At 69.8% G+C, this 55,925-nt stretch carries 56 protein-coding genes and 4 pseudogenes (1 of these 60 running past the window's edge); 37 read left to right on the top strand and 23 right to left on the bottom strand.

Annotation, left to right across the window (positions count from 1 at the left end):
* The 16 genes from dpgA to ACFY3U_RS26570 all read left to right on the top strand — a co-directional run.
* A protein-coding gene (dpgA, locus tag ACFY3U_RS26645) for a 3,5-dihydroxyphenylacetyl-CoA synthase DpgA (RefSeq protein WP_387206561.1) crosses the window boundary here: on the top strand, positions 1-562 show its 3' portion. 545 nt of this gene lie to the left of the window's left edge; the window shows 562 of its 1,107 coding nt (coding positions 546-1,107); its start codon lies beyond the left edge, outside the window; its stop codon occupies positions 560-562.
* Between the two features lie 14 nt (positions 563-576).
* The gene (gene dpgB / locus ACFY3U_RS26640; protein WP_387206559.1) at positions 577-1,305 is read left to right on the top strand and encodes an enoyl-CoA-hydratase DpgB; all 729 of its coding nucleotides are present in this window, start codon (positions 577-579) and stop codon (positions 1,303-1,305) included.
* Complete coding sequence (gene dpgC, locus ACFY3U_RS26635) at positions 1,302-2,681, top strand: (3,5-dihydroxyphenyl)acetyl-CoA 1,2-dioxygenase DpgC (RefSeq protein WP_387206557.1); 1,380 nt, start codon at positions 1,302-1,304, stop codon at positions 2,679-2,681. Before dpgB ends, dpgC begins: the two co-directional genes overlap by 4 nt.
* Complete coding sequence (locus tag ACFY3U_RS26630; protein ID WP_387206555.1) at positions 2,678-3,979, top strand: PLP-dependent aminotransferase family protein; 1,302 nt, start codon at positions 2,678-2,680, stop codon at positions 3,977-3,979. Before dpgC ends, ACFY3U_RS26630 begins: the two co-directional genes overlap by 4 nt.
* Positions 3,976-5,172, top strand: coding sequence for a cytochrome P450 (locus ACFY3U_RS26625; RefSeq protein WP_387206553.1), 1,197 nt, complete (start codon positions 3,976-3,978; stop codon positions 5,170-5,172). Before ACFY3U_RS26630 ends, ACFY3U_RS26625 begins: the two co-directional genes overlap by 4 nt.
* 38 nt (positions 5,173-5,210) lie before the next feature.
* Positions 5,211-5,453: a ferredoxin gene (locus ACFY3U_RS26620; protein ID WP_387206580.1), complete on the top strand. Its 243-nt coding sequence runs from the start codon at positions 5,211-5,213 to the stop codon at positions 5,451-5,453.
* The gene (locus ACFY3U_RS26615; protein ID WP_387206551.1) at positions 5,431-6,579 is read left to right on the top strand and encodes a glycine amidinotransferase; all 1,149 of its coding nucleotides are present in this window, start codon (positions 5,431-5,433) and stop codon (positions 6,577-6,579) included. Before ACFY3U_RS26620 ends, ACFY3U_RS26615 begins: the two co-directional genes overlap by 23 nt.
* 70 nt (positions 6,580-6,649) lie before the next feature.
* Positions 6,650-7,609, top strand: coding sequence for a phytanoyl-CoA dioxygenase family protein (locus tag ACFY3U_RS26610; protein WP_387206548.1), 960 nt, complete (start codon positions 6,650-6,652; stop codon positions 7,607-7,609).
* A gap of 114 nt (positions 7,610-7,723) precedes the next feature.
* Entirely contained in the window at positions 7,724-9,028 is a 1,305-nt protein-coding gene (locus ACFY3U_RS26605; protein WP_387206545.1) for a nucleotide sugar dehydrogenase, read from the top strand.
* Positions 9,021-10,001 carry an NAD-dependent epimerase/dehydratase family protein gene (locus ACFY3U_RS26600; RefSeq protein WP_387206543.1) on the top strand — a complete coding sequence of 327 codons (981 nt, stop codon included), beginning with the start codon at positions 9,021-9,023 and terminating at the stop codon, positions 9,999-10,001. Before ACFY3U_RS26605 ends, ACFY3U_RS26600 begins: the two co-directional genes overlap by 8 nt.
* Complete coding sequence (locus tag ACFY3U_RS26595; RefSeq protein ID WP_387206541.1) at positions 9,998-11,074, top strand: glycosyltransferase family 4 protein; 1,077 nt, start codon at positions 9,998-10,000, stop codon at positions 11,072-11,074. Before ACFY3U_RS26600 ends, ACFY3U_RS26595 begins: the two co-directional genes overlap by 4 nt.
* Positions 11,075-11,091: 17 nt before the next feature.
* On the top strand, positions 11,092-12,267 hold the full coding sequence (locus tag ACFY3U_RS26590) for a DegT/DnrJ/EryC1/StrS family aminotransferase (RefSeq protein ID WP_387206539.1): 1,176 nt from the start codon (positions 11,092-11,094) through the stop codon (positions 12,265-12,267).
* Positions 12,264-14,255, top strand: coding sequence for a beta-galactosidase trimerization domain-containing protein (locus ACFY3U_RS26585; protein WP_387206537.1), 1,992 nt, complete (start codon positions 12,264-12,266; stop codon positions 14,253-14,255). The genes ACFY3U_RS26590 and ACFY3U_RS26585 overlap by 4 nt, the downstream gene beginning before the upstream one ends.
* A complete protein-coding gene (locus tag ACFY3U_RS26580) occupies positions 14,252-15,298 on the top strand; it encodes an alcohol dehydrogenase family protein (RefSeq protein ID WP_387206535.1) in 1,047 nt (348 codons plus the stop codon). Before ACFY3U_RS26585 ends, ACFY3U_RS26580 begins: the two co-directional genes overlap by 4 nt.
* 109 nt (positions 15,299-15,407) lie before the next feature.
* On the top strand, positions 15,408-16,220 hold the full coding sequence (locus tag ACFY3U_RS26575) for an NDP-sugar synthase (protein WP_387206533.1): 813 nt from the start codon (positions 15,408-15,410) through the stop codon (positions 16,218-16,220).
* Between the two features lie 78 nt (positions 16,221-16,298).
* On the top strand, positions 16,299-17,690 hold the full coding sequence (locus tag ACFY3U_RS26570; protein WP_387206530.1) for an aldehyde dehydrogenase family protein: 1,392 nt from the start codon (positions 16,299-16,301) through the stop codon (positions 17,688-17,690).
* Positions 17,691-17,761: 71 nt separating this feature from the next.
* Here ACFY3U_RS26570 and ACFY3U_RS26565 read toward each other — a convergent pair.
* The 3 genes and pseudogenes from ACFY3U_RS26565 to ACFY3U_RS26555 all read right to left on the bottom strand — a co-directional run.
* Positions 17,762-17,866 (bottom strand): annotated as a pseudogene (locus ACFY3U_RS26565) (IS5/IS1182 family transposase); the annotation flags it as partial.
* A 276-nt stretch (positions 17,867-18,142) separates the two neighbouring features.
* Entirely contained in the window at positions 18,143-19,549 is a 1,407-nt protein-coding gene (locus tag ACFY3U_RS26560; RefSeq protein WP_387206528.1) for an FAD-dependent oxidoreductase, read from the bottom strand.
* A gap of 79 nt (positions 19,550-19,628) precedes the next feature.
* Positions 19,629-19,990 (bottom strand): annotated as a pseudogene (locus tag ACFY3U_RS26555) (GNAT family N-acetyltransferase).
* Positions 19,991-20,077: 87 nt separating this feature from the next.
* Here ACFY3U_RS26555 and ACFY3U_RS26550 point away from each other — a divergent pair.
* The 7 genes and pseudogenes from ACFY3U_RS26550 to ACFY3U_RS26520 all read left to right on the top strand — a co-directional run.
* A complete protein-coding gene (locus ACFY3U_RS26550) occupies positions 20,078-20,452 on the top strand; it encodes an ArsR/SmtB family transcription factor (RefSeq protein WP_387206526.1) in 375 nt (124 codons plus the stop codon).
* 143 nt (positions 20,453-20,595) lie between these two features.
* On the top strand, positions 20,596-21,291 hold the full coding sequence (locus ACFY3U_RS26545) for a helix-turn-helix domain-containing protein (RefSeq protein ID WP_387206524.1): 696 nt from the start codon (positions 20,596-20,598) through the stop codon (positions 21,289-21,291).
* A complete protein-coding gene (locus ACFY3U_RS26540) occupies positions 21,284-21,565 on the top strand; it encodes a three-helix bundle dimerization domain-containing protein (RefSeq protein ID WP_387206522.1) in 282 nt (93 codons plus the stop codon). The genes ACFY3U_RS26545 and ACFY3U_RS26540 overlap by 8 nt, the downstream gene beginning before the upstream one ends.
* Positions 21,484-21,738: a hypothetical protein gene (locus ACFY3U_RS26535; RefSeq protein ID WP_387206520.1), complete on the top strand. Its 255-nt coding sequence runs from the start codon at positions 21,484-21,486 to the stop codon at positions 21,736-21,738. The genes ACFY3U_RS26540 and ACFY3U_RS26535 overlap by 82 nt, the downstream gene beginning before the upstream one ends.
* Positions 21,739-21,789: 51 nt before the next feature.
* Positions 21,790-22,515, top strand: a pseudogene (locus ACFY3U_RS26530) (aquaporin); the annotation flags it as partial.
* Positions 22,516-22,698: 183 nt separating this feature from the next.
* Positions 22,699-23,106 (top strand): arsenate reductase ArsC, encoded by a 408-nt coding sequence (locus ACFY3U_RS26525; RefSeq protein WP_387206518.1) that lies wholly within the window; start codon positions 22,699-22,701, stop codon positions 23,104-23,106.
* A 72-nt stretch (positions 23,107-23,178) separates the two neighbouring features.
* A pseudogene (locus tag ACFY3U_RS26520) lies at positions 23,179-23,352 on the top strand (NAD(P)/FAD-dependent oxidoreductase); the annotation flags it as partial.
* Between the two features lie 50 nt (positions 23,353-23,402).
* On the opposite strand, the gene ACFY3U_RS26515 reads toward ACFY3U_RS26520, so the two are convergent.
* Complete coding sequence (locus tag ACFY3U_RS26515) at positions 23,403-23,855, bottom strand: hypothetical protein (RefSeq protein ID WP_387206516.1); 453 nt, start codon at positions 23,853-23,855, stop codon at positions 23,403-23,405.
* A gap of 126 nt (positions 23,856-23,981) precedes the next feature.
* On the opposite strand from ACFY3U_RS26515, the gene ACFY3U_RS26510 reads away from it, so the two are divergent.
* Together ACFY3U_RS26510 and ACFY3U_RS26505 are read left to right on the top strand one after the other, a co-directional pair.
* Positions 23,982-24,353, top strand: a complete 372-nt coding sequence (locus ACFY3U_RS26510; protein WP_387206578.1) for an ArsR/SmtB family transcription factor — start codon at positions 23,982-23,984, stop codon at positions 24,351-24,353.
* Between the two features lie 474 nt (positions 24,354-24,827).
* Positions 24,828-25,553 (top strand): dienelactone hydrolase family protein, encoded by a 726-nt coding sequence (locus ACFY3U_RS26505; protein ID WP_387206576.1) that lies wholly within the window; start codon positions 24,828-24,830, stop codon positions 25,551-25,553.
* Between the two features lie 477 nt (positions 25,554-26,030).
* Here ACFY3U_RS26505 and ACFY3U_RS26500 read toward each other — a convergent pair whose 3' ends face one another.
* Genes ACFY3U_RS26500 through ACFY3U_RS26435 form a run of 14 tightly spaced genes read right to left on the bottom strand, consistent with a single transcriptional unit; the run spans position 26,031 to position 39,869 of the window.
* Positions 26,031-27,392, bottom strand: a complete 1,362-nt coding sequence (locus tag ACFY3U_RS26500; RefSeq protein ID WP_387206514.1) for an NAD-binding protein — start codon at positions 27,390-27,392, stop codon at positions 26,031-26,033.
* Complete coding sequence (locus ACFY3U_RS26495; protein WP_387206512.1) at positions 27,389-28,651, bottom strand: nucleotide sugar dehydrogenase; 1,263 nt, start codon at positions 28,649-28,651, stop codon at positions 27,389-27,391. The genes ACFY3U_RS26500 and ACFY3U_RS26495 overlap by 4 nt, the downstream gene beginning before the upstream one ends.
* Positions 28,648-29,538: a phosphotransferase family protein gene (locus tag ACFY3U_RS26490; protein ID WP_387206510.1), complete on the bottom strand. Its 891-nt coding sequence runs from the start codon at positions 29,536-29,538 to the stop codon at positions 28,648-28,650. The genes ACFY3U_RS26495 and ACFY3U_RS26490 overlap by 4 nt, the downstream gene beginning before the upstream one ends.
* Positions 29,531-30,370 (bottom strand): glycosyltransferase family 8 protein, encoded by an 840-nt coding sequence (locus ACFY3U_RS26485; RefSeq protein WP_387206507.1) that lies wholly within the window; start codon positions 30,368-30,370, stop codon positions 29,531-29,533. The genes ACFY3U_RS26490 and ACFY3U_RS26485 overlap by 8 nt, the downstream gene beginning before the upstream one ends.
* Complete coding sequence (locus ACFY3U_RS26480; RefSeq protein WP_387206505.1) at positions 30,367-31,422, bottom strand: hypothetical protein; 1,056 nt, start codon at positions 31,420-31,422, stop codon at positions 30,367-30,369. The genes ACFY3U_RS26485 and ACFY3U_RS26480 overlap by 4 nt, the downstream gene beginning before the upstream one ends.
* A complete protein-coding gene (locus ACFY3U_RS26475; RefSeq protein WP_387206503.1) occupies positions 31,422-32,114 on the bottom strand; it encodes an SDR family oxidoreductase in 693 nt (230 codons plus the stop codon). The genes ACFY3U_RS26480 and ACFY3U_RS26475 overlap by 1 nt, the downstream gene beginning before the upstream one ends.
* Positions 32,111-33,358: a M20 family metallopeptidase gene (locus ACFY3U_RS26470; protein WP_387206502.1), complete on the bottom strand. Its 1,248-nt coding sequence runs from the start codon at positions 33,356-33,358 to the stop codon at positions 32,111-32,113. The genes ACFY3U_RS26475 and ACFY3U_RS26470 overlap by 4 nt, the downstream gene beginning before the upstream one ends.
* A complete protein-coding gene (locus ACFY3U_RS26465) occupies positions 33,358-34,470 on the bottom strand; it encodes a glycosyltransferase family 4 protein (RefSeq protein ID WP_387206499.1) in 1,113 nt (370 codons plus the stop codon). The genes ACFY3U_RS26470 and ACFY3U_RS26465 overlap by 1 nt, the downstream gene beginning before the upstream one ends.
* Positions 34,467-35,627 (bottom strand): glycosyltransferase family protein, encoded by a 1,161-nt coding sequence (locus tag ACFY3U_RS26460; RefSeq protein ID WP_387206497.1) that lies wholly within the window; start codon positions 35,625-35,627, stop codon positions 34,467-34,469. The genes ACFY3U_RS26465 and ACFY3U_RS26460 overlap by 4 nt, the downstream gene beginning before the upstream one ends.
* Positions 35,627-36,298 carry a polysaccharide deacetylase family protein gene (locus tag ACFY3U_RS26455; protein ID WP_387206495.1) on the bottom strand — a complete coding sequence of 224 codons (672 nt, stop codon included), beginning with the start codon at positions 36,296-36,298 and terminating at the stop codon, positions 35,627-35,629. Before ACFY3U_RS26455 ends, ACFY3U_RS26460 begins: the two co-directional genes overlap by 1 nt.
* Positions 36,299-36,323: 25 nt before the next feature.
* Positions 36,324-37,103 (bottom strand): ABC-2 family transporter protein, encoded by a 780-nt coding sequence (locus ACFY3U_RS26450; RefSeq protein WP_387206493.1) that lies wholly within the window; start codon positions 37,101-37,103, stop codon positions 36,324-36,326.
* A gap of 20 nt (positions 37,104-37,123) precedes the next feature.
* Positions 37,124-37,918, bottom strand: a complete 795-nt coding sequence (locus tag ACFY3U_RS26445; RefSeq protein ID WP_387206491.1) for an ABC-2 family transporter protein — start codon at positions 37,916-37,918, stop codon at positions 37,124-37,126.
* Entirely contained in the window at positions 37,899-38,876 is a 978-nt protein-coding gene (locus tag ACFY3U_RS26440; protein ID WP_387206489.1) for an ATP-binding cassette domain-containing protein, read from the bottom strand. The genes ACFY3U_RS26445 and ACFY3U_RS26440 overlap by 20 nt, the downstream gene beginning before the upstream one ends.
* Before the next feature lie 9 nt (positions 38,877-38,885).
* The gene (locus ACFY3U_RS26435; protein ID WP_387206574.1) at positions 38,886-39,869 is read right to left on the bottom strand and encodes a glycosyltransferase family 4 protein; all 984 of its coding nucleotides are present in this window, start codon (positions 39,867-39,869) and stop codon (positions 38,886-38,888) included.
* 516 nt (positions 39,870-40,385) lie between these two features.
* Between ACFY3U_RS26435 and ACFY3U_RS26430 the strand changes: the two genes are divergently transcribed.
* The 8 genes from ACFY3U_RS26430 (at position 40,386) to ACFY3U_RS26395 (ending at position 47,452) form a co-directional block, all read left to right on the top strand.
* Positions 40,386-42,872 (top strand): fibronectin type III domain-containing protein, encoded by a 2,487-nt coding sequence (locus ACFY3U_RS26430; RefSeq protein ID WP_387206487.1) that lies wholly within the window; start codon positions 40,386-40,388, stop codon positions 42,870-42,872.
* Between the two features lie 284 nt (positions 42,873-43,156).
* Positions 43,157-43,801, top strand: a complete 645-nt coding sequence (locus tag ACFY3U_RS26425) for a hypothetical protein (protein WP_387206484.1) — start codon at positions 43,157-43,159, stop codon at positions 43,799-43,801.
* Positions 43,798-44,370 carry a glycoside hydrolase family 99-like domain-containing protein gene (locus tag ACFY3U_RS26420; protein WP_387206482.1) on the top strand — a complete coding sequence of 191 codons (573 nt, stop codon included), beginning with the start codon at positions 43,798-43,800 and terminating at the stop codon, positions 44,368-44,370. The genes ACFY3U_RS26425 and ACFY3U_RS26420 overlap by 4 nt, the downstream gene beginning before the upstream one ends.
* On the top strand, positions 44,367-44,630 hold the full coding sequence (locus tag ACFY3U_RS26415; protein ID WP_387206481.1) for a hypothetical protein: 264 nt from the start codon (positions 44,367-44,369) through the stop codon (positions 44,628-44,630). The genes ACFY3U_RS26420 and ACFY3U_RS26415 overlap by 4 nt, the downstream gene beginning before the upstream one ends.
* A 42-nt stretch (positions 44,631-44,672) precedes the next feature.
* Entirely contained in the window at positions 44,673-45,008 is a 336-nt protein-coding gene (locus ACFY3U_RS26410; protein WP_387206479.1) for a hypothetical protein, read from the top strand.
* Between the two features lie 4 nt (positions 45,009-45,012).
* On the top strand, positions 45,013-45,768 hold the full coding sequence (locus ACFY3U_RS26405; RefSeq protein WP_387206477.1) for a glycoside hydrolase family 99-like domain-containing protein: 756 nt from the start codon (positions 45,013-45,015) through the stop codon (positions 45,766-45,768).
* Entirely contained in the window at positions 45,722-46,432 is a 711-nt protein-coding gene (locus ACFY3U_RS26400; protein WP_387206475.1) for a class I SAM-dependent methyltransferase, read from the top strand. The genes ACFY3U_RS26405 and ACFY3U_RS26400 overlap by 47 nt, the downstream gene beginning before the upstream one ends.
* Before the next feature lie 3 nt (positions 46,433-46,435).
* Positions 46,436-47,452, top strand: coding sequence for a M20/M25/M40 family metallo-hydrolase (locus tag ACFY3U_RS26395; protein WP_387206472.1), 1,017 nt, complete (start codon positions 46,436-46,438; stop codon positions 47,450-47,452).
* 49 nt (positions 47,453-47,501) lie between these two features.
* Here the strand turns inward: ACFY3U_RS26395 and ACFY3U_RS26390 are convergent, their stop codons facing one another.
* The 3 genes from ACFY3U_RS26390 to ACFY3U_RS26380 are packed head-to-tail and all read right to left on the bottom strand — an operon-like array spanning position 47,502 to position 49,395.
* On the bottom strand, positions 47,502-47,948 hold the full coding sequence (locus ACFY3U_RS26390; protein WP_387206470.1) for a cupin domain-containing protein: 447 nt from the start codon (positions 47,946-47,948) through the stop codon (positions 47,502-47,504).
* Entirely contained in the window at positions 47,945-49,237 is a 1,293-nt protein-coding gene (locus tag ACFY3U_RS26385) for a multidrug effflux MFS transporter (protein ID WP_387206468.1), read from the bottom strand. The genes ACFY3U_RS26390 and ACFY3U_RS26385 overlap by 4 nt, the downstream gene beginning before the upstream one ends.
* On the bottom strand, positions 49,234-49,395 hold the full coding sequence (locus ACFY3U_RS26380; RefSeq protein WP_387206466.1) for a hypothetical protein: 162 nt from the start codon (positions 49,393-49,395) through the stop codon (positions 49,234-49,236). The genes ACFY3U_RS26385 and ACFY3U_RS26380 overlap by 4 nt, the downstream gene beginning before the upstream one ends.
* A 126-nt stretch (positions 49,396-49,521) precedes the next feature.
* On the opposite strand from ACFY3U_RS26380, the gene ACFY3U_RS26375 reads away from it, so the two are divergent.
* The 4 genes from ACFY3U_RS26375 to ACFY3U_RS26360 all read left to right on the top strand — a co-directional run bounded on the left by ACFY3U_RS26375 (position 49,522) and on the right by ACFY3U_RS26360 (position 53,838).
* Positions 49,522-50,409, top strand: a complete 888-nt coding sequence (locus ACFY3U_RS26375; RefSeq protein ID WP_387206463.1) for a helix-turn-helix transcriptional regulator — start codon at positions 49,522-49,524, stop codon at positions 50,407-50,409.
* A gap of 186 nt (positions 50,410-50,595) precedes the next feature.
* Positions 50,596-51,855 (top strand): GAF domain-containing protein, encoded by a 1,260-nt coding sequence (locus tag ACFY3U_RS26370; RefSeq protein ID WP_387206462.1) that lies wholly within the window; start codon positions 50,596-50,598, stop codon positions 51,853-51,855.
* Between the two features lie 94 nt (positions 51,856-51,949).
* Positions 51,950-52,549, top strand: coding sequence for a TetR family transcriptional regulator (locus ACFY3U_RS26365; protein WP_387206460.1), 600 nt, complete (start codon positions 51,950-51,952; stop codon positions 52,547-52,549).
* 116 nt (positions 52,550-52,665) lie between these two features.
* Positions 52,666-53,838, top strand: coding sequence for an SRPBCC family protein (locus ACFY3U_RS26360; protein WP_387206457.1), 1,173 nt, complete (start codon positions 52,666-52,668; stop codon positions 53,836-53,838).
* Positions 53,839-53,849: 11 nt separating this feature from the next.
* Here the strand turns inward: ACFY3U_RS26360 and ACFY3U_RS26355 are convergent, their stop codons facing one another.
* Both ACFY3U_RS26355 and ACFY3U_RS26350 read right to left on the bottom strand, forming a co-directional pair.
* Positions 53,850-54,983, bottom strand: coding sequence for an FAD-dependent oxidoreductase (locus ACFY3U_RS26355; RefSeq protein WP_387206455.1), 1,134 nt, complete (start codon positions 54,981-54,983; stop codon positions 53,850-53,852).
* A gap of 75 nt (positions 54,984-55,058) precedes the next feature.
* Positions 55,059-55,760: a TetR/AcrR family transcriptional regulator gene (locus ACFY3U_RS26350; RefSeq protein WP_387206453.1), complete on the bottom strand. Its 702-nt coding sequence runs from the start codon at positions 55,758-55,760 to the stop codon at positions 55,059-55,061.
* Positions 55,761-55,925 lie beyond the last annotated feature (165 nt).

Genomic DNA, 55,925 nt, shown 5'->3' with positions numbered 1-55,925 from the left:
CGAGGCGTGCTCGGCCGCGTACGTCTTCGATGGCACGATGCGGACCTCGGTCGTCAACAGCCTGTTCGGGGACGGCGCCGCGGCGGTGGCCGTCCGCTCGCCCAACGATCTGCCCGGTACCGGCCCGACGCTGCTCAAGTTTTCCAGTTACATCGTCACCGACGCGGTGGACGCCATGCGCTACGACTGGGACGACCACGCGGGAAGATTCAGTTTCTACCTCGACCCCGAGGTCCCCTATGTGGTCGGCGCCCATGCCGAGTTGGCGCTTGACCGACTACTGGCCGGCACCGCGCTACGGCGCAGCGACATCGCCCACTGGGTGGTGCATTCCGGCGGGAAGAAGGTCATTGACTCTGTCCGGTTGAATCTGACTCTGACCCGTGATGACCTCAGGCACACCACCGCGGTCCTCCGCGACCACGGCAATGTTTCGAGCGGTTCGTTCCTGTTCTCATTGAAATGCTTGCGCGATGAGGAAAGCGCTGCCCCCGGCGATTACGGCGTCTTGATGACCATGGGTCCTGGATCAACCATCGAAATGGCCTTGGCGCGCTGGTGAGAGGGGAAAGACCGATGGCTGAGACCGATATCGACTTCGCACGGACGCAGGGCGGGATGGGCCTACTCGTACCGCTCGACAGCGCCCGACCACTTGAGGACCTGACGGCAGAGGTGAACGCGGTGTGCAGCCAGGTGGAGTCGAGCCCCGAGCGGACGACAGTCGTGCTGCAACTGAGCGGCACACAGGCCGATGGCCGCGAATGGCCGGGGACCGTCACCATCCAGGGCGTCAACCGCTGGGAGCGGGCGGTCCGCCGGCTTGAGCGGCTGGCGGTGGTGAACATCGCGGTTGCCCAGGGCACCTGCGGCGGAGCCGCACTCGACCTGTTGTTGGCCGCGGACTTCCGGATAGCCGCTACCGACCTGGACATCATGCTGCCCATAAACGACGGCCACTTCTGGCCCGGCATGTCTGTCTACCGGCTGGTGCAGCACCTCGGTGTGGCCCGGGCCCGGCAGCTCGTCATGTGGGGGGTGAGTGTGACCGCGGCCCATGCGTCCGAACTCGGGCTCGTCGACCAGGTGAGCGAGAACCTCGACGAGGCGGTGCACACCGCCATGGTGCTCACCGGCCGGGTCTCGGACCGGGAGATGACCGTCCGCCGGCAGCTCCTACTGGAGGCCGCCGCGGCCGGTTACGACGAGGCACTCGGCATGCATCTCGCCGCCTGTGACCGAGAAATCCGGCGCCTGCGCCTTGGCCGGACGATGGGTGTGTCCACAGACGCGGCGGCATCGTGAGCGCCGAAGTGATACTCGACCGGCAGAGCAGCCCGCGCTCGACGGTTTCGACGGCCACCGGTGATCTGCATCGGGACGCCAGGACGTTGGCACAGTTGGCGTCGATCGTCGAAGAGCTGCTGGAGCTACTGCCGTCCCGCTCGATGCGGACACCCGACGAGCAGCGCCGGGCGGACTATCTCCTGGCACCGGCCCGGGCCGCCCGGCGGGCGTTCCTCGCCACGCACGTCGATGCGGTGTACGACGTGCTGACCGACAACCGTAGCCGCCACCTCCGTCTCGGCGATCTGATGTTCGCCGCAGCCGAACGCTTTCCCGGTCTGGTGCCGGATCGCGCCCGGATGCGGGCCGAAGCGGGTCTGATCCAGGCGGAGCGCGACGGCTGGGAGATCGATCAGGCGATCCTGTGTTCCGCCGTGCTCGGCTCGCCGGTCCCGGGACGCCACCTCATCGACGCCATGCTGAGGCCGACCGTACGGTCGACGAGTCTGGCGAAGGACTTTCGGCAGACCGGACGGATAGAACTCGACTCGGTCCGTGTCGAGCGGCGCGGACCTGCCGCCCACGTCACCTTCCACAACCCCCACTGCCTCAACGCCGAGGACAACCAACTCATCGCCGACCTGGAGACAGCGGTCGACCTTGTCCTGCTCGACCCACAGGTACGCGTCGGCGTGTTGCGGGGCGGCACCGTTGACCACCCGCGCTACCAGGGGCGACGTGTCTTCAGCGCTGGTATCAACCTGAAGAGCCTCCGCAACGGCGAGATCTCGTTCGTCGACTTCCTGCTCGGCCGCGAGTTGGGGTATCTGCACAAGATCTGGCGTGGCCTGCTGACCGATCCCGAGACCAACACCTGGGTCGGCCGCACCGTGCAGAAACCGTGGGTCGGAGCGGTCGACACGTTCGCTATCGGCGGCGGAATGCAGCTGCTGCTCGTCCTGGACCTGGTCATCGCCGACACGGACGCCTACTTCAGCCTGCCCGCGGCCGCCGAGGGCATCGTCCCCGGCGTCGGCCCGCTTCGGTTGGCCAGGATCACCGGCCCACGGCTCGCGCGTCAGATCCTGCTCGGCGGTCGCCGCATCGACGCCGCCGAGGCCGACGGTCGGTTGATCTGCGACGAGGTGGTGCCGTCCTCAGGTATGGACACCTCGATCGAAAAGGCGGTCAACGACCTCGCCGCCCCGGCGGTGGCCGCCAACCGCCGGATGCTGCACCTCGCCGAGGAGCCGCTCGACCTGTACCGGGAGTACCTCGCCGAATTCGCAGTGGTGCAGGCCACGCGGGCGTACAGCGCCGACGTGCTGGCCAAGGTGGAGCAGCGTTGGCAACGGTCACACTCGGCCCACCGCGCGAACGGGGTGCCGAGATGACGGGACTGACCGTCGATGTCCTGCACCGGTCCGTGCAAGACCCGGTCCTCGGCTCGATCGGCTTCCTCAACGAAATCATGGGCCGCTACCCCGATGCCATCTCGTTCGCACCGGGGGCGCCTCACCCCGCGTCCTTCGACGACCTGGATACCGAGGCGTACGTGTCGGTGTTCCTCGATCATCTCGTCCGGAGCCGTGGCATACCGGAGAGCGCGGCCCGTCGGCTGTTGTTCGAGTACGGGCCGAGCCGCGGGATCATCAACGACCTGGTGGCCCAGGCGTTGCGCCAAGACTACCGAACCGAGGTCGACGCGGCGGCGGTCGTCATCACGGTCGGTGCACAGGAGGCGATGCTTCTGGTCCTGCGCGCGATGTTCGGCTCGCCGGCCGACGTGCTCGCCGTCGCCCACCCGTGTTTCGTGGGCATCGTAGGGGCCGCTCGTCTGCTCGACATACCCGTGACGGGAGTTCGGGAGAGCGCCGACGGGATCGACGTCGATCAGCTCGGCCAGGCCTGTCGCTCCACGCTCCTCGCGGGTCAACGCATCCGGGCCTGCTACGTCGCCCCGGACTACGCGAATCCGGGTGGGTCCCAAATGTCACTGCGGTGTCGGCGGCAACTGCTCGAACTGGCCGAGCGCGAGGACTTCTACATCATTGAGGACAACACCTACGCGTTCACGGCACCATCGGGTTCGGAACTTCCCTCGCTCAAGGCGCTGGACACCGCTCGCCGCGTGATCGCTATCGGAACCTTCGCCAAGATCTGCTTTCCCGGGGCGCGGGTGGGATATGTCCTGGCCGACCAGGTCGTCACCGACCCGGACACCGGAAGGGAAGATCTTCTCGCCGACAAGCTCGCCGCGATAAAGAGCATGGCGACGGTAAATACCTCACCGCTGTGCCAGGCGGTCATCGCCGGGATGCTGCTCCGTCACGGTGGTGGTTCCCTGGCCGAACTCGGCCGCCAGCGGTCCGCTCTGTATCAACGCAATCTCGGCTACCTGCTGGACGCGCTCGACCGGCACGTCGGCGCCGACGGCGACACCGGCATCACCTGGAACCGTCCCGGGGGCGGCTTCTTCATCCGGGTCCGCCTGCCGGTGCCGGCCAGCGTCGACCTGCTCGAAATCTCCGCCGACCGCTACGGGGTGCTGTGGACACCCATGGCGCAGTTCTACCTCGACCGATCCGGTGATCACCAACTACGGCTCTCGTGCAGCTACCTGCAACCAGAGCAGGTCGAGACCGGAGTGCAACGGCTGGCCACGTTCTTCCGGAAGGAGATAGCGGCATGACCTCCAACATCATTCCGAGCCATCCGACTGTTCGCGGCAACCCCTTCGATCCCCCGGCCGAGCTGGCGGAGCTGCGGGAGCGGGAACCGATCTCGCGCATGGTCTACCCGGATGGACACGTCGGATGGCTGGTGACCGGGCACAGCCTGGCCAGGAGCATGCTCAGCGATCCGAAATTCAGTGCCGCGTCGCAGCACAAGCGACCCCCAGTGGCGCGTCCCGGCGCGGAACCCTTCTACGGAGCGCCGGCCCTGCCGGGGTGGCTCGTCGACATGGACCCGCCGGAGCACACCCGGATCCGGCAACAGCTGGCTGGGCAGTTCACGGCCCGACGGATGCGCGAGATGCAGCCGAAGGTGGCCGGGATCATCGGCCGTCTCCTCAGCGACATGCAGGCCCAGCATCCGCCGGTGGACCTGGTGAAGCGATTCGCCCTGCCGTTGCCATCGCAGTTGATCTGCGAGCTGCTCGGTGTCCCATACAGCGAGCGCGAGGAGTTCCAGCGGCACAGCGAGACGTTGTTCAGCCTCACCGCAACCGCCACCGAGGCGGCCGACGCGATGGACCTGCTGTACGGACTCATTCGCGAGCTGACCAACCACCGCGATGGAGTGTCGGACGGTCTACTCGCCATGCTGACCGACGATGGCGTTCTGGACGCCGAGGAAGTGGCCGGAGTGGGGGTCCTGCTGCTGACCGCCGGCCATGAGTCGACCTCCAAGTCTCTCGCGTTGAGCACCCTCGCGCTGCTGTCGCATCCCGATCAACTGGCCAAGCTGACCGCCGACTTCTCCCTCATCGACAATGCTGTCGAGGAGCTTCTCAGATATCTGACTGTTTTCCACTTCGGTGTTCCACGGACACCGATCGAGGATGTGCACGTCGGCGGTCAGCTCCTGCGCGCCGGGGAGTCCGTTACTGTTTCTCTACCAGCCGCGAACCGCGACCCGGGCTGGTTCAGTGGGAGTCCGGACAGGTTGGATATCGAACGCAAGACCACGGGTCACATGGCCTTTGGATACGGGATCCACCAGTGTCTGGGGCAGAATCTGGTGCGCATGGAACTCCGTCTCGCGTTGCCCGCACTCTTCCGACGTTTTCCCACGCTGAAGCTGGCCGTCGAGCCAACGAAAATACCGTTCTCCACGGATATGAGCGTCTACGGAGTGCACAGCCTCCCGGTGACGTGGTGACTGTTCTGCACGGCGCGCCCGAGGGGAGCGGGGAGGTCATGCACGTCCAGGTCGATCCTGACGCCTGCATCGGATCGGGGCAATGCGCGATGGCGGTACCCGAGATATTCGATCAGGACGACGACGGAATCGTCCTCGTCAGGAGGAGTCGGGTAGCAGTGGCGCTGCACGATGCCGCGCAAGAGGCAGCGGAACGCTGTCCGGTGCAGGCTATAACCCTCAACGGGCAGTCTGACCCCGCAGAAAGGAGCTACTCGGATGAGGCTGAACAGCTACGATGACTTCACTCCGCTCAAGGAGGTCGTTCTTGGTTCCGCTGACGGCTATCTCGACCGATTGCACGACTTGTCATTCGACGAGTTCATCAGCGACAACCTCACGGGCGCCCGGGGCTACTACCCCAGCATCACCGACTGGCGTCCGGGTGAAGATCGGCGACGCCGCAACGAACCTCATCGGTTGGCTCAGAAGACCCGCTTCCTCAACGAGCTGATCGAGGATGTCGAGGGCCTGGCAGAACAGCTCAAGGCGCTTTCGGTCACGGTGCACCGTCCCCTCCCGCTCGACCCGGCAACGGGCGAGGTCGTCACCCCCGCATGGCGGAGTTTGGTGACGCCCCCACTCAATGTGCGGGACAACACCCTCATCCTCGGCGACGAGATCATCGAAACACCACCCACCCTCCGGGCGCGCTACTTCGAGACGCAGCTCCTCAAGCCGATCTTCGCCGAGTATTTCCGGCAGGGCGCACGATGGACCGTCATGCCGCGGCCGATGATGACCGACGCGTCATTCGATCCAGCCAATGTGGACAGCGCCGCGCCGAACATTGAGGTGCCGGATGATCCGCAGCCTTCGCCGTACGACGTCGGCGTGGAGGTCATGATTGACGGGGCAAACTGCCTTCGGCTCGGTCGTGATCTGATTGTCAACATCTCCAACGCCAATCATGCACTGGCCTGCGACTGGCTGGAACGGCATCTTGCCGGGCGATTCCGGGTACACCGGATGCACAAGCTCACGCAGAGCCATATTGACAGCGTCGTCATACCGCTGCGCCCCGGTGTGCTCCTCATCCGCTCGGAACGGGTCCTCGATTTTCTGCCCGAGAAATTGCGGGGCTGGGACACGATCGTCGCGCCGACTCCCGCCCTGCACGACTATCCGCAGTACGACGACGGCGACCCGATCCCGGCAAGCCCGTACATCGATCTCAATGTGCTCTCGGTCGACGAGGAGACAGTCCTGGTCAACGACAGTTGCAAGACCCTGATCCGCACCCTGGAGGAACACAAGTTCACGGTGGTGGCTGTTCGTCACCGTCATCGTCGCATCTTCGGTGGTGGATTTCATTGCTTCAGCCTCGATACCGTCCGCTCTGGCGGCGCAGAGGATTACCTGGCCTGAAGTGCCGAGTGGCGCACCACGGCCCCAGCTCGACGTGGCTTCTCACGTCGCTCGACAGGAGGGGAACCCCATGAGCGCGGTCAGTCAACCACACTCCACGAAGCACCACGAGGATGGAGAGGATGACTTCGTAAAGTCGTTGGAGAAAGCTGCCCAGGAATACGCCACCCAGGGTTTCGCGATTATTAGGAACGTCATTCCACAGGACTTGCTGGCCGAAGTCGGGTCCCACGTCGAGTGGCTGATGCGGAAATATCCCGACCTGCGGCCGGAGCATTTCCACCACCCGCTGATCCGTAATGACGCCTTCTGGGTACGCCTCGTCACCGACAAGCGGCTCGCCGCCATCGGCAAGCACTTCCTCGGCCCGGACATCGCCTGCTTCACCGCCCACTACATCTGCAAGCCGGCCTTCACCGGGCAGGCGGTGCTGTGGCACCAGGACGGCGCCTACTGGAAGCTCGACCCAATGGAGGCTCTCACCGTCTGGCTGGCGGTGGACGAGAGCACCACCGAGAACGGCTGCCTGCGCATCATTCCGGGAAGTCACGAGATCCCGCTCTACCAGCCCTCCCCCCGCACCGACGAGCCGAACATGCTGTTCTCCGCGGCGGACGAGGACCTCGTCCAAAGTTGGGTGCAGAAGCGCGGCATCGTCGACATCGAACTGAACCCCGGTGACGTGTCGATCCACCACCCGCACATCTTGCACTGCTCTGAACCGAACGTCTCGCCCAAGCGACGGTGCGGCCTCGACATCGGATACATCTCGACGTCGACCCGCATCAGCAGCAACGGGCTGTACCTCGACCCCATCGTGGTGGCCGGGGAGGCGCGGGAGGGCATTAACAACTATCGCGACTACCCGCTGTACCAGCCGGGCGAGTCGATGCCGTTCAAGGGTCAGGACGAGTGGAACGCCCGCTTCCAGTCGGAGCCGTCGGTCAGTCCGGACCTGCCCGACGAGACGCCGCTCGAGACGACCCAACGCATGATCGCCCGGCTCAGAGACGGCACTGTCGCTCGATGATCCGCGCCGCCGACCGCCGCCTCCGGCGGCGGTCGGCGGCGCCCACGGCCCGAGTGCCAAGCCGAAGTTCAGCGGTGGACGACCAGTCGATCCGCCACACCTGCAAGGAGTGCCATGACATCGCGTTCTTCGTACGTGGACTACGACGTGCTGGTCGTAGGCCTCGGTTATGTCGGCGTTACTCTGACCGCCGCGCTGTTGACCACCGGCCAGCGGGTGCTCGGGTTGGAGACCAACAAGGCCGCTGCGGAGGAGCTCGCCGAGGGTGTGCTCCAGCTGTCCGAGCCGGGGGTGCAAGAGGTCATCCACGATGCCGTGGATCAGCAGCGCCTGCGCGTCATCACCGAGCTGAACGGTGAGCAGCTACCCCGGGTCGTCATCATCTGCGTGGGCACCCCGATCGAGGTCGGCGGTCACGAGCCGATCCTGAGTCACCTGCAGACCGCCATCGAGTCCATCGCCGGCAGCATCGACGAGCAGACCCTGGTCGTCGTACGCAGCACGGTGCCTGTCGGCACCACCCGCAACCTCGTCGTGCCGCTGTTGCGTCGCCGGATAGCCGAGCCGCTTGTCGCGTTCTGCCCGGAGCGGACCATCCAGGGAAAGGCCCTGGCCGAGTTGCTGACTCTCCCCCAGATCGTCGGAGGACTAAGCGACGAGGCGGTCCGGCGGGCGACGGAACAGTTCGCCACCGAGAGGGTCGAGGTGGTGCCCGTCTCGTCACTCGAGGCAGCAGAGATGGTCAAGCTGATCTGCAACTGTCACACCGACCTGATCTACGGGTACGGCAACGAGGTCGCGTTCATGGCCGAGTCGCTGGGCCTGGATGCGGTCGAACTCATCTCCAGCGCCAACCGCAACTATCCGCGACCTGACCTGAACATGCCCGGCTTCGTCGGGGGCAGCTGTCTCACCAAGGACCCGTATCTGCTGAAGGCTTCGCTGGCCGATCGTGGGTACACGCCCGGCCTGGTGGGCGCGGCCCGGTCCCTGAACGAGTCGCTGCCCCGCCGGATCGGTGAGCGGGTGCTGGCCGCCCTCTGGGAGGCCGGCTGCGATCCGGCCCAGGCGACCATCATGGTCTCCGGATTCGCCTACAAGGGTCAGCCCGAAACCGACGACCTGCGCGGCGCGCCGTACGAGGGACTACTCGACCTGCTGCGGGGCCGCGTGGGCGAGATCGTCGGGCACGACTTTGTGGTCGCGCCGGAGCGGATCGCCGCCCTCGGTGTCCGGCCCGTCGCGGTGGACGAGGGCTTCACGGGCGCCCACGCCGCCATCGTTCTCAACAACCACGTGTCCTACCAGCAACTCGACATGGGTGCGCTGACCGCACGGATGCGTCCACCGGCGGTGGTGTACGACACCTGGCGAATCCTTCCCGCCGCGACGAACGTGATGAGGCTCGGCCGTGCGTAAAAAGATCCTGATCACCGGAGGAGCGGGCTTCATCGGGTCACACCTGGCCCGCCGCCTCGTCGACGACCACGACGTCACCTTGATCGACGACTTCAGCCGGGGTCGACAGGACGCGGAGCTGCTCCAGCTCTGCGACCGGGCAACTTTGATCTCGCATGATCTGACCCTGCCCATGCCGGAACGCCTCGACCGCGACTTCGACTGTGTGTACCACCTCGCCGCGGTGGTGGGCGTGGTGTACTCCAACGAGGAACCTCAGCGGGTGCTCCGGACGAACCTGCTCTCCACCATCCACGTGCTGGACTGGTTCCGGCAGCTGACCGGTGCCACGCTGTGCTTCGCGTCCTCCAGCGAGGCGTACGCGGGAAGCGTCACAGCCAGGCTGGCGCCCGTGCCGACGTCTGAGGACGTGCCGCTGGTGGTGGCCGACCCCACGGTGGCCCGCTCCTCATACGGCTTCAGCAAGATCGCGGGCGAGCTGCTGTGCCGCAACTACGCTCAGGCATACGGCTTTCCGCTTCGGATGGTCCGCTTCCACAACGTCTATGGCCCGCGCATGGGACACGAGCACGTCATTCCCCAGTTCATCGATCGGCTGCTGGAACGGCATGACCCGTTCGACGTCTACGGCGCCGACCAGTACCGGGCGTTCTGCTATGTCACCGACGCCGTCGAAGCCATCATCGCGTTGTCCGAGCTACCCACCCGGGAGACGCTGCTGGTCAACGTCGGCAACGACGTCGAGGAAACGAAGATCGAAGAACTGGCGTACCAGGTGTTCGACGTGGGCGGCAGTCATCCTTGCCTGCGCGTACGGCCCGCGCCGCCGTTGTCGCCGCAGCGCCGAGTGCCGGACCTGTCGTTGTTGCGATCGTTGACCGGATACCGCCCGCAGGTCGGGTTGGCTGAAGGGCTGCAGCGGACCTACGACTGGTATGCGAGGGCGCGGGCAACCGCGGTGGAGACGACGTGACCGGCCGAACGCTGCAACTGGTGCACCGAGGGTACTTCCCGGCCCGCGCCGGCGCGGAGCTGATGGCGCAAAGGCTGGCGGAGTGCATGCGCCGACGCGGTCACCGGGTCGGGCTGTACAGCGAGGCGGTCGACGAGGAGTTCAGGCGCGGGGCCGCCAGGGAGGGAATCACGGTGCAGCGACTCCCGTCGCTGACCCGCGCGGCCGACCGGCCGGACATCGTCCATGCCATCGATGCGGTCTGGCCCGACTACCCGAGGGCAGCGTTGCGACTGGCGCGTGACTGGGGAGTGCCATTCGTCTTCACTCCGGCCTCAGCACCCGAGGTATGGCAGGATCCTGCGACGATCTGGGATGTCTGCCGGCAGGCCGACGCGGTGCTCGTCCTGACCTCGGCTGAGCGGCAGATGATGCGCTCGGAGGGAGTCCGCGGCGAGGCTCTCCACATCATCGGGCAAGCCGCTTTCCTCCCCGATCGGGAGGTCCGGCCGCAACGGTTCCGTGACACGCACGGCATAACCGGCCCGATGGTGCTCTACGTGGGACGCAAGATGCGCTCGAAGGGCTATGTGCGCCTACTTGAGGCAGCGCGTATCGTTTGGCGGGTCCACCCCGACGCCCATTTCGTATTCCTCGGACCGTGCTGGGACGACGACTGCCAGCAGGTGTTCGCCCGGTACGCCGATCGGCGCATCATCGAGCAGGGCCTGGTTGACGAAGCGGACAAGCACGACGCCCTGGCGGCATGTGACCTATTCTGCCTGCCCTCGGTGGTCGACGTGTTTCCGCTGGTCTTCGTGGAGGCGTGGAGCTGCGCCAAACCCGTCATCAGCTCGACGTTCCCAGGGAGCGCGGAAGTGGTGCGGCATGCCATCGACGGGCTCGTGGTCGAACCGGACGCGACCTCCGTGGCGACCGCTGTCACCCGTCTGTTGTCGGAGCCGGAAACGATTACCGCGTGGGGGTCGAATGGACATAGCCGGGTTCGCCGCGAGTTGAACTGGGACGCCGTGACGGAACGCATCGAGACGGTGTACGCAAATCTTGCCGACGTGTCCAGCCACCAGAGCTGACAAACGATGCCTTCATCGTGGACGACGGCGGAGAGGTGAAGACGATGTCGAACTGGAAAGTCAACCTGTACCGTCCCAGGATTGGTCCAGCGGAGGCGGACGCGGTGGCGGCGGTGCTGCGATCGGGCTGGCTGTCCGCAGGAGCCGTGACGCGGCAATTCGAGGAGGCGTTCGCCGACGCGGCAGGTGTCGACGACGCGATCGCGGTGAGCAGCGGCACCGCGGCCTTGCAGCTCGCGGTACAGGCACTGGGAATCGGCCCCGGCGATGAGGTGATCATGCCTTCGCTGAGCTTCGTCGCTGGCGCGTCCATGGTTGCGTTGTCTGGAGCCGCACCCGTGTTCGCTGAGGTGAACGGCGCCGACGATCTCAGTATGTCCGCCACGGACGTCGCCGCGCGGATCACCGAACGGACCCGCGCGATCATCACCATGCACTACGGCGGTTATGCCAGCGCCCTACCGGCGCTCGCCGATCTGGCCCGCCGGCACGGCCTCGCGCTCATCGAGGACTCGGCGCACGCGCCGGCGACGATGAGCGAGTACGGCAGGCTCGGGACGATCGGCGACGTGGGTTGCTACAGCTTCTTCGCGACGAAGAACCTCGCGGTGGGCGAGGGCGGCATGGTTGTCGCCCGGAGCCCGGAGTTGCGTGACCGCATCCGGCGACTGCGTTCGCATGCGCTGACCGTCGACGCCCAGGCGCGGCATCGCGGCTCCCCATCCAGCTATGACGTCGATGGTTTCGGCTTCAACCACCGGCCGAACGAGGTCACCAGCGCCATCGGACTGGCACAGCTGAACGCCCTTGCGAGCGGACAGCGACGTCGGCAGGAAATCGTGCAGGATTACCGTCGCGGCCTGGCCGACCTGGCGGGTATCGGAATTCCATATCTGACCCGAGACGTCGAGCACAGCGCTCACCACCTCTTTCCCATCATTCTGCCGACCGAAGCCGTACGGGCGGAGTTCCAGAATCGACTTGCCGAGGCCGGGATCCAGAGCGGCATCCATTACCCGCCCAGCCACCTCTTCACGGCGTATCAGCAACGATTCGGCTACCGCGCCGGCTCACTGCCGGTGACCGAGGACGTCTGTTCCCATCAGGTGTCACTACCGCTCTACGTCGACCTCAGCCCGGTCGAGGTAGAGCTGGTGATCGCGGCCGTCCGGCAGGCGTGGGGGGCGATGTGACCAGTTCGGATGCCGAGACCACGTCTGGCGCGGTGCGTTACGCGGTGCGGGACGGCACTCTCCAGCGGAACGGGCGGCCGCACTTCAGCGTGGGGTTCAACTATCATCCGTCCACCACGGGGTGTCAGTACTTGCAGCGGTGGAACGCCGAACAGATCGACGCTGACTTCGCCCGCATGTCGGAACTCGGTTTCAACACTGTACGATTCTTTATTTTCTGGGCGGATGTCGAGCCAACCGAAGGAACCTACGATCCTGTCGTCACCGAGCGGATACGCCAGTTTGCAGACCTGGCCAACCGACACGGGCTGCAGTGCTTGCCCTCGCTGTTGACCATCTGGATGAACGGTCAACGATTCGACCCGGTCTGGCGGGCCGGACGAGATCTCTGGCGAGATCCGGACCTGGTGCGGCGCCAGATCGCCTACGTGCATCATGTGGCGTCGGCGCTGCGCGACAGGGACGTGCTCGCATACGACATCGGCGACGAGGTTCTCCATGTGGACAGCGTCGCGTCGGGCGCGCTGAGTCCGGCAGAGGTGCGGACCTGGTGGCGCGCACTAGCCGACTCCGTGCGGTCCGGGCATCCCGGAGCCCTTGTTCTGCAAGCAAACGAGGCCTCGGCGGTAGTCGGCGAGCACAACTTCAAACCAAAGTACGCAGACCCGTTGGATCTGGTCGGCATACACGGTTTCCCCGTGTGGACGCCCTTTCACATCGAGTCGGTTTCGGCGCCGAAGGCCAGCTCCTTCGTTCCCTACCTGGTGCGCCATGCCAGCCAGGACGCCGCGGTGCTGGTGGATGAGTTCGGCAGTTACGGATGTGGCGAGAACACCGCCCAGGAATACCTGCGGGCCGCCGCGCACAGCGCCTTCGCCTCCGGGGCGGTCGGTCTTTTGGTGTGGTGCTGGCAGGACTTCCGCACCGAGGAGAAGCCCTACGCGCTACGGCCGAATGAGCGGCAGATGGGCTTATTGCGGGCCGACGGGCGGTCCAAGCCGGCCATGTCGGAGTTTCGTTCGTTCGCTCGGCGCGTCACGAACGAGTTGGCAGGCTTCAAGCCACTACCCGCGCCGGTCGGAATCCACGTCTTGGAGCACAACGAGGACGGGGACGCCGGCTACCTGAAGGCGGCGGGCTCAAGCGCCGCCGCGGGTTTCTACGCTCACCAGTTGTTGCGCAGGGCTCACTTGCCCTACGAGTTCACTCGTCGGGACCTGAGCCGTTACCAGTTGGTGATCTGTCCGTCGGTGCGGCACGTCACCCTTGCTGACCAGCAGCGGCTTGCCGCCTACGTGGCGCAGGGAGGCATCCTCTACTACTCCAGCGGCGATCTGCTGCACGGGTTCGGTGGTGAGGAGCTATTCGGCGTATCAGTCGAGGATTTCACCCTGCACGCGCCGGAACTGACCGAGTTCGATTGGGCGGGTGACCGCTACGCGGTGACCTGGGAGTCGGCCCAAATCCCGGTACTGAAAGCCGGCTCGGCCGAGGTGCTCGGCCGCTTCCTCGACGGATCGCCCGCGCTGACTCGCAACCGATATGGCCGTGGAACGGCGTACTACCTCAACGCACCCTTCGAACTACAGCTGAACGCTCCCCACCGGCTCGAGGGAGCGCCATGGCACCGGCTGTATGCCCGGATCGCGAGGGCAGCAGGAGTAGCCGCGCCCGTGACGGTGGACATGCCGGAGGTGGAGGTAACGGTGTTGGGCCGTGGTGCGGACCGCTGCGCGGTCTTCATTAATCACGCCGCCGAGGCAGTCTCGGTCACCGCCCGTCGGGCGGCCACAGATTCAGCACCGGCCGCAACCGAGCACATCGCCTTTGACTCCAAGGGCGTGGAGTTCATGCTGTGGACCGACGATCCGCAGCAGTACGGATCGCCACTACACCCGCAACGCACCGAGGCCGACGGCTCTCAGCGGTGCGACGGGTCAGTTCATCCTTCCATGATCAGCCCGCCACGAGAACGGACGAGCAGATGAGAGCTGTGGAATGGCATGCCGCACACGTCGTCCGGGTGAACGACGCCGCTCCGCAGCCCGAGCTCATCGACCCCGGTGACGCCGTAATCCGGGTGGTGCGGTCAGCGATCTGTGGCACTGACCTGCATCCCTATCGCGGCGAGATCGTCGGTTTCACCCCCGGCACGGTCACCGGCCACGAGTTCACCGGCGTGGTGGAAGAGGTCGGGTCGCAGGTGCGGAAGGTGCGGGTCGGGGATCGCGTCCTCGCCTCTGATCTCATTGCTTGTGGACAGTGCTGGTATTGCCGCCGCGGGTGGCACTACCAATGCCCTGACGTGGGACTTTTCGGTTACGACACCGTGGTGGGGAAGACCGCCGTCGCCGGTGGTCATGCCGAGTACGTGCGGGTACCGGTAGCTGATGTGGTCCTCTCACGGATACCCCACGACGTTCAGGACGAACAAGCCCTTCTAATCGGCGACATCCTCGCCACCGGCTACGCAGCCGCGGACGGCGGCGAGGTGCGGCCGGGTGACACCGTGGCGGTGCTCGGGTGTGGCCCGGTCGGCCTCATGGCCATGGCCTGCGCTCAGTTGATGGGAGCCGCCCGCGTCCTGGCGATAGACCCAATGCACAGCAGGCGCGCACTCGCTGCCGCACACGGCGCCGAACCACTGCCGGTGGACCAAGACCTGGCGGAGCGGGTCCGCTCGTTGACGCACGGCCGAGGCGCCGACGTGGTACTCGAGGCCGTGGGCACCGATGCGGCGCTGATCAGTGCGATGGAGCTGGTCCGTCCCCGTGGAACGATCTGCGCTGTCGGCGCGCACGCCGCCCTAGCGGCGCCGACCCCTACCGGACTCGCCTTCGGCAAGGAGTTGACCGTGCGCTTCGCCGTCGGTGACCCGATCACCTCGCGGGAGATGCTGATGTCCCTCGTTCAGCAGGGGCGAATCGATCCTACCTTCGTCATCTCGCATCGCCTGCCGCTGTCCGAGGCGATAAGGGGGTTTGACCTGTTCGCCACCGGCGTGGCTACCAAAGTGGTCTTGGTCCCCTGAGGAGGCAGTGGCACCACCCTCCGACATCCGATTCGCCTACCCGGGCATGCCGTCACCAGGCGCTGCGCCCCTCCAATATCGAACGGATCTCTTGAAGGGAGCGATCAGAATGCACGCTGTAATCCTGGCTGGTGGGAAGGGTATACGGCTCCGGCCATATACAACGGCCCTGCCGAAGCCGCTTGTGCCCATCGGCGACCAGCACGCAATACTCGAAATCGTCATGCGTCAGCTCGCCGCGGTGGGCTTCAAAACCGTGACCCTGGCGGTCGGCCATCTCGGCCACATCATTCAGGCATACGTGGGCGACGGAAAGCAGTGGGGACTCTACGTCAAGTACGCGGTGGAGGCCAGCCCGCTAGGCACCCTAGGGCCGCTCCTCACTATCCGTGACCAACTGCCCGAGCACTTTCTGGTGATGAACGGCGACATCCTAACGGGCCTCAACTACCGATCATTACTGAACAGGCACTGTGCGGACGGCGCCCCTCTGACTATTGCCACACATCTCAGGAAGGTAGACATTGAATTCGGCGTACTGACCACTTACGACGGTCGGGTGACCGGCTTCCGCGAGAAGCCCAGCGAGCTGTATCGGGTGTCGATGGGCGTGTACGGATTGTCGCGTTCCACCCTCAACGGATACCCAACCGGGGCGCCGCTTGGTTTCGATGACCTGGTTTTGGATCTCCTTAAGAGAGGCACGGCGCCACTCGCTTATGAATTCGACGGCTATTGGCTCGACATCGGCCGACCGGAAGATTACGACCGCGCCAATGCCGAGTTCTCGGTCCATCAGGATATTCTGCTACGTAATCCCGCGACGTCCGATGACCCAAATCCGGCCGACAACACGCCCGAACCACTGCCCAAGGTACCTGAATCAATCGAGCGCATGACATGCCAAATCAATCAGCAATAGTTTCGCCCAACTGAAACGCGAAGACAAAACCTCGGGGGTCACGTGAGTAATGGCGCACCACAGACCGTTTCTGCCCAAATGACGATCGGCGGCCAGACGGTGCGGACCCCGCGACTACTCGCGGTGGAAAACCCGGCGACCGGTCACACCTTCGCGCATGCACCGATCTGCACGCCCGAACAGTTGGATGACGCCGTCTCCGCCGCGACCGCGGCCGGCCCGGCTTGGGCCGCGTTGACGCACGATGAGCGACGCGACCACCTGCGTGCCTGCAGGGAGGCCCTTGTCACAAACTTGACGGAAATAGCGGACGTGCTCAGCCTGGAGCAGGGTAAGCCCCTCGCGGACGCCCGCGCTGAGGTGGAACTTTCCGCCGACTGGTTCGAGCACACCGCAGCACTCAGCCTGCCGAGCGAGCCGATCGAGGAGAGCGCACAACGTCACGTAACCGTGAACCGGGTGCCCCACGGCGTCGTCGCGGCGATCGCTCCCTCAAACTTCCCTCTCATCCTGGCCGTCTGCAAGGTAGCGCCAGCGTTGCTCGCCGGCAACACGGTAGTCCTCAAGCCCTCACCACAAACGCCGTTGTCCACACTGCTCCTCGGAGAGTCACTCAACGCCTGCCTGCCTGCCGGGGTGCTCAACGTGGTGTCCGGTGACAACGCATTGGGTGAGTTGCTCTGCACGCACACGAGCGTGCAGATGATTTCATTTACCGGCTCCGTTGAGACAGGAATGGCGATTGCCAGCCAAGCGGCCGCCCGCCTCCTTCCTGTCGTGCTCGAGCTGGGCGGCAATGATCCGGCGATAGTGTTGCCCGGTGCCGACATCGCCTCCATCGCGCCCGCGCTGTTTGGCGCGGCAATGGCGAATAACGGCCAGTTCTGCGCCGCCGTCAAGCGGGTCTTCGTTTCCCGCAAGCAGGCTGCCGAGCTGACTCAGGCGTTGAGCCGCCTCGCCATCGCCGCTGTAGTCGGCGACGGCCGTGATCCGTCGACACAATTCGGCCCCCTGATCAGTAGGTCACAACGTGACCGACTTGCGGCGATGGTGGACGCCGCGGTTGCCGCGGGCGCCAAGGTGGTGACGGGCGGACGCCCGATTGAAGGGCCTGGTCACTTCTACCAGCCGACAATCGTGGTTGATCTTCCGCCCGGGACGGAGTTGGAATTGGAAGAGCAGTTCGGCCCCGTCGTCCCGATCATTGCCTACGACAGTCTGCCGGAGGCCGTGATTCGCGCCAACGCTACCGACTACGGCCTCGGCGCTTCGGTGTGGGGCGACGAGGCACTCGCACGTGATCTATCCGGCCAGCTGCACGCCGGCATCGTATGGATAAACACGCATGGCGACTTGCGGCACGACACTCCCTTCGGCGGCACCAACCGCTCAGGACGCGGCGTCGAGTACGGTCGCTGGGGGCTGCTGGAATACACTCGTATAAAAGTACTCAATGTCATGCGTGGCTGACGACCACCGCCGCGCCCTCTAAGAGACCTCTCATAACTGGGTGAAGGCGTTGCCTGGCACCGGGCCGGTGGTCAGCCTGTGAGGATGATGTTGTGGAGGTGGACGATGCCGGAAGCGGCGTTGGCCAATGTGTGGGCGGCGCGGCGGTAGTCGCGCAGGATCTTGAAGCACTTCAGCCCGCCACCCGCGCAACCTGACCCCGACACCGAAAGTTCGAGGTCACAGCACGAGGGGTGGTCAGCTCACCCGGCCGACACGCCTGGCCGTCGATCAACTCGCCGGTGCGCCTGTTCGGGTTCACCTTGGGTGGCAGGGAGCGGCCCACCATACAGGCGTAGTACAGGGTGCCGTAGCCGATGGTGGGGGTGACGGCGAGGGCGGCGACGATCCGCCACCACGACGGCGCCCGCCGACGGTGGGGTCGGCGGCGGGCACCGTCGTGGTGGTGGGCATCAGCTGCCGCAGCAGCCGCCGGCCTGCGTGTCGGCGGGGGCGGCGGCGAGGGTGACGAGGTTCAGTGGCGCGGTGAGCAGCCCGCCGGTGATGCCGGTGGCCAGCCCGCGTCCCACCGGTGCGGGGCCGCAGCAGTTGTCGCCGGTGGCGGAGTCGTCGGGGTTGCTGTTGCACACGCCGGTTTCGGGCAGGTCGAGCTGGACGTCGCGGGCGGCGGCCCAGTCGCCGGCGAGGGCGGCGGCGACGGAGCGGACCTGTTCGTAGCCGGTGGCCATGAGGAACGTCGGGGCGCGGCCGTAGCTCTTCATGCCGACGGCGTAGTAGCCGACCTCGGGGTGGGCGAGTTCGTCGACGCCGTGCGGGGGGACGGTGCCGCAGGAGTGCTCGTTGGGGTCGATGAGCGGGGCGAGAGCGCGGGTGGCGCCCATGACCGGGTCGAGGTCCAGGCGCAGCTCGGCGGCGATGCGGTGGTCGGGGCGGAAGCCGGTGGCGGCGACGATGCGGTCCACGGTGACCGATTCCTCGCTGCCGTCGCCGTTGCGCACGACGACGGTCACCCGGTCGTCGGTGGGAGTGAGGGCGTGGACGGTGAAGCCGGTGAGCAGCCGGATCCGGCCGGCGTCGACGTGGGCGCGCAGCCGGGAGCCCAGCGCGCCGCGGGCGGGGAGGGCGTCGGCGTCGCCGCCGCCGTAGGCGCGCGCCGGTGAGGTGGTGCGGATCGCCCAGGTGACCTCGGTACCCGGCGCCTGGGTGGCGAGGTCGGCCAGGGAGAGCAGGGTGTTGGCGGCGGAGTGGCCGGCGCCGACGACGAGGGTGTGCCGGCCGACGAACCGGTCGCGGTCGGCGCCGAGCACGTCGGGCAGGGCGTGTTCCAGGTACGCGGCGGCGTCGGTCTCGCCGCGGGCGGGCAGGCCGGACGCGCCGAGGACGTTCGGGGTACGCCAGGTGCCGGAGGCGTCGATGACCGCGCGGGCGAGCACCTCCTGGCCGTCGGTCAGGCGGACGAGGAACGGGGTGGTGTCGCGGCCGGCGGTGCGCAGCCGGTCCAGACCGAGCCGGCTGATCGCCTCGACCTGTGCGCCGTAGCGCAGGTGTGGCTTGAGCTGCGGCAGTTCGGCTAGGGGCTGGAGGTAGTCGGCGGCCAGTTCGGCGCCGGTGGGCAGGGCGTCGAGGTCGGGGGCGACCCAGCCGGCGTCGTCGAGCAGCCGCCGGGCGGCGGGGTCAATGTCGTACCGCCAGGGGGAGAAGATCCGCACGTGGCCCCACTGGCGCACCGCCGCGCCGGCGGTGTCGCCGGCTTCGAGGACGAGGAACGGCAGACCGCGCTCGTGCAGGTGGGCGGCGGCGGCCAGGCCGACGGGGCCGGCGCCGATCACCACGACCGGAAGGGTGTCCAGGGCGCTCATCAGGCAACTCTCCTCTGCGTTGATAACTGTCGAATCAGAAAAGGTAGGCGGGCTCCGGGTGTCCGGGGCCAGGAACGGGTCAGGTGATGGTGGGGCTGCGGAGCTCGATCAGGACCACGTCGCGCCACCGGCCGTGGTGGCGGCCGATGCGTTCGCGCACGCCGACGACGCGGAAGCCGGCTCGCTCGTGCAGGGCCAGGCTGGCGGCGTTCTCGGGGAAGACGCCGGACTGGATGGTCCAGATCCCGGCGGCCTCGGTGGAGGCGACGAGCGCGTCGAGCAGCAGCCGGCCGGCGCCGTCGTCTCGACACTGGCGTTTCCCGCGTCGAGCCCCGCCTGGTAGATCGCCAGGACCGCGTCCGCGTCCGTCGCGGCCATCGGCCGTACGGCGACACCCGCCGTCCCCAGCGGGGTCGTCGGGCGGTCAGTCCCGGCAGTCATCGTGATCCTCCAGCTCACCGCAGCCTGTCTCGACGTCGGTCAAATCAGAGAGTTGCACGGTGATTAGAAGCCTGTCAACCTAGAGACATGTCTAAGCAGCCGGCGCCGCTCGTCGCCATCGACCTGAACGCGGCGACCTCCTGCTGTGCGCCGCTTGCGCAGCGGCGGGTGCCGCCGGAGGCGGCCGGGGCTCTCGCGGCGGCGTTCAAGGCGCTCGGCGACCCGGTACGCCTGCAGCTGATGTCGATGATCGCCTCCGCCCAGGGCGGGGAGGCGTGCGTCTGCGACCTCACACCGGCGTTCGACCTGACCGGCCCGACGATCTCCCACCACCTCCGGACGCTGCGCGAAGCCGGCCTGGTCGACGCGGAACGGCGCGGCACCTGGGTCTACTACCGCGCCCGGCCCGGCGCCCTTCGCCAGTTGGCGTCCCTGCTCGCCGTCGAGCCGGCCGGCTCGTAGCAACGCGCCCGCCGTGACGGGCGGGCGTGGGCAGGGAGGGTCGAAACGCTCGGTCGGCCGATGCCGCACACCCGGGCCTCGGTCGGCCGCTTCTCGGGGACCACTCTTTGCCAACCCCTTATAGCTCAGCTATTGTTGAGTCAATGAACGCTGAGCGTAATTCTCTGGCTGGGCGGGCGCGGATCCACGCCGCGCTCGGCGACCCGGCGCGGCTGGCGATCGTGGACGCGCTCACCCTCGGCGACGCGTCCCCCGGCGAGATCGCCCACACCCTCGACCTGCCCACCAACCTCGTCGCCCACCACGTCAAGGTCCTCACCGAAGCCGGCCTGGTGGTCAAGGGCCGCTCCGAGGGCGACAAGCGCCGCACCTACCTGCGGCTTCGGCCGGAGACCCTGGCCGTGCTGACCCCGCCGCCGCTGACCGGTGTCGGCCGGGTGGTGTTCGTCTGCACCCGCAACTCCGCCCGCTCGCAACTGGCCGCGGCGCTGTGGCAGGACCGCACCCACAGCCCGGCCGCGTCCGCCGGCACGCAACCGGCCGCCCGGGTGCATCCCCGCGCCGTGGCCGTCGCCGGCCGGCACGGGCTGCGCCTGGATCCCACCGCCACCGCCCACGTCACCGACGTCGTCCGCGACGACGACCTGCTCATCGCCGTGTGCGACAACGCCCACGAAGACCTCGCCGGGCCCGTTCGCCCCCGCCTGCACTGGTCGGTGCCCGACCCGGTCCGCGTCGACACCGACGAGGCGTTCGAGGCCGCGTTCGCCGACCTCGCCGCCCGCGTCGACCGGGTCGCCCCCGCCGTCAGCACCACCCCGGGAGACCGTCATGACTGACACCAGCCCCCACCCCTACGGAGAGGTCTCCATCGAGCGGTTCCTGCACTCCAGCTACGACCAGTTCGCCATCGCCAGCACCATCCCCCACCACCTGCCGCTGCTCGCCGAACGCTTCGCCGGCCAGCGCCTGCAGGCCCTCGCCCGCGTCGAGGGCCACCAATCGCACTCAACCCCGCCGCGACCGCCGCCATGGCCGAACGCGGCATCGACATCGGCGAGGAGTTCCCCAAGCCGTGGACCGACGAGGTCGTGCGCGCCGCCGACATCGTGATCACCATGGGCTGCGGCGACGCCTGCCCGGTCTTCCCCGGCACCCGCTACGAGAACTGGGACCTCGACGACCCCGCCGGCCTCGACACCGCCGACGTGCGTCCAATCCGCGACGAGGTCGAACGCCGGGTCCGCCGCCTCCTCGACGACCTGCACGTCCCCACCACCCGATAACCGAGCTGCCCGAGCCTTCGGGACAGCGACACCATGGGAGAGAACAGACCGATGACCCCCACCGTGTGGCGGCGCCTGCTGGCCGAGTTCACCGGCACCGCCCTGCTGGTCACTGCCGTGGTCGGCTCCGGCATCATGGCCACCACCCTCTCCCCGACCGACGCCGGACTGCAGCTGCTGGAGAACTCGATCGCCACCGCGTTCGCTCTCGCCACGCTGATCCTGATCTTCGGGCCGGTCTCCGGCGCGCACTTCAACCCCGTGGTCTCGGCCGCCGACTGGTTCCTCGGCCGCCGCGCCGGCACCGGCCTCACCGCCCGGAACCTCGGCGGGTACGTGGCGGCGCAGGTGCTCGGGGCGATCGCCGGCTCGGTGCTGGCCAACCTGATGTTCGACCTCGCCGCCGTCGACTTCTCCGGCAAGGATCGCGCCGCAAGCCACCTCTGGCTCGGCGAGGTCGTCGCCACGACCGGCCTGATCATGCTGATCTTCGCCCTCGCCCGCTCCGGCCGCGCCCCGGTCGCCCCCGCCGCCATCGGCGCCTACATCGGCGCCGCCTACTGGTTCACCTCGTCGACCTCGTTCGCCAACCCCGCCGTGACGATCGGCCGCGCGTTCACCGACACCTTCGCCGGCATCGCCCCCACCTCCGTACCCGGCTTCGTCCTCGCGCAGCTGGTGGGCCTCGCCGTCGGGGTTGGTCTGCTCGCCGCCCTCTACCCAGACGCCGGCGCTGCCGCCGACCAGGTCGTCGTACCCGCGGAGGAGGACGCCACCGTCCACCACCGCTCATGACAGACCGGCCTCACCACGCTCGGCCCACCTTCTCCGTCGTCAACCGGCGCTACGACCCCGGCCGCTACCGGCTCGTCGACCGCAACACCAGCCCCGCCCGCGTCCTGCCCCCTGACCTCGAAGCGCGGCCGGTCAACCGGCCCCGCACCCCATGAAAGGCACCCCATGAGCGACAAGCCCAGCGTCCTGTTCGTCTGCGTGCACAACGCCGGCCGCTCCCAGATGGCCGCCGGCTGGCTGCGTCACCTCGCCGGCGACACCGTCGAGGTCCGCTCCGCCGGCTCCGCACCCGCCGACACCGTCAACCCCGCCGCCGTGCAGGCCATGGCCGAGGTCGGCATCGACATCACCGACCAGACCCCCAAGCTCCTTGAGTACGCCACCGCGGAGTCCTCGGACGTGATCGTCACCATGGGCTGCGGCGACGCCTGCCCCGTCTTCCCGGGCAAGCGCTACGAGGACTGGAAGCTCGACGACCCGGCCGGCCAGGGCGTCGACGCCGTCCGCCCGATCCGCGACGACATCCGTGCCCGGGTGGAGAAGCTCCTCGCCGAGCTGCGCCCCACCGCCTGACACCCTCCCTTGTTCGCCGCCCGCCGGACCACCCGTCCGGCGGGCGGCTCACCCCTGAGCAGGAGCCCCGTCATGTCCGAACCCCAGCCGCTGATCATCATCGGTTCCGGGCCCGCCGGATACACCGCCGCCGTCTACGCCGCCCGCGCCAACCTCACACCTGTGGTCATCGAGGGCAGCCAGTCCGGCGGAGCGCTGATGACCACCACCGAGGTGGAGAACTTCCCCGGCTTCCCCGACGGCCTAGCCTGACCGGCACCGGCCCAGGGCCCCGCCAGCGCGGCCGGGCCCCGGGCCTACGGTGATTCGCCCAGGCGGGCGGCGATGTCGGCGACCGTCGCTTTCGCGGTCCGGCCGGCACCCACCAGCGGGGCCGACGCCGCCCCCGTCCAATCCCCGTAGCCGAGCAGGTAGAGGCGGCCCTCGTCCACCGGCCGGGTGCCCTCGACGGCCACCGTCCCCTGCCCCCATCCCGGCAACAAGGGCGCGAGGTGGGTGAGGTTGGGCCGGAACCCCGTACGCCAGATCACGGCGTCGCAGGACTCCTCGGCACCGTCGGCCCAGCGCACACCGCGCTCGGTCAACCGCGCGAACATCGGACGGGGGTGCAGGACGCCGCGATCACGGGCGTCGCGGACGCTGGGCACCATCACGATGTCGCCGAGGTCGCTGACACTCTCACCGGCCCCACCGGCGGCCTTGCGGGTGGCCACCCCGAACAGCACCCGACCGTCGACGTCGTCGGGCATGAACCGCGCCGGACGCAGGGTTCGATCCGAGATCATCATGCAGGCGGCAGAAGCGGTGGGCCCGCACTGGAACTCACGGTGATCCTGCCCTCGTTCACCAGCCGATCGACGGTGTCAGCTGCAACGATGCACGACGTGGGAACAGTGAAGACCGAGACGCCTGCCATCTCGCCCCTCGCCGGCGAGCCGATCGACCGCGCCGATGCCGAACGGCTCGCGGGAGTGCTCAAGGCGTTCGCCGACCCGGCGCGGCTGCGACTGCTCAGCCTGATCCAGTCCGCCCCGCAGGGAGAGGCGTCCGTCAGTGACCTCATCGCGCCCCTCGGACTCTCCCAGCCGACCGTCAGCCACCACCTACGGATCCTCACCGAGGCCGGCCTGCTCGAACGCGACAAGCGCGGCGTCTGGGCGTACTACCGCCTAGTGCCGTCCGCCATCGCCACGATCGCCGACCTGTTGACCCCACCTCGCAAGCGAGCAACGAAGAAGACCCGCTGACCGCCGCCATCGAAGACCGCCGCCGGCACCTCCTGCGAAGGCGATCACAGGCAGACGTGGCGCGGGCGGCGTATTCGGGTTGTCCACCGCACCTGTACACGGCGACGAAGCCAAGTGGGCTGGGCCTAGCGTAGTGGGCTCCCGAGCATGAGCCAGTTCTCCGAGGATGAGCCGCATGCGGTTGTCTCCCGATACGAGGCGACGCGCGCGGCCGCGTTGACCGAGCGGGACGAGCAGCTGCGGGCGTTTCATGCGGCCGGATGGCGGCCAGTCGATCTGCAGCGGGTCACCGGGTACAGCCGGGAGACGATCCGTCAGGCGCTCCGACCGGAAGTCCGCGTGTCCGCGCGGCCGCGAGGTCCCCGTGCCAGTCGTGCAGGTTCAGCACCAGGCGTTGGGTCTGCTCCCGACCCACTTTCTGCCAGCGGCGAATCCGGGCCGACCCGGGCTCGACGGTCGCTACTGTCCAGTCTCATGACGACGGTTACCGCGCGCACGGTCGAGTACCCGGCTGACGGCCTGACGATGATCGGGCACCTCGCGCTCCCGGCCGGTGTCGACCGCCGGCCCGCTGTCCTGGTCGGGCCCGAGGGGCCGGGGCTCAGCGACGTCGAGCGCCGCCGAGCCGACGCCCTGGCTGAGCTGGGGTACGTGGCGCTGGCCTTCGACATCCACGGCGGGCGCTGGTTCACCGACCCCGAGGAGATGCTGGCCCGGTGCATGCCGCTGCTCGCCGACCCCGATCGGATGCGGGGCATCGGCCACGCGGCGCTCGACGTCCTGCGCGCCGAACCGCGAACCGACCCCGACCGGATCGCCGCCGTCGGCTACGGCACCGGGGGCGCAATCGTGCTGGAGCTGGGGCGCGACGGCGTCAACCTGCGCGCGATCGGGACAGTCAACGGACTGATCACGGGCCGACCGGGCGAGGCGGCGCGCATTCGCTGCCCGGTGTGGGCCGGGGTCGGGTCGGAAGACCCGATCATGTCGCCCCCGCAACGGGAGGCGTTCACCGCCGAGATGCAGGCCGCGGGCATCGACTGGCGCCTCGTAACCTACGGCGGCGCCTTGCACGCCTTCCACCACCCGCCGGTCGACCAGCGCTTGCTCCCCGGCGTCGGCCACCACCCACGGCACGCGGAGCGGGCCTGGCGCGATGTCGTCGACCTGCTCGCCGAGTGCCTGCAAACAACGGGGTGATCCGGGTCGGCCGTACGACGACCCCGGCCCCGTCCGGGGAGACTGGCAGCCCTTGGGGTGCCCGGGAAGGTGCTCCGCCCCCGGCTGATCCCTGAGGAGGGTCGGGGTTCGGGAGCGGAGCCCTGAGAGGTTGGTTCGGTAGGCCTCGTCCATTCTGGATATCGGCCGGAGGGTGAGCGTGCGCCCCACCCTCCTGTCGGCGAACTTCTGCACCTCGCCGTGGCGTCACTGGCCGCGGGTCGCTTCCGGCGCGTGCGCGGTGCCGTCGGGGCTACGTAGCGGCGAACTCCTTCGCCGCTACGGTGAGCTGCCCGGGCCGGCTCTGCCGCCGCGACCGCCGTCTGCACGGCAAGGGCTTGAGGGGCCTTCGAGGGCGGTGCTGACCACCGGCCGCACGGCGCACATCATTAAGGGCTTGACCGACTGGCAGTAGGTCAAGCCCTTGATGATGGGTTAGGGCCGGGAGACACGGCCCGCTCACCCGGCGTATCGGTCGCTCAGGATGGTGGCCAGCGACCGCGACATCGAGAGAATCGTCAGCGCCGGGTTCGCCGCGCCGATCCGGGGGAATGCGCCCGGACCGGTGACGTAGACGCCCGGCAGCTCCTCGACATCGAGATCGACACCGATCGTGATCCCCGCTCCGCCGATCGGGTGCGTCGCTGATTCGTGTTCGTACTCGCCGTACGGGAGTTGGTAGTACGCCACGCTGTGCGCCGCCTGCCGGTGGATGCTCTCCTGGGCGTGGGTCCAGGTGCCTCTCATCTCCGTTTCGCTCCGTACGGACTCCTGACCCATGGCGCACGCGATGTCGCGGACGCGATCCTGCACGGCGGCGAGCTTCTGCTCGTCGGCGGTGGACAGCACCGGCGTGATGTTGGTGCCGGTCGGCGACGCCAGGAGGGTGCTCGATCCCTGATCGCTGTCGTCCTGCTCGACCACCGCGTGGATGTCGAGAAACCGGTCGCCGTTGGGCAGGGGCTCGAACTCGCGGACGAAGATGTTCGCGTCGAGTTCGGACACCGGAAGATACCCCGACCACACCTTCCGGTGCCGGAACTCGTTGAGCGGGACACCGGCCGGCAGCCGAACGAGCCCGCCCACGCAGAGGTGATCGGTGAGGTTCGTCTCCATCTCGCGGTCCAGCGACCGGCTGAGGAGTTGGACGTTGCCGATCGCCGAGGCCGCCAGCACGCATGCGTCGAACGGGCCCCGCCGCTCCGGGGCGCCGTCCGGGCCGACCACCTCGACGGTCCACGACCGGGCACCTTTCGGCTCCACCCGGACGGCAGCGGCCCGTACGATCTCCAGTGCGCGGGACCTGGCCAGCTCCATCACCGCCGTCAACGGCGTGTAGGCCGTCAGCCGTCGCCCGTCATCTAGGACCCGGACGGCCTGCGGGACGTGCCGCAGGCCGAGACCCGCCGCACCGGCCGACGGACGAGCGGGCCAGAGCTCGGGGAACGCGGGCTCCAGCTCCGCCGGGATCGACCGGTAGTAGCCCTTCGGTCCCGCCAGCCGGTCGACCCAGGCCGTCGGCCAGGCGTCGAGCGCGTACGGTTCGATGCCCAGGAGGACCCCGTGATAGCAGAGCGACCGGCCGCCGAGTCGCTCCGAGAGACCCCCGTCCGCCCCCCAGCCCTCCCCCGTCCATCGCCGCGTCTTCTCGTCACCCGGGTACGTCTCCCGATCCCACAGGATGTGGTCCCGACGGGTGGCCGGTCCCCGCTCGATCACCTCGATGTGCGCCGCACCCCGCGCGGCCAGCGCCGCGGCGAGTTCGAGACCGGCCATGCCGCCCCCGACCACCGCGATGCGGGGCTTGACGTCGCTGTTCACAGGGCCTCCACGTTGTCGGCGTTCTTCATCCGGTTGCGGCAGTCGAGCACGTGGCGAGCGGCGGCGAGCAGGTCGACGTCGAACGCGTCGTGGTCGGTGAGGATCACGGCCACGTCGGCCGCTTCGATCTCGTCGAGGGTCAACTCCGCCCGGTTGAGGTGCGGATGGACGCCCGGTTCCACGTGGGGGTCGACCAACCGCGCGTCGGCGCCCAGGTTCGTCAGCGACTCCGCGATCCGGACCGCCGGCGACTCCCGGACGTCTCCCGTGTTCTTCTTGTAGGCCATGCCGAGGAGCAACAGGCGCGCCCCGGCGATGGGCTTCCCCTGCGCCGCCAGCGCCTGCCCGACCCGGCCGACCACGTACTCGGGCATGCCGTTGTTGATGTCGTTCGCCAGGTCGACGAAGCGGACGGCCCGACCCAGGCGGTGCCCGACGTACCAGGAGAGGTACGTCGGGTCGATCGGCAGGCAGTGACCACCGACGCCAGGGCCCGGATCGAACCTCAGGTAGCCGTACGGCTTGGTCGCCGCCGCTTCGACGGCCTCCCACACGTCGATGCCGATCTCGTGGCCCAGCATCGACAGCTCGTTGACCAGAGCGATGTTGACGTGGCGAAACGTGTTCTCCAGCAGTTTGGCGAACTCGGCGACCGATGGGGAACTCACCGCCACCGTCCGGTCCACGATGGCGGTGTAGAAGGACTGGATCGCGACGAGGGACTCCGACGTGTTGCCCGACACCAGCTTCGGCGTGTTCTCGATCCGCCAGTCCGGGTTTCCCGGATCGACCCGCTCGGGGCTGTAACCGAGATAGAAGTCCACGCCGGCGACCAGTCCGGAGGCGGCCTCCAGCACGGGTGCGAGCACCTTCTCCGTCGTGCCGGGATAGGTCGTCGACTCCAGGATCACCGTCGTCCCCCGCCGGACGAAGGGCGCGAGGTGGCGCGCTGCCTGCTCGACGTAGGAGAGATCGGGTTCCCCGTTCCGCAGGGGGGTCGGAACCGTGATCACGGCGATGTCGAACTCGTCGTCGGGACGCAACGCGGCACGGGCGTGGAAGCGTCCGGTGGCCAGCGCCGCGACCAGCCGTTCGTTCGGGACGTCCTCGACGTAGGACCGGCCGGAGCACAACCGCTCGACCCGCCGCTCATCGGTGTCGACGCCGGTGACCACGAAGCCGACCTCGACCGCCCGCATCGCGAGGGGCAGGCCGACGTAGCCCTGACCGACGACGACGACGCGCTGGGGCCCGGTCACGGCTGCCCTCCCTCGTCCGCGGTCCGCAGGCGGTGGAGTTCGTCGCGCACGGTCGAGAGGTATCCGTCGACCCAGTCGCCCCCGGCGCCGCACTCCACGATGAGAGCCATGAGGGACCAGACCATCCGGTAGAACGCGAGGACGTAGGGGTCCTGCGGGGACGCGGTGCGGTAGCCGTCGAGACATCGTCGGAAGGCGTCCTCGCCCGACATCGAGAACCGGGCCAGGTCGAAAAGCGGGTCACCCACCATCGCGTCGCCCCAGTCGATCAGCCCGGCGAGGCGGCCATGGTCGTCCCAGACGTGCTTGGGCACCAGGTCTCCGTGCAGCAGGACACCGTGATCGACCCCGGCGACGTGGGCGCGGACGCGCCGGTGGCGCGACTGCGCGTCCACCTCGTCATGCAGGGCCGCGGGCAGGACGTGCTCCGGGACGGCTCGTCGGGCCTCGGCCACGACGCCGTCCAGGAACCCGGCCCAGGTGGCGGACGTACCGGCCGGGCCGTCGGCGACCGGGCCGAAGCCGGGCAGCCGGATGTCGTGCAGCCGCCGCAGGCTGCGGCCCGCGTCCGCCAGCACCTCGCTGTCGGGCTCGGCGGCGTGGCCGGGGAGCACGTCCACCAGCAGGAGATCGGACGGGAACGACGGATCCGCGGGCAGCAGGGCGGCGTGCGGTACCGGCACCCCGGTCGGGCGGAGCATCGTCAGGACCGCGGCCTCCCGCCTGATCCCCTCGGCGGCACCCATCTTGGCGACGAGTTCGCGCTCCCCGCACCGCACCAGATGGACGACGTTGAGGATCGACCCGGACAGCGGGCGGATCAGGAGCGCCGGACACCCCGTCACCTCCTCGATCCGGGCGAGCAACTGTTCGCCGACTTCAGGCATCCCGGGCCTCCAGCAGGTAGGAGTCGTACAACTCGTGCATGTCCGCGGGGAGGTAGCGGGTCTTCCACGGCTTCCGCCGACCGATGAAGTGGTAGATGGCGGGACGTACCGCCGACGACTCGCCGGTGGTCCACTCACGGGTGCCGACGTCGGGTGACTTGCCGGGGCGTTGGACGTAGTGGTTCCACTTCGGGTCGAGCCGGTGCCAGCCGTCATGCAGAACCACGTTGAGGGCGTCCTGGTCCGGCGTACGCAGGGTCGGCCGGGCGCGGACGTAGTCCAGAGCCTGCTCGGACACCCGCCGGGACCGCCAGGCGGCCAGCTCGATCACCAGCATGCCGGAGTTCAGGTACGGCCGGTGGTTCCAGGGCACGTCGCTGTCCGCCCCGACCAGCGTCCGGGCGTGACCGGGATCGACCCAGGTGTCCTCCACCGCTCCGACACCACCGTGCAGCTCCGCGGTGAACAGCGGTTCCAGGGAGTCGACCACGAGCATGTCGGCATCGAGATAGATCAGGCGTTCCGTGCCTTCGGGCACCAGCCGTGGGGCGATCAACCGGCCGTACATCGCGCTGGTCAGCAGCTCGTTGAGGGTTGCCGTCGCCAGACCCTCCAGTGCTCGCGAGCTGTCGGCGCCGACGATGGCGACGCCCGGCACGGCAGCCCGCAGGGCGGCGATCGACTCCGCACCGAGCCCGCAGTCCACGACCATGGGCAGGAACGGAGCGTCGGTGTTCCGGATCGCCGAGCGGAGGGCCACCCGGGCACCCGGCGCGTAGTTGTCGTCGACGCAGACACAGACGACGGGGTCGCGCTGCGGCGCGGCCGTCACGGCCGACCACCCCAGCCCACCGGGTGCATCGACATCGGCGTCGCGGCTCTGCGGACGCCCTGCTCGATCGCGGAGAGGATGTCCTGCAACGCCAGCGCGCGATCGGTGTCGACGATGAGCGGATCGGTCGCGGCCGTACGCCACGCGGACCATGATGCTTCGATGAAGGCGACCACCTTGTTGATACCTCGTATTCTCGGGTGAATGTCGTCCAGGCCGACTGCGGTCATCAATTCCTCGCGGTACCGGCCGGTGGGGAGGAGTTCCCGGATCAAGAGCGAGTCGCAGTCCCACTTCGGGTCGTCGAAGTTCATGAGGAAGGAATAGACGTGATCCCCGCTCCGCAGGAGGGCGTGGATTCTTCTGGTGCGATGCGGCCAGGCGAAGGACGACGACAGGGTGACCCGGGTGCCCAGGCTCGACCCGACGGCCGAGAACGACTCGGGCAGCGGTTCGCCCGCGCGCGAGTAGTCGCTGTCGGTCAGGTGACCGTCCCAGGCGACCCCGGCCAACGGCGTGAGGATGAGATCCACGAGGTCCACCACGTGGATCGCCTCGGACATCACCCCGGAGGTCGGCCGGTGATCGAAGACCCGGTTCTTCCCCCAGTCCGCCTCGACCTTCATGATCGTGGTTTCCGGGCCCAGGCCCCGGATCCAGTCCCGGGCCTGTTGCACGATCGGTGAGAATCGTTCGACCAGGTTCATGGACACGGCATGTCGGCTCAGGCTCGTGGCGGAGCGGACCGAGCTGGGCCCGTCGTGTGCCAGCGGTTTCTCCGTGAGGACCAGCGCCCGGGGATAGCTCCGCAGCTGGTGGAACACGTCCTCGTGAGCGACCTCGTTGGTGGTGTTGCAGATGACGTGCGGGCGGAAGCGGTCGAGCGCCGTCTCGACGTCGTGGTATCGCCGCACCCGGTCGTCGGCGGCGAGCCGTCTCGGGTCCGCGACCGCCAGTTCGGCGGGGAGACGGCCGGTGTCGTCGAGAAACTCGAACGCCCGGCGGAACCGGCTCCCCGCGTACCCCTCGCCGACGATGAGGACGCGGTTCATCAGCGCACCTGCCCCATGGGCGCGAGGGTGAGATCCCGGACCTCGACCGTCTCCGGTAGGGAGAGGACGTAGTCGACGGCGCCCGCGACGTCGTCCGCCGACAGCGGCTCGAAGCCGCCGTACAGGTCGAGGTCGTGCGGCGCGGTGCGGCTGTAGGCGGCCTCGAAGGAGGTGCCGCCGATGAAGCCCGGGGTCACCGTCGAGACCCTGGTCGGCCGGCCGTTCAGCCTGGCTCTGGACCGATGGTCGGCGACGGCGTGGTGGGCGGCCAGCTTGGAGAGCGAGTAGGAGAGCGATCCGGGTGTCTCGGACATCCGCAGCGCCGCCAGGGAGCTGATGTGCACGAACTGGTTCAGGGACGGGCACAGTCGCTCGGCGGCGGAGAGCACACACAGCAGGCCGAGCACGTTGGTCTCGAAGACCTCCTTCCAGAGGTCGACGCGGGCGGATTCCAGCGGGGCGTAGAGCCCGATGCCGACGCAGTTCACGATGTAGTCGACCGGCCGACGGTCCGCGAGCAGGGAGAGGCACCTGTCGACGGCGGCCGGGTCCCGGATGTCCGCCGGCACGTCGTCCGGTCCCGGTAGGGGCCGTCGGGAGACGGCGATGACCCGGTCGCCGGCGGCCCGCCGACGTGCGGTCACGGCCGCGCCGACACCCGATGATCCGCCGAAGACCACACCGACCCTCACTTGGTACTCCTCAGGAAGTTGGCCAGCAGCCGAATGCCCCGCTCCCACTGGGCCAGGTCGAGCTTTTCGTCGATGCCGTGCGCCTCGGTCAGGGAGCCCGCGCCGAAGACGACCGTCGGCAGCCCGAGCACGCTGCGATAGAGCCGGGCGTCACAACTGACGTTCCAGGTTCGGCCGGCGGCCGGCACCGGGTCCCCGACCGGATCCGGTACGAGTGTCCTGGCGAGCGCCACCTCCCGCTGGTCGCCCAGGTAGCCGCCGTTGCGCATGCCGGAGAAGTCGAGGCGCGTCCCGATCCGGGGGAAGGTGGCGCCCAGGCGCTTCCGCAGCGCGGTCGACAGCCGCTCCGCCGCTGCTGCCGGCGTTTCCCAGGGAAGCACCCCGACGGTGACGTCGAGTCGTACGGACTCCGGACGCGAGCCGAACCACTGACCGCCCGCGATCGCGCTGACGTTTACCTGGATCGGATTCGCGCAGTCGGCGAAGCTGGCGTGGGCGCGGGCGACGGCCGTCAGCTCCCGTTCCTCGTCCACCAGCATGGCGACCAACGGACCGATGGCGTCGACCAGGCGTCCGTCGGAACCACCGATGTGCGCGGACGGCCCGAGCAGCTCGATCGTGCCCAGCACGACACCCCGGTGTCCGGTGTAGACGACCAGGTCGGTGGGTTCGAGCACGACCACGGCCGTGGCCGCGCGCCCCCACAGGCACGACGACAACGCCCCGTTGCCGCCGATCTCCTCCTCGACGACCAGGTCCAGTTCGACCGGCCGGCGGCGGATCCCCCGGCCGTCCAGGAAGTCGAGCGCCGCAGCCACCATCACGAGGTTGCCCTTCGTGTCGGCGGTGCCCCTGCCGACGAGGTGTGCCCCGTCCAACCGGGGCACGAACGCGTCGGTGAAGCGTGGCGTGGCGGGAACGACGTCCAGGTGCGCGCTGAACAGCACCCGGTCGGACGGGCTGCCGGACCCGCCGCAGTCAACGTGCACGTTCTGCCGCAGGGAGCCGGGAAGCTGCGGGAACCTGTTCGGGTTCGCCAGCGGGTGCCGCAGCGTGTCGGGATGGCGGTCCTCCCGGCGTACGGTGAAGCCGCGCGCGGCGAAGTAGTCGGCCGCCCAGTCGCCGGCTCGATGCTCGTCGGGCGAGGTCGACGGTATCCGCACCAGTTCCATGAGCGAGGCGAGATAGCCGTCCCGGCGGTCGGTGAACCAGTCGGTGAACCCGTACTCATCGGCGACGTCCATCATGCGACGACCGGTTCTTCCGTGCGTGCCCCCGGTGCCGACAGCAGCTCCAGCAGCGCGGATCCGTAGCTCCGCAGCGCGACCTCGTCGTCCGCCCGCTCCGGCGGACGCGGCGGCACGGCGCGGCCGTTCGCCGTCATCTCGACGGCGATGCGGTCGAGCGTGCGGGCCAGGGCCGCCGGGTCGCGGCAGTCAACATAGACGGCGTTGCCGCCGGCCGCCGCACGATGGCCGGGTATGTCGGAGAGCACGAGATGCGGTACACCGTGGCGGACAGCCTCCAGCACGGACAGCGGGATGCCCTCGGCCCTGCTCATGGAGACGAAGACGTCGGTCGACCTGAGCAGGTGCCGCACCGTCGGCTGATGCCAGATCGCTCCCCGCCAGTCGATCCGGTGCAGGACACCCGACTCCTGGGCCAGTCGCCACACGCGGATCAGGTCGGATCCGTCGCCGATGACGGACAGCCTCGGCTCGTCCGGACCGGACGAGGTCATCGCCAGGGCGGCCACCACGTCGTCCAGGCCCTTGTGTGGCTCGACGTCCGACACGGTCAGCAATGTCAGGCCGGCCGGCGGCGATGCGCCGGCCACCGGCGTGGGGGGCGCGACGTTGGCCAGGGTCCGGACCCGCTCGGGATCGAGCCCGACGACGTCCACCAGGAAAGTCCGGGCCCCGCCCCCCACCGCGACCATCTCGTCACGCCGGGCGAGCAGCCGGTCGAGCGCGTTGACGGCCGGGTTCCGGAGTCGCGAGTAGTCGGAGTGACAGAACCGGATGACCCTGCGCGCCCCCGCTCCGAGCAGCGCCAGCCGCAGTCGCGGATAGAGCCGGCCGTAGCCGAAGTGCAGGAGCACCGTCGCGTCGCCGCAGGTCTCGGACAGCACCCGCCGGCGGGCCAGCACGCCCGGTGGCAGCACGCGGACCGACACGCGCGGGTCGCACTCGACCACCAGGCTGTTTCCCGCTCCTCCGGCCAGGATCAGGATGACGACGTCGTGCCCCGCCTCGGCACACAACCTCGCCTGCATCATGACCACCCGCTCCAGTCCGCCGACCGCGAACTGGCGCATGATGATGACGACCCTTGCGGTGCTGTCCGGCACGGTCATCGGTCCCCCCGATCCGCGCCGACGAGTGCGGCCAGCCGCGCGGCGCTCGTCCGCGCGCCACCCATCCGGGGCGGATTGCGGGTGGGACGCGGGTCGTCCAGGGCCGCGCGTACGACACCACCGAGGAACTCCTCGGTCCACCGCTCCTTGGGTACGAACCGGACCAGCCCCAACTCGTCGAGCCGGCGCGCGTGGATCTCCTGCTCCCGTTCGTGGACCTGCCGGGGCACGAGGATCGCGTTGACCCGCGTCGCCAGGACCTCGCTGACCGTGCTCGCGCCCGCGGCGCCCACGAAGAGACGGGCCCGGGCCAGCAGCGGCCGGATGTCCCGAACGTCGTGTCGGATCCGGACCCGAGGGTCGTCGCGGCAGGCCGCCAGCAACATCCTGGCGTGCTCCGGTTCCAGGTACGGGCCGGGCAGGACGACGATCTCGTCGAACACCGGGGAGGCCATCAACGTGCGCGCCAGTACCTGCCAGAAGGGCCAGGACGCCTGGCCCCCGCCCATGGCTGCGACCACCGTCGCCGACCGCTGGTCCGCGGCCGGGTCGACCGGGTCCGGCAGATCCGGATAGCCGACGTAGTGGAGCCGCTCGGCGAGATCCGACGGGAAGTCGTAGTAGCTGGCCAGGTCGAAGACGTCCGGGTCGATGTTGACGTGGATCTCCCGGTAGGTGGCGAGGATGAAGGAGAGCGCTTCCGGCGTGAGGTACTTGCGATGCGTGCGCTCGACGCTGTCGAGCACTCCCCGCCAGGTCAGCACCGCCGACGTTCCCGGGCCGGTCTCGGTCAGCGCCTTGGCCAACTCACCGTGCTGACCAGCGATCTCGTGGTTGACGACGAGGAGATCCGGCGGGATCGCTCGCAGGTGCTCGCGGAACAGGGCACCGCGCAGGTCGATGAGCTCCTCGTACGACAGGTTGCTGACCGGCGCCGAACCATAGTTCCGCTGGTCGTCGTAGTTGCGGTAGCCCGGCACCTTCATGATGTCGCAGTCGGCCGGCAGCATGCTCAGTCCGTGGAACGCCCCGGTGATGCCCGCCACCCGGACGTCCTGCCGGGAGGTCAGCGCCAGGAACGCCCGGATGAGCTTCGCCGACTCGTAGGTGTGCCCGAGGCTGCGTCCGTTGTGCCAGTAGAAGGTTGCCTGCCGCATCATCCACCCCTTTTGTCGGTACGGTCCGTGAAGTCGTGGGAGACGATCGAGGCGGGGTCGACGCCGGCGAACCTGCTGCGGCGGTAGGTCAGCCGGCGGATGTTGAGGGCCCTGCCGTCCCCGTCGCCGGTACGGAAAGCGGCGCCGTAGCGACGGCCGACCTGCTCCTCGACGGCCGGCGAGCTGCGCCCGTAGGGATAGCAGAAGGCGGCCGGCCGGGGAAGGCGCTCAGCGGCGTAGAACCGCAGCTCCCGGTCGAGCTCGTCGTCGACGGAGGCGGGCTCGGCCAGGGCCGGCAGGTCGGCGTGGGAGTAGGTGTGTCCGAGCAGTTCACCCCCCAGGGCGAGCCAGGTCCCCACGTCCTGCGGGGTGAGGTAGGACGGATCGCCGCTGATGAGGTGGCCGGGGACGGCCGCCAGCCCGAATGCCCAGTCGTACCGGGCCATGAGCGGGCCGGCGTGCTCCAGCGTGGAGCGGTATCCGTCGTCGAAGATGAGACACACCCCGGGCGGATCGAGTTCGCTTCGCGCCGCCTCGGTGACGTGGCTCGGCGACAGCATGGGAAGTCCGTGGGCCGCCACCGCCTCGACGATGCCCGACAGCTCGTCGGGCCGGATGTCGAACTCACCGGCAGGCGACTCGGTGATGTCGTGCAGACAGAGTGTCAGCATGGATTCCTCACTCGTCGGTTTCGGTTCAACCGTGCCCACCACGTCGGGTGTAGATCCGGATCGCACGTCGCCAGAGGTAGCCGGCCCCCAGCAGGGAGAAGGACATCACCGCCAGAGCGGTCAGCACCCGCCCGAAGGACGACGGTTCGGACAGCGCCTCGGTCGGCAGGGCGGAGAAGTAGGCGACGGGGGAGGACAGCACGAAGGTCGCGACGGCGCCGCCGTAGAACACCGGAGGAAAGCGGCAGATCTCCATCAACGCGCTGATGGCAGCGTCCAGCCCGTTGGTCTGCCGGGTCATGAGCACGAGCGACTGCATGACCGTTCCCAGGAGGGACATGAAGCAGACGCCGGTCAGCGAGAACAGCAGACAGGTGAGCAGGCCCGCAGTTCCGACACCGGTTCCGGACCTGTTCGTCGCGACAACGACGATGCCGAGCCCGCTGACGCAGTCGGTGAACGCGGCGGTATTGACGCTCTTCAGTCCGAGCAACAGTCTGGTGTTCGCGGGGATGAGCAGCAGGTCGTCGAAGCGTTTGAACTGCAACTCGTCGGCCAACGTCTCCAGGCTTTCGCTGATCACCGCCTGCCGTACGCCGTTCAGGATCAGATAGAAGCCGAGCATGGTCAGGGACTCGGTCTGACTCCAACCCAGAATCGTGTCGCGCTTCCCGTAGAGAATGTCGAGCAGCAGCAGGGCCCACCCCGCCCAGAACAGGTTGAGCAGCACGTTTCCCGCGAGTACGCCAAGGTTCCGTCGCTCGGTGGCCAGCCCGACCGCGAGCACCCGCCAGGCGAGCTGCACATCCGGGATCCACGACCTTCTCAATGGACGACACCTCCCGGGGTCTGCCGGAGCCGTCGCCACAGCAACACCTGAACGGTGGTGACCAGCACCGTCCAGACCGTCACCGAGGCGACGACCGGTGCGACGGCGAGATGCCCGCCCGTGCCGCTGAGCAGCGAAGCCGGAATGCCGACCAGGATCGGATAGGGGGAGAGCTGGGCGACGTGCTGAAGCCAGTCCGGAAAGAACTGCGGCGGCGCGGCCAGCCCCGACAGCAGGCCGCCGGCCCCCCAGAAGACCTCGTGGATGCGACGTACGCGGTGGACGTATGCGGCCAACATCCCGATGATGCTGTTCATCTGGCAGGAGACGACGTAGGCGACCGGTAGCAGCAGCAGCCCGGCGAGGAACTGGGTCGTGTTCCATGAGGAGCCGCCCTGGAATCTCAGGGCAAGGAACACGGGAAGCAGGGTCAGGACCGCGATGACCCGTTCGCACAGGTCACTGACCATGATGCGGGAGAACGGCCCCAGGGGGACGAGCAGATAGTCTTCCAGGGTTCCGCCGCGAATGGTGCGGTCCCACTTCCAGGTCGCGCGGCTCGACGTGGCGGCCGAGCAGAGTGCCGCCGCCCCGAAGTACGCGATGATCTGCGACCGTTGCAGGGTCGCGTCACCGTCTGCGGGCGGCAGCGTGGACCAGACGATCATCATGATGAGCGGGAACGCGGCTCCGACCAGGTTGGCCGTGAAGCGCCCCGGGTACGCGTACGCCTGCCGGAAGAGGATTTCGGCGATGGTTGTCGAGCGATGGTCACGCAGCTTGGTCAGCATCTGCTAGGAGAACTCCCTCAAGCGCTTCCGTGCGGCCGAGTCGGCTCACTTCGACGTCATCGACCAGGCACTTCTGCAGCAACCAGGCGAGAATTCCGGGTACATCGGCGCTCGGCGCGGAGAATGACAGCTCGTCCTCCCGGACGCTCACGGACGTCACGCGGCGCGCATGGCCCGCCGGCAGGTCTGTCATCCGCGCCAGTCCGGCACCGCGCAGCGTCACCCGCGACAACTGCTGTCGCTGGTACAACAGCCCGTCCAGGTCGCCCTGGTAGCTGACTCTCCCCTGCTTGAGGAAGACGACCTTCCGGGCGATGTCCGTGATGTCGCGGGTCTGATGGCTGGTGATGACGAGCGCCGCGTCCTGGGTGGCGCAGTATTCCGGTAGGAACACCCGCACCGCCTGCTGGCCCTCGACGTCCAACCCCAGGCTCGGCTCGTCGAGCAGGACCAGGCGCGGCAGGTGCAGCAACGAGAGCACGAGGTCGCACCTGACCCGTTGACCCAGGCTGAGCTGCTGTACCGCACGATCCATGAGGTGGGCGACCTTCATGCGGTGCGTCAGGTCGTCCAGCCGCGCATCGTAGGTGGCTCTGTCGATGCGGTAGATGGCACGCGTCAGCTCGTAGGAATGCCGGGGCGTGAGTTCCTGGATCAGCCGGCTCCGGTTGCCGGAGATCATGGTGATCTGGGTGAGGAACCGGCGTTGCCGTTGGTGCGGTCGCATGCCGAGCACGTCCACCGTCCCCGCGCTCTGCCGCAACAGGCCGGAGATGCACCGCAGTAGTGTGGTCTTCCCCGCGCCGTTGGCACCCAGGATGGCCACGGCCTCGCCGGCGGCGATCTCCAGGTTGATGCCGCTCAGGGTGGGCGGCTGGTCCCGGGTGCGCCGCCGGCGGCGAGCCGCGTACGACACCGAGACGTCCGTCATGGTGAGGATCATCGGCTTGGCTGGCATCTCGACCCTCTAGATCAGCGTCTTGTACAGATCGAGGTAGTCCAGGGCCATTCGATCCGGGCTGAACCGGCTCCGCGCGGCGTTCGCGCAGGACTCACGGTCGATGGTGCTCAGCAGCGGAACCTGCGTCGCCATCTCCGCGACCGAGTCCGAGAGGTAGCCGGTCACGTCGGGAACGACGATCTCCGGCAGCGCGCCCCGGCGGAAGGCCAGTACCGGGGTGCCCTGGGCCTGGGCCTCCACCGCCACCAGACCGAACGGCTCCTCCCACCCGATCGGCATGACCACCCCGAGGGCGCGTCCATAGAGCTCCGCCTTGGTCGCGCCGGCGACCGGCCCGACGTACTGGACGTTCCGGCCGTCGACGTACGGCTCCACCAGCTCGGCGAAGTAGTCCGTGTCCGTCTCGTGCACGGGTCCGGCGATCACCAATGGCAGCTCGGCCCGACGCGCGACGTCGATGGCGAGGTGGGTGCCCTTGTTGTCGCACACCCGACCGACGAACAACAGGTGGTCACCCGGCGCTCCGAGCCGCGGCGGTGCCGCGAACGATTCGTCGGGTATCGCGTTATGGATCACGCGGAGAATGTTGAGGTTTCCGGCCAACCGACGCTGATTCTCGCTTATCGCGACGTAGTTGGCGTCAGGATTCAGCCGGGGAATCTTGTCGAGGCGGCCCGACTGGTTGGCGAAGTTGTGCAGCGTGGTGATGCCCGGCGCCCGAGACAGGTGCATGACCGCGGCACCGAGCGCGGTATGGTTGTGAACGACGTCGAAATCACCGCTCATCCCCAGTGCCCGCGCAGCCTGAATGAATTCGTCGGCCCAATCCCAGCCGCCCGTCACATCGGGATAAAACCAGGCCAGCGACCCTTCCGGGCTGCCAGTACCGACGCTGAAGGTGGTGACCTCGTTGCCCATGCGAAGCTGGGCGCCGCCCAACGTCGCGACCACTCTCTCTATTCCCCCGTAATCCGGAGGCGGAACGGCCACGAATGGGCCAGCGATATGCAGGATCCGCACGGTACCCCCGTCCCGTATCGCGATTGGTCACAGCTCGTTATTCATCCCCTGTGAGGTGGACCGACCATAACAAGGGCGACACGCAGCGAGGAACCCCTAGGCCATCGCGACCGAATAGGTGGCGTGAAACTGTGCCCACGCCTCACTCAAATCTACGCAGCTCAACCTGTCTTAGCATTTATAGGGCACCTTGAGGTGACATAGATCACTTGACATTGATTAGCCTCGGTGTTATTCGCCGACGCCACGGAACCGTCGGCCGGCGGGTCGCCGGTAAAACCGATTCGAGTTCGCGGCGCAGGCAGCGCGGCCACCCGTCCTCCCAGGTACGTCGCGCTGATGGAGGTGGGCAGCCTGCCGCGGTACGCGGTGGAGGAGCACCTGCGGCGCCGACCACCGAAAACGGGCACCCGGCCCCTTCACCCGGTCGCCTGATGTTCACACCGCCGTCATGATCTTGGAGACCGGAGCACAGAGAATCGACGGATGAGGATGCCACGGGCTCGCAGCCCGTTCCTGGCCGCGCTCTGCGCGCTTCTGCTGTTGCTGACCGGGGTGCCGGCCCGGGCGGTGGCGGCGGAGCCACACCGGCTCGCGCCACAATCCGGCCCGTGGCAGCTCACGATGGCCGCGTCCGACACCGAACTCCAGGTCGACCTGACCAACCCGGACATCGCGAGGATCCCCAGTGGGCTACTGCTCACCTGGCTCGACGAGCTCACGCCGGCCGGGCCCCTGAGCGACACCTTCAAGCGGAACGTCCAGGACCATCCGGTGAGCATGGGCGTGTCCCAGGCCGACCTGAACGCCTGGGTCGACTTCGACGGCCGGGTCCAGATCGTCGGCCAGACCATCTCGGTGATCGTCCCGGTGGACTCCGCCCAGACCGCGGCGAGCTGGTGGCAGAAGCTGGTCGCGGGGATCGTGGGTTACCTGACCCAGCTGGCGATCCGCGTCTCCTGCTACGCGTTCTTCATTGAGGGAGCGCCGCTCGCCGGGCCGGTCTGCGCCGGGCTCGGCGCGTTCACCGGCACGATGGTCTACAACGCGATCGTCATCTTCGTCGACCACAAGCAGGCGGACCCGAAGCAGTGGGCCGAGGCGCTGGGGTACTCGGTCGTCGCGGCGGCCGGCGCGGTCGCCTGGGAGAGCGGCCTCAACGACTTCGCCAAGACGCAGATGCGCCCGCTGTTCGAGAAGTACCGGGCGTCCATCGGTGAGATGGCCGGGCGGGCGGGCGGTTGGATCAAGGAGTCCATGAAGGACGCCCTGTACTGGCTCGCCACCAAGCTCGACGAGTTCACCACGTACGTCTCCGACGCCTTCGTCTCGGCCGGCGAGGCCCTGTTCGGCCGGTCGAGCCTTCCCGGCACCCTGAAGGTGATGGTGGTGGGTGACTCGATGAGCCAGGGCCACGAGGGTGACTACACCTGGCGTTACCGGCTGTGGCAGTGGTTCATGGACCAGCACGTGTCGGTGGACTTCGTCGGCCCGTACTACGGCACCCGCGAGCCCGATGGCGCCGCGCCCCCGTCCCCGCCCCGGATGCAGGGGCAGACCGAGGTGGACTCGCTGGCGGTGAACGCGGCGGGCCGGTACGCCGCCGCCGCGGCGCCGTTCGACAGCAGCCACTTCTCGGTGTGGGGCCGGCAGGCCGCGCAGGACAAGGACCAGATCCGGCAGCAGGTCGCCACCTACCAGCCGGACCTGCTGCTGGTGGGGCTCGGCTTCAACGACATGGGCTGGTTCGTCAGCGGGCCCGAGGGCACGCTCGCGAGCATGAAGTCGCTGGTGGACAACGCCCGCGCCGCGAAGCCGGACGTCAGGTTCGCCCTCGCCAACGTGCCGCAGCGCACCCGGATCGGCGGCCGGGACGACCTGCCGGTGAACACCGACCGCTACAACGCGATGCTGGCCGCCGCGATCCCCGCCTGGAGCACCGCGAACTCACCGGTGAAGCTCGTCGACTGGCGCGGCAACTACAGCTGCGAGGTGGGCGGCTGCCCGGCCGGCTACGACGGCCTGCACCCCAACGCGCTCGGCGAGTTCCAGATCGCGCACGCCTTCGAGAAGACCCTGCACGACGGGTACGGCATCGGCGCGAGCGTCCCCGCCGTGCCCACCACCGTCCCGTGGCGGCCCACGCCGGTCCCGGGCGGGGTCACCGCCACGGGCAGCGAGATCGGCTTCACCGTCACCTGGGACCCGGTGTTCGGGGCGTTCGGTTACACGGTGCGGCACCGGCTGGTCGGTGCGGCCACCTGGAACGAGCTGCACGTGGCGAGCAACCGGTACGACAACGCGTGGGTGGCCGACGGGCAGCGCTGGGAGGCCCAGGTACGCACCGACAACGGCGACGGTGTCTCCGCCTGGTCCCCCGTGGTCGGCGCGACCGTGCATCCGCAGACCGCCCCCGGGCCGTCGAAGATCGTCACCCACGCCACCGCCACCGGGGTCGACGTCTCCTGGACCGCACCCACCGGCGACCACACGTCGTCCATCCAGCGGTACGGCGTGCTCACCTACGACCAGGACACCCCGGGCGCCTTCGTCAACGGCGTCGGGGTGGCCGGCACGTCGGCGCACATCGACGGGCTCATCCCCGGCCACCGCTACGTCGTGGCCGTGGAGAGCTGGAACGCCGCCGGGGGCGGGCTGCCCAGCGGCGCCCCGCCCGTCCTGATCGGTGGCGGCACCCCACCGGCGCCGACCAACCTGCGGGTCACCTCGGTCGACCCCACCACCGTCCAGCTCACCTGGGACGGCTCCGCGCAGGCCGCCGGCTACCGGGTCGCCGTCCGCAACATCAACGGCGGTGCGGTGACGTACGAGGAGAGCGCCGGCACCAGCCACGGGATCGCGTTCCTCTTCCCGGGCGTGTGGAACTACGAGTTCTGCGTCACCGCCGTCAACGGTGACGCGCAGTCCGGCAGGTCGAACTGCGTGATCGCGCCCCGGCCGGCCGGCAGCTGACGAGCGGCGTGCCCGCGTCCGGCCCGTACCCCCGGGGTGGGCCGGACGGGGGCAGGTCGGCGCCGACCGGTGGGCCGGCCCGGAACCGACAGCCGATCCCGGAATTGCGTGAAATGCAGTGACGCGCGGAACCGCACCGGAAGTCTGCCACTTGTCGGGTTGCTCCGAAATTAGGCGGCCCCGACGATCAAATCGGGAAGTCGACAGACCATATCCTCCGCCGTGATCAATAGTTAGGCTCCTGCCAGGCGTACCGAAGAATGCGCCACGGTGGGGAGGAATTGATGCCGGCCGACAAGTTGTGGTCGATCGACGATTACCCGTTGGCGACGTATCCGTTCCCCGCGCTGGTCGGTCGGTCGCTCCAGGTCGACGAGCTGAACGCGCTGCGGTCCGACGACCCGCGGTGGACCCGGGAGAGCGACCAGGCGAGCCGCTGGCACCGGTCCTTCTATGCCGGTTTCGAGCAGTGGCGCCCGCTCTACGACCAATTCATCCGGGAGCAGGTCGCCCCGCGCATCGGCGAACCGGTCTATTACCAGGCGGTTCCCACATTCCGGGTGCACCAGCCGGGGAACGTCGCGGTGGGCGATTTTCACACCGACGCGCAATATCACCATCCGGCCGGCGAGATCACATTCTGGTTGCCGCTCACCGCGGCATTCGGCACCAACAGCGTCTGGGTGGAGGACGACGACCGACAATTGCATCCCTTCGTCGCACGCCCGGGGCAGGTGGTGACCTTCTCCGCGGTCTCCCGACGGCACGGCAACCTGGTCAACACCACCGGCCGGGCCCGGGTCAGCTTCGACTTCCGCTGCCTGCCGGTACGCCTGCTGCCCGGCGGCCCCGCGGGGCGCAGCGTCAACGCCGGGCTGCGTTTCGTCCCGGGCGAGTACTACCGCGCCGAGCCGGTGGTGGCCGGATGACCGGGCCGCAGTTCATCGCGTACGTCTATCCCGGCTGGCACGCCGACCCCTACCGGCCCGGGGTGGACGAGTGGACGCTGCTCGACGGTTTCCGGCCCTACTTCGCCGGCCACCTTCCACCCGCCGAGCCGGCCGGCGGGCGCTACGACGACACCGAAGCGGCGGTGGCCGCCCGGCAGATCGACCAGGCGCGGGCGGCCGGCATCGGCGGCTTCACCTACTTCCTCTACTGGGGAGCGCGGGGCTTCGTGATGGACCGGCCGATGGAGGTCGCCCGCGAGGTCGCGGGCGACGCCGGATTCACGGTCGGCGGCACCTGGTGCGTGCGGCTGCCGCACGACCGGTTCCCCGTGGTGGCCGGCGACGCGCTGCCCGGGCCACGGGACGCCGGGCCGTCCGACGCGGCGGTCGAGGACCGGCGCATCGACGAGCTGACCATCGGCGACTTCGAGCGGCTGATCGACGAGTGGGACGAATCCTGGCTCGACCTGCCGGCGACCCCGCCGGTCCGTCGCCGCCCGCCGCCCAGCGCCGACTCGGGCACCCCGCGGCGCGGGGACACCCGGTGAGCGCCGACGCTCCCCTCACGTTGGCGACGCTGCGCCGGGTCGTCGACGAGCTGTGCCGGCTGCGGCCACAGCCGCCCCGCCTGGCGGCGGTGGCGACCGTGTTGCGCCGGCACCGGCTGGGCGGAATGTCGACGACCCGGGTCGCGGCGCTGCTCTCCACCGTCGCCACGCTGGTCGGCGACCCCGCGGCGGAGCGACCCGGGTCCGCCGCGCAGCTGACCCCTCGGCAGCTGGAGGAGTTGCTCGCCGAGGTCACCTGACCACCCCCGACCTTCGGGGGACGACCACACGAAGGAGCGGTAATGGCGTACGACGACGACAACAGCAGCGACTGGGGTAAGAACGAGTCACTGGCCGCGCTGCTGGAGCAGCTGGCGGAGCGCGGGGATCGGCTGACCGTCGCGCAGTTGGCCGACCTGGCCAACAAGGTGCACGCCGTGGTCGGCGGTCGCGCCGGCGTCGAGGTGAACGTGGCGGAGTTGAGCCAGGCGCTGCGCGAGGCCGGCTTCGCCCACGTCCCGATCGGCCTGGTCGACCAGGTGGTCGAGGCGACGGCGAACATCCCGGCGGGCGCCGAGGCCGCCGACCACATCAGCCTCGCCACGGCCCGCCACATGTTCGGCCGGATCCAGGGCTGACCGGATGGCTCGGACAACCGAGCTGACCTGGCGGCAGTACCGCACGTTGCTGCGGGAGTGGTCGGACCGGTACCTGGCCGGTCCGACCGCCCTCACCATCGACGGCCGCCCGGTCTGCGCCCTGCTGAACCTGACCGACTTCGCGGCCACCTACGGCACCGCGACATTCGGCATCATGCTGCGCTACGCGCGGGTCGCCATCGAGCGCCGCACCGGCCTGGAGCCGTACCTGCTCGGGCTGGTCGGCCAGATCGACGAGGTCAGCCTGGCGCTGGTGAACGCGCTGCCGATCGACGCGGTGACCGGGTACGGGCTGCTGCCCACCTGGGCCGGGCCGCCGGTGCAGGACTACCGGGCCCTGATCCGGCGGCGGGTGCGGGAGTGGCACCAGTTCCAGGCTCGGTCGCGCCGCCCCTTCCTGCCGGTCGTCTGCACCGGTTGGGACGCCTCGGTGCGCGGCGAGTTCCTCGGCCGGCTGCGCACCGGGGACCGCTACCCGCAGGCGCCGATCGTGGCCGGCACCAGCCCGGAGGCGTTCGGGGAGTTCCTCGACGAGGCGCTGGCCTTCAACCGGCGCTGGCATCCCGAGTTGAACGTGGTGTTCCTGCACGCCTGGAACGAGTGGTCGGAGTGCTCGGTGCTGGAGCCCAGTGACCGGCTGGGCGACGCGCTGCTCCGCGAGGTCCGGGCCCGAGCCGGAGATGGGGTGGAGATTGTCCCGGGAGTTCTACGACCGGACGGCGCCCTGGCTGCTGGCTAGCCGGATCAGTCCGCGCGACCGGCTACGCGCCCGGCACGTCCACGGGCTCGGCGGGGGCGACGTGCTCGACCTGGGCGCCGGCAACGGTGGCACGGCGGCGGCCGTCGCCGATCTGGGCCACGACGTGCTGGCGCTGGAGTTGAGCCCGCCGCGGCTGGCGTTGGCCCGCCGGCACTGCCGTACCGCGCGGCCCGGCCGCCTGGTGGTGCTGGCCGCCGACTTCCACGACTTCGCGCCGGAGCGCCGCTTCGACGTCGTCACCTACTGGTCCGGGTTCGGCGTGGGCCCGGACGACTCGCTACTGTCGCTGCTGACCCGGATCGCCGGGTGGCTCACCGACGACGGGACGCTCCTGGTCGACGTGTTCGATCCCGCGTGGTGGCGGCGCCGCCACGGCCAGGTCCGGGAGGAACCCGACCCTCGGCCGGGGCGGCGGACCGGTCACGGCCAACGGATCGGTTTCGACGAGCGCACCGGTCGGTTGGTCGACGTACGGTGGCGGCTGGACCGGCCGGACCAGCCGGTCCGGGAGGAGATCCGCTGCTACGACCGGCCGGAGTTCACCGCGTTGGCCCGGCGCGCCGGCCTGACCGTACGCGACTGGCGCCCGTCCCTCGGCTCGCCGGACCCGCCGTCGCACCTGGCCACGCTCGGGCGGCGGTGAGCCGTGCGGGACGACTGGACGGCCGGGCTGGACGAGCTGGTACGGGCGCTGGTGTCGGTCAACTCGGCCAATCCCGCGACGGCTGCGGGTGGCCCGGGCGAGCGGGCGGTGGCGGAGTTCTGCGCCGCGTGGTGCGCGGCGCACGGGGTGGCCGCCGACCTGGTGCCGGTGGCCGGGCTGCCAGGCCGGCCGGGGGTGCTGGCGCAGGCCGGCACCGGTCGCCCGCCGGTGCTGCTGCTCGTCGGGCACCTGGACACCTACCGGTGGTACCCGCCGCACTTCTCCGGCGACCACGTGCGGGGCCCGGGCGCCACCGACATGAAGGGCGGCCTGGCGGCCATCCTGGGCGTACTGGCCCGGGGCGTCCCCGCCGGCACGGTGAGGGCGCTGCTGGTACCGGACGAGGAGCACGCGAGCCGCGGCATCCGTGCGCTCCTGCCGGCGGTGGCCTGGGACGCGGCCGTCGTCGCCGAGGACACCGGGCTGCGTCCGGGTACGGCTCATCCGGGCAGCGTCACCGCCTTCCTGCGCCCCGACCCGGCCCGGCGGCGGATCACCCTGCTGAGCCCCGGCCACCGCAGCCGGGTACGCGTCAGCCGACTGGACCACGACCTGGTCCGGCTCCGCCTGGTGGTGCGGCCGGGCGACGACGCGGCCCGGCTGGCCCGTACGCTCCCCGGCGACGACTGGACCATCCGCGAGTCCTTCGCGGCGCCCGTCGGCGGGCCCCTGGTCGACGCGCTCGTCGGAGCCGGTTCGGCGCAGGGGCTGCCCGTCCGCCCGGTCGCCCTGACCGGGTGGACGGAGGCCGCAGTGCTCGCCGCGACCGGCCGCCCCTGTCTCGTCTTCGGCCCCGGTGGCGGTGGCGCGCACGGCACCGACGAGTGGATCTCCCTCGCCGATGTCCGCCGCGCCGCCCGGACGCTGGCCGACGCCGCGACCCGCTACTGCGCCGGCCCGCCCGACCAGGAGGCGGAGTGGCACGCCCGCACCGGCCCGGTCCCGCCAGGTCCACCCTGAGCGGCGCCGGACCGGTGCGGCGCGGTGGCCGGCTGGTACGCGAACGTCCTCAACTCGACGGTCGGCCGGGTCCGACGGTCGTCTCCGGGGACTCGTCCGGGCCGGCGGCGCCGTACCGCTCCTCGGTGACCTGCTCCAGCCACTCGACGTTCCGGCCGTCACGGACGCCGGTGAGCGCCAGGTGGGTCATGGTGGAGTTCGGCGCCGCGCCGTGCCAGTGCTTCACGCCGGGCGGGCACCACAGCACGTCACCGGCGCGGAACTCCTCGACCGGCCCACCCCACTCCTGGGTACGGCCGACGCCCTCGGTGACGACCAACCGCTGCCCGCCCGGGTGGACGTGCCAGGCCGAGCGGGCGCCGGGCGCGAAGGTGACGTACGCGCCGCCGTACGCGGCGGCCTCCTCCTCGGCGAAGAGGGGTTGCACGGTGACGTCCCCGGTGAAGCACACCGCGGGGCCCTTGGCGGCGGGGTGCGTTCCGCTTCTGGTGATCATCTGATGCTCCTTCGTGGTCGGGCCGCCGCGTCCGGCGCGGCGGGTTCGAGGTGGGACGGGCTCGGCGCGCGACCGATGGTGCTGGCGTAGCCGAGCAGGGCGAGCGCGGCGGCACCGACGGTGACCACGCCCAGCGGAACGGCGTCGTCGGCGCCGCCGAGGCCGACCAGCGGCGCGGCCACGCCACCGAACCCGAAGCGGGCCGCGCCGAGCAGCGACGACGCCGTACCGGCGATGTCGGGGTAGTGCGCCAGCGCGAGCGAGGTCGCGGGCGCGGCGCTGACCGCGACGCCGCCGACCATGGTGAACAGCGACCCGACCATGGCGGCCAGCGGCAGGTGCAGCGCCGCGGTGGCGAGCAGTCCGCCGGCCCCGGCCGCGCAGACGGCCAGCCCGAGCAGCAGGGCGCCCCGCTCGGACCAGTGTTCCGCGAGCCGGCCGCCGAGGTGGCCGAAGACCATGAAGCCGAGGGAGTTCAGGCCGAACGCGAAGCTGTACTCCTGCGGCGTGAGCCGGTACCCGCCCTGCAGGACGTAGGTCGCCCCGGCGAGGTAGGCGAAGAGGGCGGCGTTGGTGCAGCCGGTGACCAGGACGGCACCGAGAAACACCCGGTCGGCGAGCAGCCGCCGGACGTCGCCGGCCGTCCGGGTCGCCCCGCCGGTGGTCCGCGACTCGCGGGGCAGCGTCTCGCGGAGGACCACGGTCGCGGCGAGGAGGATCGCGACGCCCACCGCGGCGAGGAAGAGGAACAGCCCGCGCCAGTCGGTGACGGTCGCGAGCTGCCCGCCGACCACCGGCCCGACCACGGCGGCCAACCCGCCCAGCACGGTCAGCCGGCCGTAGTACCGGATCAGCCCGGGGCCCGAGTACAGGTCGCGGCCGGCGGCCTGGGCGATGACGATCCCGACGGCGCCGGCCAGCCCCTGGACGAACCGCGCCACGACCAGGGCCTCGACGGTCGGGCTGAGCGCGCACAGCGTCGAGGTGACGACGTACCCGACGACACCCGCCAGCAACGGCCGGCGGCGGCCGTACCGGTCGGACACCGGCCCGGCGACGAGCTGGCCGAAGGCCAACCCGAGCAGGCACGCGGTGACGGTGAGCTGCGCCGTCGAGGTGGTGGACCCGAGCTCGACGGTGAGCGCCGGCAGCACCGGCAGGTAGAGGTCCATCGAGATCGGGCCGAAGACCGTCAACAGGCCCAGGACCACCGCCAGCCCGCGGCCGACCCCACCCGCACGTGCGGGTGCGGCCGCCGTCGGGTCGACCTTCGTCGGTGTGCTGGTCACGGCCGCAGCAGCGCCTTGATCGCACGGCGCTCGTCCATCGCCCGGTACGCCTCGGCGGCCCGCTCCAGCACGATCGCGTCCGTCGGGGCGAGGATCCGGGGCTGGTCGACCTCCTCCACCCGGACGTCACGGGGAGCGTGCAGGACTGCGGAACGCATCGGGGTTCTCCTTCGGTCGGTGCCGGGATCCAGCGAACCGCGATTTCCGCCGAGCGGGGAGTTTCCGCTGATGGGTGTACTGGCAGGGCACCCCGGCGCCCGGCCGCCCGACGTACCGTCGGAGCCGTGGACAACCGCACCGAGGTCCGCGAGTTCCTCGTCTCGCGGCGCGCCAAGATCACCCCCGAGCGGGCCGGCCTGCCCGCCGGGACCAACCGCCGCGTCCCCGGCCTGCGCCGCACCGAGGTGGCCGCCCTTGCCGGGGTGAGCATCGAGTACTACGCCAAGCTCGAACGCGGCGCCCTGGCCGGGGTCTCCGCCAGCGTGCTGGACGCGATCGCCCGCGCCCTGCAGCTCGACGACGCCGAACGGGCCCACCTGTTCGACCTGGCCCGCGCCGCGGACGGCAGCGCCCTGCTGAGGAGCCGACGACGGCGTACCCGGCAGTGGACCCCGCATCCCAGCCTGCAGTGGACCCTGGACGCCGTCACCGGCGGGCCGGCGTTCGTCCGCAACGGCCGGATGGACCTGCTCGCCGCCAACCAGCTGGCCCGGGCCTTCTACGACCGGGTGTACGCCGACCCGCAACGCCCCGCGAACATCGCCCGGTTCACCTTCCTCGACGACGGCGCCCACGACTTCTACCCCGACTGGGGCTCCGCCGCGGACGTCTGCGTCGCCATCCTGCGCACCGAGGCCGGCCGCGACCCCCGGGACAAGGACCTGCACGACCTGGTCGGCGAGCTGTCCACCCGCAGCGCCGAGTTCCGTACCCGGTGGGGCACCCACGACGTCCGCCACCACGGCACCGGCGCGAAACGGTTCCACCACCACGTCGTGGGCGACCTCACCCTCGCGTACGAGGGCCTGGAGCTGGCGGCCGAGCGCGGTCTCACCCTGACCATCTACGCCGCGGAACCCGGCTCACCGTCCGAGGACGCGCTGCGCCTGCTCGCCTCCTGGGCCGCCTCACCGGAATCGGACGCCGCCGCGCAGCGGCTGCCCGCCGAGTGATCCGGCTGATCACCCGCCCGCTGATCCCCGCCGGACGACCCGCCCCGCGCCGTCGCCCTCGGCGGCCGACGCTCCTCCCCCGTACTCTTGCCACGTCACCGAACGGCGCACCCTCGGTCATCCGACCAGGCCGTACGGGAGAGGGGGCCGGCGCATGACGGAGGCGGCAGGCAGCGGTCGACCGCGGTGAGCGCGTCGGTTGCCGGGCAGGCGGCGAAGGAGGATCTGCGGGCGCTGTTCGGCGAGTCCATCGCCGTCTTCGCGTCGCTCGCCGGGCCGGCGCACGTGGTGGAGGCCGGTAACGCCGCGTTCTTCGCTGCCATCGGCGAGGACCGGGCCCGGACCGGCGTCGCGGTCGCCGAGTTGCTGCCCGAACTGGCCGGGCAGGGCCTTATCGCCCGGCTGGACGAGGTCTACCGCACGGGCGAGCCCTACACCGGCCGGGACGCCCGGATCGTGCTCGGCACCGGCGCGCGGGCGCGCGAGGCTTTCTTCGACTTCACCTACGAGCCACGTCGCGACGCCGCCGGCGCGGTCACCGGCATCCGGGTGATCGGCGTGGAGACCACCCAGGTCAAGCACGCCCAGCGGCTGATGGTCGAGCACCGCGCCCTGCTGGAGCAGATCGCCAGGCAGGCGCCGCTGGCCGAGGTGCTCGACGGCATGGCCCGGTGCATCGAGAACCTCGCCCCGGGGCAGGTGCTCGTCTCCGTACTGCTCGCCGACCCGGACGGTCGGCAGCTGCGCCACGGCGCCGCGCCGAGCCTGCCCGAGTTCTACAACCGGGCCATCGACGGGATCGCCGCCGGCGAGGGGGTCGGCTCGTGCGGCACCGCCGCCCACCGGCGGGAACCGGTCATCGTCACGGACATCGCCACCGACCCGTTCTGGGCCGACTTCCGCGACCTGGCCGGGCGGGCCGGGCTGGCCGCCTGCTGGTCCACCCCGATCCTGGCCCGCGACGGCGGCCTGCTGGGCACCTTCGCCATGTACCACCGCACCCCGCGCGTGCCGCAGGACGCCGACCTCGCGCTCGCCCGGGTCTTCGCCGGCACCGCCGCCCTGGCCATCGAACGCCACCATGTCGAGGAGGCGAAGGCGGCCGCCGAGGCGCGGGCCCGGGCGGCTCATGACGAGCTGGCCACGGCGGTCCGCGCGGAACGGCGACTGCGCGCGGAGGCCGAGCAGCGTGCCGCCGCGGCCGCTCAGCTCGCCGACCGGATGCGCGCCGCCGCCGCCGCGCAGGCCGCCAGGCCGCATCCCGAGCAGTGCCAGCTCGGCGGCGCGCAGGGGTGCACCGAGCCGGCCCGGATCAAGATCGCGGACTCCTGGGGCGATTCCGCGTGGGGCTGTGACGCCCACGTCGAGGAGGCCATCCTCAACGTGCGGTCGGTGTTCATCGCCAGCGAGGAGCTCGGCGGCCTGGCCGCCTACCTCAACCGCTGACCACCGGCGCTCCGAGCGCCCCGGGCAGGTGGCGGTGGCCACGGCCGGGTCGCGGCCGGCCAGGGGTCGCGGACGCCTGGGATAGCGTGGGCCGATGACGTCTCAAGCGGCACAGGCACGGGGCTTGGAGACCCGACAGCGCGTCGTCGAGGCGGCGATGGCGGAGTTCGCCGAGCACGGCGTGGACGGCGCCCGGATCAACCGGATCGCGGAACGGGCCAGGGCGAGCAAGGAGCGGATCTACGCCTGGTTCGGCGACAAGGAGACGCTGTTCGACACGGTCATGCAGGTCGGGCTGGAGGAGCTGTCCCGGGCGGTGCCGATCACCGCCGACCTGGTCGACTACACCGTCCGACTGCACGACACCTTCGCCGCCCGGCCGGACCTGCAACGGGCGGCCGTCTGGGCCTGGCTGCACGAGCGAGGGCGGACGGAGCGGGTCTCCGAGCAGCGGCTCGCCGGCTACCGGAACAAGATCGCGGTGATCGAGCAGGCGCAGCGCTCCGGCGCGGTCGACCCGTCCTGGCCGCCGCACCAGCTGCTGGCCGCGCTGATCGCGCTCGCCACCTCCTGGCTGATGGCGCCGACGGAGTTGCACCGGACGGCGCCGGAGGGCGCCGACCCGGCGCAGGCGTCCCGGGACCTGGTCCGGCGGGCGGCCGAACGCCTGCTCCGCCCCCCGGCCGGTGCGTAGCGGCGCCATCCCCCACCGTGGTGCCGAGCGGTGAACCGAACCAGCTGGTTTGGTATCGACGCGATTCGGTGCTATAACTGAACCGAACTTGTTGGTTCGGAATCTGGGGAGCAGTCATGCCTGCCGTACTGATGGTCCTTTCCGCGGCCGACCACTGGACGCTGCGCGACGGGACGCGGCATCCCACCGGCTTCTGGGCGGAGGAGTTCGCCGAACCGCACCGGCTCTTCGTCCGGGCCGGCTGGCGGGTCACCGTGGCGACCCCGGGTGGCGTGGCCCCGACCGTCGACCGGCTCAGCCTGCGGATGCCGGCGGGCGCTCCCTGGCGACTGCGGCGGCACCGGCGCTACCTGGCCGCGCACGCCGAGGAGCTGGCCCACCCGCGCGACCTCGCCGAGGTCGACCTCGACGACCACGACGTGGTGTTCTACCCCGGCGGCCACGGCCCGATGGAGGACCTGGCCGTGGACCCGACCTCCGGCGCCCTGCTGACCCGGGCGCTGCGCTCCGGGATGCCGGTGGCGCTGCTGTGCCACGCGCCGGCGGCGGCGCTGGCCGCGACCGCCGAGGACGGCGGCTGGCCGTTCGCCGGCTACACCATGACCGGGCTGTCCAACACCGAGGAGCGGTTCAACCGGTTCGCTCGCGAGGCGCCCTGGCTGCTGGAGGACCGGCTGGTCGCCGGCGGGGCGCACTACGTGAAGGGCCGCGTCCCGCTGCGCCCGTACGTGGTGGTGGACCGCAACCTCTACACCGGTCAGAATCCGGCCTCGTCCGCGCGGCTGGCCCGCCGGCTGATCGCCGACCACGCCGCCCGGCCCGCGCTCGCCGTACAGGTCAGCCGCACCGTCCCGGCCCCGCCCGACCGGGTGTACGCGTTGCTCAGCGACATCACCCGGATGGGCGAGTGGAGCCCGGAGACGTACGCCGCGAGCTGGCGGGAGCCGGGCCGGCGCTTCACCGGCAGCAACCGGATCGGCCGGTTCTACCGCTGGCGGACGACCGCCACCGTCACCGAGGCCACGCCGGGGCGGGCGTTCGCCTTCACCACCGGCTGGCCGTCCTCCTCGTCCTGGCGCTACGAGTTGACGCCGGTCGAGGGCGGCACCCGGATCACCGAGTCGATGACCCGGGCCCGGCCGCAGTTGGCGGCCGTACGCCTCGTGCAGCGGGCCGTGGGCGTCCGCGACCGCGCCGCGCACCTGCGGGCCGGCATGGCCGCCACCCTCGAGCGGCTGGACGCGGCGCTGCGGCGGGAAGGACCCGACCGGCGACACCCCGACGCGTAGCCGCCGGACGCTCACCGCTCGTGCTCGTACGCGGCGAACTGGTCGAGCAGGCTCTGCGGGGCGGCGTCGTCGAAGCAGATCCGCAGGTTCCGCGCGGCCTCCTCAGCGGCCTCGGCGCCGCGTGGGAACAGCTCCTCCTCGTACGCGGCGAGGGCCGCCTCGGTCCGGCCGGGATGGGCCGCGATGGCCTGGCCGAGCGCGGCGCCGTCCAGCAGGGCGAGGTTGGCGCCCTCGCCGGCGAACGGCGACATCAGGTGGGCGGCGTCGCCGAGCAGGGTGACCCCGGGCACCCGGTCCCAGCGGTGCCCGATCGGCAGGGCGTGGATGGCGCGCGGCACCAGGGCGCCGTCGGCCTCGGTGATCAGGGCGTGGAACTCGGGCGCCCAGTCGTGGAACTCCGCCAGCAGGGCGGCCCTGCCCTGGTCGGGGTCGGCCCAGTCGACGGTGGTGATCCAGTCCGCGGGCTTGGTCAGCGCGGCGTAGACGTGCAGGCTGCCGTCCGGCTCGCGGTGGGCGAGGAAGCCGTTGCCGGGGCCGAGGGCGAACAGCATGCCGTCGCCGACGAGCCGCGCCGGCAGCGGGTGCCGCACGTCGGCGTCGAGATGGTCGAGTTCGACGAACGACACGCCGGTGTAGGCGGGCTTCGCGGCGGACAGCAGCGGCCGGATCCGCGACCAGGCGCCGTCGGCGCCGACCAGCAGGTCGCAGGCCACGGTGGCGCCGTCGGCGAAGGTGAGCTCGTGGCGGCCGCCGCCGAGCGGTCGGGCCGCGGTGAGCCGGCTGCCCCAGCGGATCGTGCCGGCGGGCAGCGAGTCGATCAGCATCCGGCGCAGTCGGCCGCGGTCGACCTCGGGCCGGCCGCCGTCGCCGTCGTCGGCCTCCTCAGCGTGTACGGTGCCGTGCTTGTCGAGGACCCGCATCGCCTCCCCACCGGCGTGGATGAGCTGCTGAAACTCGTCGAACAGGCCGGCCGCCCGGAGCGCCGGTTGGCCGTTGTGGTGGTGGATGTCGAGCATGCCGCCCTGCGTCCGGGCTTCGGGCGAGGGGTCCAGCTCATACACGGTGGACGGGATGCCGTGCAGGTGCAGCACCCGGGCGAGGGTCAGGCCGCCGAGGCCGGCGCCGACGATGGCGATGGAAGTCATGATTCCTCCTGGAAACGGGTTCGTGACGAACATGTTCGTCATGGGCGAACAGAAGAGCCGACCGGGGTGGCCGGCTCAGCGCGGGTCGGACACCGGGGTCGGCACGGTCGCGATGCCGGTGACCAGGACGTCGAACATCCAGGCCAGCCGTTGCGTGCCGGTGCCGGAGAACAGCTCGTCGCGGGCCCGGACGACGTTCGGGTGGTCGCCCTCTTCGACCTCACCCAGGGCACTGACCAGGACGTGCTGCTCGTCGGCGGCGTCGACCGCCTGGTCGCGGGTGCCCTGCTCGGCGGCCGTGGCGGTGGCGTGCTGCAACAGCAGGTCGACGCCCCAGGCGGCCTGGGTCACCGGCACGCCGCCGGCGTGCAGCAGCCCGAGCAGCGTGTCGATCAACCGGACGTAGTTCGACCCGGACGGGCGGAGCGTCAGCACCGAGCGGGCCAGGCTCGGGTGCCGGATCAACAGCTCGGTGTAGCCGGTGAGCAGGCGCAGCAGGTCGTCGCGCCACCGGTCGACCGCACCGCCCGGCGCGGGCAGGTCGAGCTCGGCGAGCAGCTCGTCGAGGATGGCCCCGTGCAGCTCGGCCATGTTCTGCAGGTAGACGTAGAGCGAGGCCGGGCCGGTGTCGAGCTCGGCCGCCAGGCGGCGCATGGTGACCCGCTCCAGCCCCTCCTCCCGCATGATCCGCAGCGCCACCCCGACGGTGCCGGCACGGCTCAGCGGCGGTTTGGCGGGCCGGTCGCGGCGACTGACGGGAGCGCGGCGGGGAGTCATAACGCGATCGTAACGAACGCGTTCGTCGGTCGCAAGGGCGTGGGGGGGGCCCGCCGCGCCCCCCCCCCCCCCCCCCGGGCCCCCCCCCGCCCCCCCCGGCCCGGGGCCCCCCCCCCCCCCCCCCCCCCCCCCCCCCCCTGCCGGCGCGGCGCCCCCCCCCCCCCC

Source organism: Micromonospora sp. NPDC000089, from assembly GCF_042899365.1.
Taxonomy (GTDB): Bacteria; Actinomycetota; Actinomycetes; order Mycobacteriales; family Micromonosporaceae; genus Micromonospora.
Note: the sequence above shows the minus strand (reverse complement) of the source record. Positions and strands in the feature narration are given on the sequence as shown.

Excerpts from the sequence above, each read along its gene's own strand:
- dpgB (WP_387206559.1), top strand. The coding sequence starts at position 577 with ATGGCTGAGACCGATATCGACTTCGCACGGACGCAGGGCGGGATGGGC.
- ACFY3U_RS26630 (WP_387206555.1), top strand. The coding sequence starts at position 2,678 with ATGACGGGACTGACCGTCGATGTCCTGCACCGGTCCGTGCAAGACCCG.
- ACFY3U_RS26625 (WP_387206553.1), top strand. The coding sequence starts at position 3,976 with ATGACCTCCAACATCATTCCGAGCCATCCGACTGTTCGCGGCAACCCC.
- ACFY3U_RS26620 (WP_387206580.1), top strand. The coding sequence starts at position 5,211 with ATGCACGTCCAGGTCGATCCTGACGCCTGCATCGGATCGGGGCAATGC.
- ACFY3U_RS26615 (WP_387206551.1), top strand. The coding sequence starts at position 5,431 with ATGAGGCTGAACAGCTACGATGACTTCACTCCGCTCAAGGAGGTCGTT.
- ACFY3U_RS26610 (WP_387206548.1), top strand. The coding sequence starts at position 6,650 with ATGAGCGCGGTCAGTCAACCACACTCCACGAAGCACCACGAGGATGGA.
- ACFY3U_RS26605 (WP_387206545.1), top strand. The coding sequence starts at position 7,724 with ATGACATCGCGTTCTTCGTACGTGGACTACGACGTGCTGGTCGTAGGC.
- ACFY3U_RS26580 (WP_387206535.1), top strand. The coding sequence starts at position 14,252 with ATGAGAGCTGTGGAATGGCATGCCGCACACGTCGTCCGGGTGAACGAC.
- ACFY3U_RS26575 (WP_387206533.1), top strand. The coding sequence starts at position 15,408 with ATGCACGCTGTAATCCTGGCTGGTGGGAAGGGTATACGGCTCCGGCCA.
- ACFY3U_RS26570 (WP_387206530.1), top strand. The coding sequence starts at position 16,299 with ATGACGATCGGCGGCCAGACGGTGCGGACCCCGCGACTACTCGCGGTG.
- ACFY3U_RS26560 (WP_387206528.1), bottom strand. The coding sequence starts at position 19,549 with ATGAGCGCCCTGGACACCCTTCCGGTCGTGGTGATCGGCGCCGGCCCC.
- ACFY3U_RS26550 (WP_387206526.1), top strand. The coding sequence starts at position 20,078 with ATGTCTAAGCAGCCGGCGCCGCTCGTCGCCATCGACCTGAACGCGGCG.
- ACFY3U_RS26545 (WP_387206524.1), top strand. The coding sequence starts at position 20,596 with ATGAACGCTGAGCGTAATTCTCTGGCTGGGCGGGCGCGGATCCACGCC.
- ACFY3U_RS26540 (WP_387206522.1), top strand. The coding sequence starts at position 21,284 with ATGACTGACACCAGCCCCCACCCCTACGGAGAGGTCTCCATCGAGCGG.
- ACFY3U_RS26535 (WP_387206520.1), top strand. The coding sequence starts at position 21,484 with ATGGCCGAACGCGGCATCGACATCGGCGAGGAGTTCCCCAAGCCGTGG.
- ACFY3U_RS26525 (WP_387206518.1), top strand. The coding sequence starts at position 22,699 with ATGAGCGACAAGCCCAGCGTCCTGTTCGTCTGCGTGCACAACGCCGGC.
- ACFY3U_RS26515 (WP_387206516.1), bottom strand. The coding sequence starts at position 23,855 with ATGCCCGACGACGTCGACGGTCGGGTGCTGTTCGGGGTGGCCACCCGC.
- ACFY3U_RS26510 (WP_387206578.1), top strand. The coding sequence starts at position 23,982 with ATGCACGACGTGGGAACAGTGAAGACCGAGACGCCTGCCATCTCGCCC.
- ACFY3U_RS26505 (WP_387206576.1), top strand. The coding sequence starts at position 24,828 with ATGACGACGGTTACCGCGCGCACGGTCGAGTACCCGGCTGACGGCCTG.
- ACFY3U_RS26490 (WP_387206510.1), bottom strand. The coding sequence starts at position 29,538 with ATGCCTGAAGTCGGCGAACAGTTGCTCGCCCGGATCGAGGAGGTGACG.
- ACFY3U_RS26480 (WP_387206505.1), bottom strand. The coding sequence starts at position 31,422 with ATGAACCGCGTCCTCATCGTCGGCGAGGGGTACGCGGGGAGCCGGTTC.
- ACFY3U_RS26470 (WP_387206502.1), bottom strand. The coding sequence starts at position 33,358 with ATGGACGTCGCCGATGAGTACGGGTTCACCGACTGGTTCACCGACCGC.
- ACFY3U_RS26465 (WP_387206499.1), bottom strand. The coding sequence starts at position 34,470 with ATGACCGTGCCGGACAGCACCGCAAGGGTCGTCATCATCATGCGCCAG.
- ACFY3U_RS26460 (WP_387206497.1), bottom strand. The coding sequence starts at position 35,627 with ATGCGGCAGGCAACCTTCTACTGGCACAACGGACGCAGCCTCGGGCAC.
- ACFY3U_RS26455 (WP_387206495.1), bottom strand. The coding sequence starts at position 36,298 with ATGCTGACACTCTGTCTGCACGACATCACCGAGTCGCCTGCCGGTGAG.
- ACFY3U_RS26445 (WP_387206491.1), bottom strand. The coding sequence starts at position 37,918 with ATGCTGACCAAGCTGCGTGACCATCGCTCGACAACCATCGCCGAAATC.
- ACFY3U_RS26440 (WP_387206489.1), bottom strand. The coding sequence starts at position 38,876 with ATGCCAGCCAAGCCGATGATCCTCACCATGACGGACGTCTCGGTGTCG.
- ACFY3U_RS26430 (WP_387206487.1), top strand. The coding sequence starts at position 40,386 with ATGAGGATGCCACGGGCTCGCAGCCCGTTCCTGGCCGCGCTCTGCGCG.
- ACFY3U_RS26425 (WP_387206484.1), top strand. The coding sequence starts at position 43,157 with ATGCCGGCCGACAAGTTGTGGTCGATCGACGATTACCCGTTGGCGACG.
- ACFY3U_RS26420 (WP_387206482.1), top strand. The coding sequence starts at position 43,798 with ATGACCGGGCCGCAGTTCATCGCGTACGTCTATCCCGGCTGGCACGCC.
- ACFY3U_RS26410 (WP_387206479.1), top strand. The coding sequence starts at position 44,673 with ATGGCGTACGACGACGACAACAGCAGCGACTGGGGTAAGAACGAGTCA.
- ACFY3U_RS26405 (WP_387206477.1), top strand. The coding sequence starts at position 45,013 with ATGGCTCGGACAACCGAGCTGACCTGGCGGCAGTACCGCACGTTGCTG.
- ACFY3U_RS26390 (WP_387206470.1), bottom strand. The coding sequence starts at position 47,948 with ATGATCACCAGAAGCGGAACGCACCCCGCCGCCAAGGGCCCCGCGGTG.
- ACFY3U_RS26380 (WP_387206466.1), bottom strand. The coding sequence starts at position 49,395 with ATGCGTTCCGCAGTCCTGCACGCTCCCCGTGACGTCCGGGTGGAGGAG.
- ACFY3U_RS26365 (WP_387206460.1), top strand. The coding sequence starts at position 51,950 with ATGACGTCTCAAGCGGCACAGGCACGGGGCTTGGAGACCCGACAGCGC.
- ACFY3U_RS26360 (WP_387206457.1), top strand. The coding sequence starts at position 52,666 with ATGCCTGCCGTACTGATGGTCCTTTCCGCGGCCGACCACTGGACGCTG.
- ACFY3U_RS26355 (WP_387206455.1), bottom strand. The coding sequence starts at position 54,983 with ATGACTTCCATCGCCATCGTCGGCGCCGGCCTCGGCGGCCTGACCCTC.
- ACFY3U_RS26350 (WP_387206453.1), bottom strand. The coding sequence starts at position 55,760 with ATGACTCCCCGCCGCGCTCCCGTCAGTCGCCGCGACCGGCCCGCCAAA.